This window comes from uncultured Brevundimonas sp. (assembly GCF_963977465.1).
GTDB lineage: Bacteria > Pseudomonadota > Alphaproteobacteria > Caulobacterales > Caulobacteraceae > Brevundimonas.
The window spans coordinates 335960-391536 of sequence record NZ_CAXBOQ010000004.1 but is presented as its reverse complement, the minus strand read 5'-3'; the positions used below and the strand labels follow the sequence as shown (position 1 = coordinate 391536).

General features: G+C 67.3%; 59 protein-coding genes, 1 pseudogene and 1 riboswitch (2 of these 61 running past the window's edge). Of the genes and pseudogenes, 37 read left to right on the top strand and 23 right to left on the bottom strand.

What is annotated here, in order from left to right; all coding sequences use genetic code 11:
• From AAC067_RS11030 to AAC067_RS11015, 4 genes are all read left to right on the top strand, one after another.
• Window positions 1-462, top strand: partial view of a cytochrome b/b6 gene (locus AAC067_RS11030; RefSeq protein WP_339932444.1) — the final stretch only. The gene continues 843 nt to the left of window position 1, outside the view; the window shows 462 of its 1305 coding nt (coding positions 844-1305); its start codon lies off the left edge, out of view; the stop codon is at window positions 460-462.
• A 5-nt stretch (window positions 463-467) separates the two neighbouring features.
• Window positions 468-1340 (top strand): cytochrome c1, encoded by an 873-nt coding sequence (locus AAC067_RS11025; protein ID WP_339932442.1) that lies wholly within the window; start codon window positions 468-470, stop codon window positions 1338-1340.
• 142 nt (window positions 1341-1482) lie between these two features.
• The gene (locus AAC067_RS11020) at window positions 1483-3138 is read left to right on the top strand and encodes a M28 family metallopeptidase (protein ID WP_339932440.1); all 1656 of its coding nucleotides are present in this window, start codon (window positions 1483-1485) and stop codon (window positions 3136-3138) included.
• A gap of 234 nt (window positions 3139-3372) precedes the next feature.
• Window positions 3373-4479 carry a tellurite resistance/C4-dicarboxylate transporter family protein gene (locus tag AAC067_RS11015; RefSeq protein WP_339932438.1) on the top strand — a complete coding sequence of 369 codons (1107 nt, stop codon included), beginning with the start codon at window positions 3373-3375 and terminating at the stop codon, window positions 4477-4479.
• Here AAC067_RS11015 and AAC067_RS11010 read toward each other — a convergent pair.
• Window positions 4474-4857 carry a hypothetical protein gene (locus AAC067_RS11010; protein ID WP_339932436.1) on the bottom strand — a complete coding sequence of 128 codons (384 nt, stop codon included), beginning with the start codon at window positions 4855-4857 and terminating at the stop codon, window positions 4474-4476. The genes AAC067_RS11015 and AAC067_RS11010 overlap by 6 nt on opposite strands.
• A gap of 231 nt (window positions 4858-5088) precedes the next feature.
• Between AAC067_RS11010 and AAC067_RS11005 the strand changes: the two genes are divergently transcribed.
• Complete coding sequence (locus AAC067_RS11005) at window positions 5089-6714, top strand: M28 family peptidase (protein ID WP_339932434.1); 1626 nt, start codon at window positions 5089-5091, stop codon at window positions 6712-6714.
• Between the two features lie 55 nt (window positions 6715-6769).
• On the opposite strand, the gene AAC067_RS11000 is transcribed toward AAC067_RS11005, so the two are convergent.
• A complete protein-coding gene (locus AAC067_RS11000; RefSeq protein ID WP_339932432.1) occupies window positions 6770-8059 on the bottom strand; it encodes an aminotransferase class I/II-fold pyridoxal phosphate-dependent enzyme in 1290 nt (429 codons plus the stop codon).
• Between the two features lie 84 nt (window positions 8060-8143).
• Window positions 8144-8264: riboswitch (SAM riboswitch) on the bottom strand.
• Here AAC067_RS11000 and AAC067_RS10995 point away from each other — a divergent pair.
• Entirely contained in the window at window positions 8262-9116 is an 855-nt protein-coding gene (locus AAC067_RS10995) for a hypothetical protein (protein ID WP_339932430.1), read from the top strand. It overlaps the preceding riboswitch by 3 nt.
• Before the next feature lie 72 nt (window positions 9117-9188).
• Here the strand turns inward: AAC067_RS10995 and ychF are convergent, their stop codons facing one another.
• The 6 genes and pseudogenes from ychF to AAC067_RS10965 all read right to left on the bottom strand — a co-directional run bounded on the left by ychF (window position 9189) and on the right by AAC067_RS10965 (window position 14703).
• Window positions 9189-10286: a redox-regulated ATPase YchF gene (ychF, locus tag AAC067_RS10990; RefSeq protein WP_339932428.1), complete on the bottom strand. Its 1098-nt coding sequence runs from the start codon at window positions 10284-10286 to the stop codon at window positions 9189-9191.
• A 71-nt stretch (window positions 10287-10357) separates the two neighbouring features.
• Window positions 10358-10882, bottom strand: coding sequence for a copper chaperone PCu(A)C (locus tag AAC067_RS10985; RefSeq protein WP_339932426.1), 525 nt, complete (start codon window positions 10880-10882; stop codon window positions 10358-10360).
• Window positions 10883-11046: 164 nt separating this feature from the next.
• A complete protein-coding gene (pth, locus tag AAC067_RS10980; protein WP_339932424.1) occupies window positions 11047-11664 on the bottom strand; it encodes an aminoacyl-tRNA hydrolase in 618 nt (205 codons plus the stop codon).
• 163 nt (window positions 11665-11827) lie between these two features.
• Window positions 11828-12436 (bottom strand): annotated as a pseudogene (locus AAC067_RS10975) (50S ribosomal protein L25/general stress protein Ctc); the annotation flags it as partial.
• Window positions 12437-12595: 159 nt separating this feature from the next.
• Window positions 12596-13678 carry a hypothetical protein gene (locus AAC067_RS10970; RefSeq protein ID WP_339932422.1) on the bottom strand — a complete coding sequence of 361 codons (1083 nt, stop codon included), beginning with the start codon at window positions 13676-13678 and terminating at the stop codon, window positions 12596-12598.
• Between the two features lie 89 nt (window positions 13679-13767).
• On the bottom strand, window positions 13768-14703 hold the full coding sequence (locus AAC067_RS10965) for a ribose-phosphate pyrophosphokinase (RefSeq protein ID WP_339932420.1): 936 nt from the start codon (window positions 14701-14703) through the stop codon (window positions 13768-13770).
• Window positions 14704-14906: 203 nt separating this feature from the next.
• On the opposite strand from AAC067_RS10965, the gene AAC067_RS10960 reads away from it, so the two are divergent.
• The gene (locus AAC067_RS10960) at window positions 14907-15764 is read left to right on the top strand and encodes an outer membrane protein assembly factor BamD (protein ID WP_339932418.1); all 858 of its coding nucleotides are present in this window, start codon (window positions 14907-14909) and stop codon (window positions 15762-15764) included.
• 113 nt (window positions 15765-15877) lie between these two features.
• The gene (recN, locus tag AAC067_RS10955) at window positions 15878-17578 is read left to right on the top strand and encodes a DNA repair protein RecN (protein WP_339932417.1); all 1701 of its coding nucleotides are present in this window, start codon (window positions 15878-15880) and stop codon (window positions 17576-17578) included.
• Window positions 17579-17607: 29 nt separating this feature from the next.
• Here recN and AAC067_RS10950 read toward each other — a convergent pair whose 3' ends face one another.
• The 5 genes from AAC067_RS10950 to AAC067_RS10930 all read right to left on the bottom strand — a co-directional run bounded on the left by AAC067_RS10950 (window position 17608) and on the right by AAC067_RS10930 (window position 21994).
• Window positions 17608-18555 (bottom strand): glutaminase, encoded by a 948-nt coding sequence (locus AAC067_RS10950; RefSeq protein ID WP_339932415.1) that lies wholly within the window; start codon window positions 18553-18555, stop codon window positions 17608-17610.
• 70 nt (window positions 18556-18625) lie between these two features.
• Window positions 18626-19531: a cobalamin biosynthesis protein CbiG gene (locus AAC067_RS10945; protein ID WP_339932413.1), complete on the bottom strand. Its 906-nt coding sequence runs from the start codon at window positions 19529-19531 to the stop codon at window positions 18626-18628.
• Between the two features lie 83 nt (window positions 19532-19614).
• Window positions 19615-20130, bottom strand: coding sequence for a hypothetical protein (locus tag AAC067_RS10940; RefSeq protein WP_339932411.1), 516 nt, complete (start codon window positions 20128-20130; stop codon window positions 19615-19617).
• Window positions 20131-20133: 3 nt separating this feature from the next.
• Complete coding sequence (xth, locus tag AAC067_RS10935; protein ID WP_339932409.1) at window positions 20134-20931, bottom strand: exodeoxyribonuclease III; 798 nt, start codon at window positions 20929-20931, stop codon at window positions 20134-20136.
• Window positions 20932-21007: 76 nt separating this feature from the next.
• Window positions 21008-21994 (bottom strand): hypothetical protein, encoded by a 987-nt coding sequence (locus tag AAC067_RS10930; RefSeq protein ID WP_339932407.1) that lies wholly within the window; start codon window positions 21992-21994, stop codon window positions 21008-21010.
• 233 nt (window positions 21995-22227) lie between these two features.
• On the opposite strand from AAC067_RS10930, the gene AAC067_RS10925 reads away from it, so the two are divergent.
• Genes AAC067_RS10925 through AAC067_RS10900 form a run of 6 tightly spaced genes read left to right on the top strand, consistent with a single transcriptional unit; the run spans window position 22228 to window position 27119 of the window.
• Window positions 22228-23316 (top strand): MBL fold metallo-hydrolase, encoded by a 1089-nt coding sequence (locus AAC067_RS10925; protein ID WP_339932405.1) that lies wholly within the window; start codon window positions 22228-22230, stop codon window positions 23314-23316.
• 1 nt (window position 23317) lies between these two features.
• Window positions 23318-24091, top strand: a complete 774-nt coding sequence (locus tag AAC067_RS10920) for an enoyl-CoA hydratase (protein WP_339932403.1) — start codon at window positions 23318-23320, stop codon at window positions 24089-24091.
• A gap of 34 nt (window positions 24092-24125) precedes the next feature.
• Complete coding sequence (locus tag AAC067_RS10915; protein WP_339932401.1) at window positions 24126-24620, top strand: N-acetyltransferase; 495 nt, start codon at window positions 24126-24128, stop codon at window positions 24618-24620.
• Window positions 24621-24661: 41 nt separating this feature from the next.
• Complete coding sequence (locus AAC067_RS10910; RefSeq protein WP_339932399.1) at window positions 24662-25231, top strand: DUF1285 domain-containing protein; 570 nt, start codon at window positions 24662-24664, stop codon at window positions 25229-25231.
• On the top strand, window positions 25228-25890 hold the full coding sequence (locus AAC067_RS10905; RefSeq protein ID WP_339932397.1) for a CoA pyrophosphatase: 663 nt from the start codon (window positions 25228-25230) through the stop codon (window positions 25888-25890). The genes AAC067_RS10910 and AAC067_RS10905 overlap by 4 nt, the downstream gene beginning before the upstream one ends.
• Window positions 25887-27119, top strand: a complete 1233-nt coding sequence (locus tag AAC067_RS10900; protein ID WP_339932395.1) for a CCA tRNA nucleotidyltransferase — start codon at window positions 25887-25889, stop codon at window positions 27117-27119. Before AAC067_RS10905 ends, AAC067_RS10900 begins: the two co-directional genes overlap by 4 nt.
• Here AAC067_RS10900 and AAC067_RS10895 read toward each other — a convergent pair.
• On the bottom strand, window positions 27100-28074 hold the full coding sequence (locus tag AAC067_RS10895; protein ID WP_339932393.1) for an endonuclease/exonuclease/phosphatase family protein: 975 nt from the start codon (window positions 28072-28074) through the stop codon (window positions 27100-27102). The genes AAC067_RS10900 and AAC067_RS10895 overlap by 20 nt on opposite strands.
• Before the next feature lie 44 nt (window positions 28075-28118).
• Between AAC067_RS10895 and AAC067_RS10890 the strand changes: the two genes are divergently transcribed.
• From AAC067_RS10890 to AAC067_RS10815, 16 genes are all read left to right on the top strand, one after another.
• A complete protein-coding gene (locus AAC067_RS10890; protein ID WP_339932391.1) occupies window positions 28119-28580 on the top strand; it encodes a DUF4112 domain-containing protein in 462 nt (153 codons plus the stop codon).
• A gap of 77 nt (window positions 28581-28657) precedes the next feature.
• Window positions 28658-29206, top strand: coding sequence for a sigma-70 family RNA polymerase sigma factor (locus AAC067_RS10885; RefSeq protein WP_339932389.1), 549 nt, complete (start codon window positions 28658-28660; stop codon window positions 29204-29206).
• Window positions 29203-29922 carry an anti-sigma factor gene (locus tag AAC067_RS10880; protein ID WP_339932387.1) on the top strand — a complete coding sequence of 240 codons (720 nt, stop codon included), beginning with the start codon at window positions 29203-29205 and terminating at the stop codon, window positions 29920-29922. The genes AAC067_RS10885 and AAC067_RS10880 overlap by 4 nt, the downstream gene beginning before the upstream one ends.
• Before the next feature lie 166 nt (window positions 29923-30088).
• The gene (locus AAC067_RS10875; RefSeq protein ID WP_339932385.1) at window positions 30089-31570 is read left to right on the top strand and encodes a DUF2793 domain-containing protein; all 1482 of its coding nucleotides are present in this window, start codon (window positions 30089-30091) and stop codon (window positions 31568-31570) included.
• Window positions 31567-31737, top strand: coding sequence for a hypothetical protein (locus AAC067_RS10870; RefSeq protein ID WP_339932383.1), 171 nt, complete (start codon window positions 31567-31569; stop codon window positions 31735-31737). Before AAC067_RS10875 ends, AAC067_RS10870 begins: the two co-directional genes overlap by 4 nt.
• Window positions 31734-32006: a hypothetical protein gene (locus AAC067_RS10865; protein ID WP_339932381.1), complete on the top strand. Its 273-nt coding sequence runs from the start codon at window positions 31734-31736 to the stop codon at window positions 32004-32006. Before AAC067_RS10870 ends, AAC067_RS10865 begins: the two co-directional genes overlap by 4 nt.
• Window positions 32003-32386, top strand: coding sequence for a M15 family metallopeptidase (locus AAC067_RS10860; protein ID WP_339932379.1), 384 nt, complete (start codon window positions 32003-32005; stop codon window positions 32384-32386). The genes AAC067_RS10865 and AAC067_RS10860 overlap by 4 nt, the downstream gene beginning before the upstream one ends.
• A complete protein-coding gene (locus AAC067_RS10855) occupies window positions 32383-32847 on the top strand; it encodes a hypothetical protein (RefSeq protein ID WP_339932377.1) in 465 nt (154 codons plus the stop codon). Before AAC067_RS10860 ends, AAC067_RS10855 begins: the two co-directional genes overlap by 4 nt.
• Window positions 32848-33259: 412 nt before the next feature.
• Window positions 33260-34090, top strand: a complete 831-nt coding sequence (locus tag AAC067_RS10850; RefSeq protein ID WP_339932479.1) for a flagellin — start codon at window positions 33260-33262, stop codon at window positions 34088-34090.
• A gap of 103 nt (window positions 34091-34193) precedes the next feature.
• Entirely contained in the window at window positions 34194-34478 is a 285-nt protein-coding gene (locus AAC067_RS10845; RefSeq protein ID WP_339932376.1) for a hypothetical protein, read from the top strand.
• A gap of 132 nt (window positions 34479-34610) precedes the next feature.
• The gene (locus AAC067_RS10840) at window positions 34611-35441 is read left to right on the top strand and encodes a flagellin (RefSeq protein WP_339932374.1); all 831 of its coding nucleotides are present in this window, start codon (window positions 34611-34613) and stop codon (window positions 35439-35441) included.
• 245 nt (window positions 35442-35686) lie between these two features.
• Window positions 35687-38407, top strand: coding sequence for a transcriptional regulator (locus tag AAC067_RS10835; RefSeq protein ID WP_339932372.1), 2721 nt, complete (start codon window positions 35687-35689; stop codon window positions 38405-38407).
• Between the two features lie 79 nt (window positions 38408-38486).
• The gene (locus tag AAC067_RS10830) at window positions 38487-39161 is read left to right on the top strand and encodes a hypothetical protein (protein WP_339932370.1); all 675 of its coding nucleotides are present in this window, start codon (window positions 38487-38489) and stop codon (window positions 39159-39161) included.
• Window positions 39158-39595 carry a hypothetical protein gene (locus AAC067_RS10825; RefSeq protein WP_339932368.1) on the top strand — a complete coding sequence of 146 codons (438 nt, stop codon included), beginning with the start codon at window positions 39158-39160 and terminating at the stop codon, window positions 39593-39595. Before AAC067_RS10830 ends, AAC067_RS10825 begins: the two co-directional genes overlap by 4 nt.
• Before the next feature lie 73 nt (window positions 39596-39668).
• A complete protein-coding gene (ssb, locus tag AAC067_RS10820) occupies window positions 39669-40154 on the top strand; it encodes a single-stranded DNA-binding protein (protein ID WP_339932366.1) in 486 nt (161 codons plus the stop codon).
• 141 nt (window positions 40155-40295) lie between these two features.
• Entirely contained in the window at window positions 40296-41201 is a 906-nt protein-coding gene (locus AAC067_RS10815) for a DMT family transporter (protein WP_339932364.1), read from the top strand.
• A gap of 57 nt (window positions 41202-41258) precedes the next feature.
• Here AAC067_RS10815 and AAC067_RS10810 read toward each other — a convergent pair whose 3' ends face one another.
• From AAC067_RS10810 to AAC067_RS10800, 3 genes are all read right to left on the bottom strand, one after another.
• Window positions 41259-41822, bottom strand: a complete 564-nt coding sequence (locus AAC067_RS10810) for a DUF3035 domain-containing protein (protein ID WP_339932362.1) — start codon at window positions 41820-41822, stop codon at window positions 41259-41261.
• 68 nt (window positions 41823-41890) lie between these two features.
• Window positions 41891-42448, bottom strand: a complete 558-nt coding sequence (gene lspA, locus AAC067_RS10805) for a signal peptidase II (protein WP_339932360.1) — start codon at window positions 42446-42448, stop codon at window positions 41891-41893.
• A gap of 129 nt (window positions 42449-42577) precedes the next feature.
• Window positions 42578-43141 carry a superoxide dismutase family protein gene (locus AAC067_RS10800; protein ID WP_339932358.1) on the bottom strand — a complete coding sequence of 188 codons (564 nt, stop codon included), beginning with the start codon at window positions 43139-43141 and terminating at the stop codon, window positions 42578-42580.
• A gap of 124 nt (window positions 43142-43265) precedes the next feature.
• On the opposite strand from AAC067_RS10800, the gene gyrA reads away from it, so the two are divergent.
• Genes gyrA through AAC067_RS10775 form a run of 5 tightly spaced genes read left to right on the top strand, consistent with a single transcriptional unit; the run spans window position 43266 to window position 49197 of the window.
• Entirely contained in the window at window positions 43266-46055 is a 2790-nt protein-coding gene (gene gyrA, locus AAC067_RS10795) for a DNA gyrase subunit A (protein WP_339932356.1), read from the top strand.
• A 3-nt stretch (window positions 46056-46058) separates the two neighbouring features.
• Window positions 46059-46862, top strand: coding sequence for an aminotransferase class IV (locus AAC067_RS10790; RefSeq protein WP_339932354.1), 804 nt, complete (start codon window positions 46059-46061; stop codon window positions 46860-46862).
• A 51-nt stretch (window positions 46863-46913) separates the two neighbouring features.
• Window positions 46914-47402, top strand: a complete 489-nt coding sequence (gene coaD, locus AAC067_RS10785) for a pantetheine-phosphate adenylyltransferase (protein WP_339932352.1) — start codon at window positions 46914-46916, stop codon at window positions 47400-47402.
• A complete protein-coding gene (locus AAC067_RS10780) occupies window positions 47399-48265 on the top strand; it encodes a peptidylprolyl isomerase (protein WP_339932350.1) in 867 nt (288 codons plus the stop codon). The genes coaD and AAC067_RS10780 overlap by 4 nt, the downstream gene beginning before the upstream one ends.
• Window positions 48266-48288: 23 nt before the next feature.
• Window positions 48289-49197, top strand: a complete 909-nt coding sequence (locus AAC067_RS10775; protein WP_339932348.1) for a peptidylprolyl isomerase — start codon at window positions 48289-48291, stop codon at window positions 49195-49197.
• On the opposite strand, the gene AAC067_RS10770 is transcribed toward AAC067_RS10775, so the two are convergent.
• Window positions 49176-50330 (bottom strand): Ppx/GppA phosphatase family protein, encoded by a 1155-nt coding sequence (locus tag AAC067_RS10770; protein WP_339932346.1) that lies wholly within the window; start codon window positions 50328-50330, stop codon window positions 49176-49178. The two genes, AAC067_RS10775 and AAC067_RS10770, sit on opposite strands and share 22 nt — an antisense overlap.
• 97 nt (window positions 50331-50427) lie before the next feature.
• Between AAC067_RS10770 and hspQ the strand changes: the two genes are divergently transcribed.
• Together hspQ and phhA are read left to right on the top strand one after the other, a co-directional pair.
• On the top strand, window positions 50428-50742 hold the full coding sequence (hspQ, locus tag AAC067_RS10765) for a heat shock protein HspQ (RefSeq protein WP_339932344.1): 315 nt from the start codon (window positions 50428-50430) through the stop codon (window positions 50740-50742).
• Between the two features lie 84 nt (window positions 50743-50826).
• Window positions 50827-51702, top strand: a complete 876-nt coding sequence (gene phhA / locus AAC067_RS10760; protein ID WP_339932342.1) for a phenylalanine 4-monooxygenase — start codon at window positions 50827-50829, stop codon at window positions 51700-51702.
• On the opposite strand, the gene AAC067_RS10755 is transcribed toward phhA, so the two are convergent.
• The 5 genes from AAC067_RS10755 to astD form a co-directional block, all read right to left on the bottom strand.
• Window positions 51703-52980, bottom strand: a complete 1278-nt coding sequence (locus AAC067_RS10755; protein WP_339932340.1) for an MFS transporter — start codon at window positions 52978-52980, stop codon at window positions 51703-51705. It lies immediately after the preceding gene.
• An 8-nt stretch (window positions 52981-52988) separates the two neighbouring features.
• Entirely contained in the window at window positions 52989-53432 is a 444-nt protein-coding gene (locus tag AAC067_RS10750) for a hypothetical protein (RefSeq protein WP_339932338.1), read from the bottom strand.
• Window positions 53429-54049 carry a DUF998 domain-containing protein gene (locus AAC067_RS10745; protein WP_339932336.1) on the bottom strand — a complete coding sequence of 207 codons (621 nt, stop codon included), beginning with the start codon at window positions 54047-54049 and terminating at the stop codon, window positions 53429-53431. Before AAC067_RS10745 ends, AAC067_RS10750 begins: the two co-directional genes overlap by 4 nt.
• Before the next feature lie 65 nt (window positions 54050-54114).
• Complete coding sequence (gene astB, locus AAC067_RS10740; RefSeq protein WP_339932334.1) at window positions 54115-55452, bottom strand: N-succinylarginine dihydrolase; 1338 nt, start codon at window positions 55450-55452, stop codon at window positions 54115-54117.
• Window positions 55449-55577, bottom strand: partial view of a succinylglutamate-semialdehyde dehydrogenase gene (astD, locus tag AAC067_RS10735; protein WP_339932333.1) — the 3' end only. 1290 nt of this gene lie beyond the right edge of the window; 129 of the gene's 1419 nt are visible here — the last part of the coding sequence; its start codon lies off the right edge, out of view; the stop codon is at window positions 55449-55451. Before astD ends, astB begins: the two co-directional genes overlap by 4 nt.

The window sequence follows — 55577 nt, the reverse complement described above, 5'->3', positions numbered from 1 at the left end:
CTGCAGACGCCGCCGCACATCGTGCCCGAGTGGTACATGCTGCCGTTCTACGCGATCCTGCGGGCCATCCCCGACAAGTTCGGCGGCGTGGTGGCGATGTTCGGCTCGATCGGCGTGCTGTTCATCCTGCCGTGGCTGGATACGTCCAGGGTGCGGTCGATGCGCTATCGCCCGACGATGAAGGTCTTCTTCCTGATCTTCCTGGTGGTCGGGGTCCTGCTGGGCTGGTGCGGCGGCAAGCTGCCGGACGCCCAGGTGATCCCGGGCATGCCCAGCTTCACCCTGTTCGACGGCGAGCTGAACAGCTTCCTGTGGCTGGCCCGCCTGCTCACCGCCTACTATTTCGCCTTCTTCCTGATCATCATGCCCTGGGTGGGGCGGAAGGAGACGCCGTTGTCGATCCCGCTGTCGATCTCGGAGCCGGTGCTGCCGCCGGTTTCCGGCGCCGGGCAGAAAGGCTGAGCGCGATGACCATCCTCAAGAAGAACGCCCTCACCATGCGCAAGACCCTGGTCACCCTCGTCGCCGCTGTCGGCCTGCTGGCCGCCGCCCCGGCCCTCGCCGCCGGTGGGGCCCAGCATCCGCGTTCGGCCGGGTTCAGCTTCGAGGGGCCGTTCGGCACCTTCGATCAGGGCCAGCTGCAGCGCGGCTACAAGGTCTATCGTGAGGTCTGCGCGGCCTGCCACAGCATGGACCTGATGCATTTCCGCAATCTGGGTGAGGCGGGCGGTCCGTTCTATGATCCGCATGCGGCCAGCCCGGCCGAGAACCGCTACGTGAAGGCGCTGGCCGCCGAGCTCCAGGTACCGGACATCGACACCGAGACCGGCGAGGCGATCATGCGTGACGCCACGGCGGCGGATAAATTCCCGTCGCCCTATCCGAACGCCACGGCCGCGGCCGCGGGCAACGGGGGGGCGGCACCGCCTGACCTGTCGGTGATGGCCAAGGCCCGTCACGACGGGGCCAACTACATGTATTCGCTGCTGTCGGGCTATCGGGCGGCACCGGCCGGCCTGCAGATCCGTCCGGGCCAGTACTACAACCCCTATATGGCGGGCGACATGACCCCGTTCTGGACGGGTGAAGGCCACGCCCCGCCCGGGGGCTTTATCGCCATGCCGCCGCCGCTGGCGGCCGGTCAGGTAACCTATGACGACGGCTCGCCCGAGACCGTGGACCAGTACGCCCGGGACGTCAGTGCCTTCATCACCTGGGCCTCGGACCCGCGGGCGACCGAGCGCAAGCAGGCCGGTTTCGGCGTGATGATCTTCCTGTTCCTGTTCGCCGGCCTGACCTATCTCAGCTACCGCAAGATCTGGAAGGGCGTGGCCCACTAGACGGCCACCGTTCCGATCGCAGACGACATGACCCGCCGGCGTTCGCGCCGGCGGGTTTTTCGTGGGGCTTCGTCGCATCGACAGCCCCTGGGCGGTGCCCTAGAGTCCCGGCCTGTATTTCAAAGGCTGAGAGTTTCTGTTCATGCGCCTGACCACGTCCGTTGCCGTTCTTGCCGCAGGGGGCTTGTTGGCCGCCTGCGCTACCGTGGCCGCTCCCGGAGCGCCCGCCACCTTCGACGCCGCCCGCCTGTCGGAGCATGTCCGGGTCCTGGCCGATGACAGCTTCGAGGGGCGCGGAATCGCCACCCCGGCCGAGGCCAAGGTGGTCCAGTATCTGAGCGAGCAGTATGCGGCGGCGGGCTTCGAGCCGGGCGGAACGGGCGGCGGCTGGACCCAGGACGTGTCGCTGAACCGCTTCACCGCCTCGAATGTCCATGCGGACATCAAGGTCGGCGGCGAGACCATCGCCCTGAACCAGGGTGAGCAGATCACCATCTCGACCCGGCTGCCGGGCGACCATGTCGCCATCGCTGACGCACCGCTGGTGTTCGTCGGCTATGGTATCACGGCCCCTGAGCGGGACTGGGACGACTTCAAGGGCGTGGATGTGCGCGGCAAGGTCATCGTTGCCCTGGTCAATGACGCCGACTTCGAGGAGCCGGCGCTGAACACCTTCAACGGCCGGGCCATGACCTATTATGGGCGCTGGACCTATAAATACGAAGAGGCTGCCCGTCAGGGGGCCGCCGGGATCATCATCGTGCATGAGACGGCCCCGGCCTCCTATGGCTGGACCACGGTGCAGAACAGCTGGTCAGGCCCGCAGTTCGACATCGTCCGCGCCAATGCGGCAGCCGAGCGCACGGGGATGGAGGCCTGGATCCAGCGCGACGTGGCGGTAGACCTGTTCCGCCGGGCCGGTCTGGATTTTGAAACCGTGAAGGCCCAGGCCCGTCGCCGCGACTTCCAGCCGGTTGAGCTGACCGGTGCCCGGTTCAATGGCCATTTCGACGTGGCGACCAGCCGCGTCACCACCCAGAACGTCATCGCCCGCCTGCCGGGCACGACCCACCCGGACGAGACCATCATCTACACCGGCCACTGGGACCACATCGGCGTGGGCACGCCCGACGCCAACGGCGACGCCATCTTCAACGGGGCGGTCGACAACGCCACCGGCACCGCCGGCCTGCTGGAAATGGCGCGGCTGTGGGGCGCGGGACCGCGGCCGGAACGCTCGATCGTGATGATCAGCTTCACCGCCGAGGAGAGCGGTCTGCTGGGCTCGGAATTCTATGCCGCCAACCCGGTCTATCCGCTGGCGACCACCGTGGCCGGTTTCAACATGGATGCGATGAATGTCTACGGTCGCGTCAGCGAGCTGGGCATCATCGGCTATGGCCAGTCGGATCTGGACGAACGGCTGGGCGCGCTGGCCGTGGCCCAGGGGCGGACGGTCGCACCGGACACCAATCCCGCCGCCGGTTCCTATTTCCGTTCGGATCACTTCCCGCTGGCCAAGCGCGGCGTGCCGATGGCCTATTCGCACGGCAGTGGCGCGTTCCGGGATGCGCCGTTCGAGGCCCGCATCGCGGCCCGCGATGAATATGGCGCGCGCCGCTATCACCAGGCTGACGACGAATGGTCGCCGGACTGGGATCTGCGCGGTCAGATCGAGGACCTTGAGGTCATGTACCAGGCCGGTCGCGCCCTCGCCAACAGCCGGGACTGGCCCGCGTGGAAGCCGGGATCCGAGTTCGGTCCGGCCCGGGCACCGTCGGCCAGTCAGCGCCGCTAAACCTTCTGTCCTTTCCCGCCGTCCGCACGGGCGGCGGGGGAGACCTTCCGATCGTGCGTGGCCGATGCCGGCAGCGGGCGCGCAGGCAGATTGACAATCATCATGCGGCCCGGGCGCGGGCGTTGTTATGGTCGTGGGTCATCTCTGGTGGAGGGCCTGACGATGCGGCACGCGCAGCCCTGTTCGATCGTGGATGTCGGGACCGGTCCTGCCCGGACCCGGACCTGAACGCCGATGCCGACCCCGCGGGTCAGTTCGGGGGTCACGGCCATGGCACAGGGCGGCGTGTCCTGGCTGCGATCCCAGGTCAGGGGCCTGTTTCCCGGCTATTTCGCCTTGGTGATGGCCACGGGCATCATTTCCAACACCCTGTATTTCGAAGGCCATCTGGCGCTGTCGAAGGCGCTGTTCGTCATCAATCTGTTCGCCTATGTCTGGCTGGTGCTGCTGACGCTGCTGCGCGTGTTGCGGTTCAGGCAGGCGATCTGGGCTGACCTGACCAATCCGGCGCTGGTGTTCTCGTTCTTCACCATCGTGGCCGCCAGCGATGTGCTGGGGATCGGTATGAGCCTGCGCGGCTTCGATCAGGCGGCGCTGGCGATGTGGGGGTTCGCCCTCGTCGTATGGCTCTGCCTCAGCTATTTCAGCTTTGCCGTGCTGACGTTTCTCAACACGGCCCATGGTGCGAACGTGGTCCATGGCGGCTGGCTGATCGCGATCGTGGGCACGGAATCGCTGGTCATTCTGGGGGCGATCCTGGCCCCGGCCCAAGGGGAGATGGCCCCGCTTCTGTTCGTGCTGCTGCACATGCTGTGGGGGGTAGGGCTGGGCCTCTACGGCATCTTCATCACCCTGTTCGCCTACCGCATCTTCTTCTTCGACGTGGAGTCCGAGGACATCACGCCGTTGTTGTGGGTGGTCATGGGCGCGGCGGCCATCAGCACCAATGCCGGATCGGTCCTGATCATGTCGGACAGCGGGGTACCCTTCCTGCTCTCGATGCGGCCGTTCATCGATGGTGTGACCCTGATCATGTGGGCGTGGGGCACATGGTGGATTCCGTTGCTGATCCTGTTCGGTCTGTGGAAACATGGCGTGCGCCGCGCGCCGCTGGTCTATACGCCGATGCTGTGGAGTCTGGTGTTTCCGCTGGGCATGTATGCGCTGGCCAGCCTGCGCCTGTCACTGGTGGCGGAGATCCCGGCGTTGAGGGTCATCGCCGAGACGATGGTCTGGATCGCGCTGGCGGCCTGGGTCGCCACGGCAGGCGGGCTGGTCGCCAGTATCTGGCGGGGCCTGCGAGTCCAGCGGCAGAGTCGGGACGCGGTCGGGCCCCTATAGGCCCAGCGCGGTCTCGAGAATATTCAGCTGAAGAAAGCCGGTGACGAGGACGATGTTGACGGCCCAGGCGACCGTCAGTGCCCTGGCGATCAGCCACCAGACTGACGTTTCACTGGGCGGGGACCGCCAGATGCCCACCAGCACCCACAGGGTGTAGGCTAGGGTGACGACGAGCAGCGTCTGTTGCAGCCAGAGGGTGTTGTTATAGAGCGCCGCGATGAAGCCCGAGATCAGCAGCAGGCTGACGAACACACCATAGCCCCAGAAGACCACAGGCAACGGTGCCTGACCGTTCCAGACCTGGGACGGTGAGGCGAAGAGACCGGGTGCGGTTTGCGGACCGGGGTCGGTCGGGAAGTGGGAATTCGGCTGGTTCAACGCCATTCCTCCAGTGGTGGATTCTGAAATTATCCTGGGTGAAGCCCTGTTGATCAACGAACCCCATCCTAGCACAGCTTTTTGTCCCGAAGAATTCAACCGTAAGCTACTATGATAGAACGGCATTTTTCAGAACCGGCCGTCATCAGACGATGACGAAAACGTAACGGGTGATCTCGTAGAGCGGTTCTAGAGTGTTCGACGATCTGTACCAGGGATGGAGTTTTCCGCATGTTTCGCAAGATGGTTGGTGGCGGCGTTGCCGCGGCCGCGCTGGTGTTCGCCGCCAGCGTGGCGCTGGCCCAGGATTTTTCAGCCGCTAGTCTGAGCGAGGGTATCCGGACCATCAGTGCCGACGCCTATCAGGGGCGCTATCCCGGCACCGAGGGCGAGCGGATGGTCCTGTCCTGGTTGCAGGCCCAGTATGAGGCCATGGGGCTGGAGCCGGGTGGTCCGGACGGCAACTGGCTGCAGCACATCGAGTTGAAGCGTTACACGCCGGTCGCCTGGGCCACGGCCAGCTGGACCGGCCCGGACGGGTCAGTGCATGCGCTGACGCCGGGTACGGACATCGTTCTGCGCGCGATCACCAATGACGGCCGGGCCACGATCCGGGACGCGGGACTCGTATTCGTCGGCCACGGCATCCATGCGCCCGAACGCCAGTGGGACGACTACGGGGATGTCGATGTGCACGGCAAGGTCGTCATCGTCGTCGCTGGCGAGCCTGCGGGTGAGCGCTTCAACGGGGCCTATACGACCAACTATGAGTCCGACGAGTACAAGGCCGACGAAGCCTTCCGCCGCGGTGCCGTCGGCATCATTACTCTGGTCCTGCAGCCGGCCTCGTTGCCGGTTTGGCAGCGCGCGGTCCGGAGTGGGGGACGCACCCGCACCCTGACGCCGGGCGCGGCCGATCTGGAATTCTCGGGCACGGTGCCGCACGACACGGCCGAGGCCTGGGCCGCAGCGGCCGGCATGGACATCGGCGAGATCGCGAACATCGCCAGCGGGACCTTCAAGGCGGTTCCGGTGCACGGCGTGACCCTGTCGGTCGATGTGGCGGAGACCATCCAGACGCTGGTGACCCACAATCTGCTGGCCCGCATTCCCGGGACCGAGCATCCGGACCAGACCATCATCTATTCGGCCCACTGGGACCATGTCGGTGGTCCCGCGCAGCACCCGGGCGTCGCCGGTGACAACATCTGGAACGGGGCCTGGGACAATGCCTCGGGCACCATCGGCGTGCTGGAGATGGCGCGCCAGCTGAGCGCCGCACCGCGGCCGAAACGCTCGATCGTGTTCGCCCATATGGCGGCCGAGGAGATGGGGCTGCTGGGGGCGTTCGGCTATGCCGCCGACCCGGTCTGGCCGCTGGAGACGACGGTGGCGGACATCAATATCGACATGCTGCCGCTGTCGGGTCCGACGCGGGATGTGCCGATCTTCGGCAAGGGGCAGAATGATCTGGAAGACCGGCTCGAGGTGCTGGCCGCAGCCCAGGGCCGCTATGTCTCCGACGATCACATGCCGGAACAGAATTTCTATTACCGGTCCGACCATTTCCCGTTCGCCCGGATGGGCGTGCCGGCGATCATGCCGTGGCACGGCTGGGACTGGGTCGATGGTGGTCTGACCGCCGGTGAGGCCGCGTGGCGGGCCAAGTTCGCGGCCGACTATCACAAGCCCAGCGACGAATGGTCGGCGAACTGGGACCTGACCTCGGCGGTCGAGAACCTGACGCTGCTGTATCATCTGGGTCTCGACCTCGCGAACAGCCACGACTGGCCCGGCTGGAAGCCGGAGTCCGAGTTCGGGGCCATTCGCGCCGCAAGCGACGCGGCGCGGCAGTAGGGCCGAATCCTGCCGCTCACCCCGGTGGATGCCGGGATGAGCGGCGCGCGCGTGGTCAGACCGCCGCCAGCGCCTGGTCCAGATCGGCGATCAGGTCGTCGATATGTTCGATCCCGACCGACAGACGCACCGTGTCCTCGGTCACGCCCGCCTTCTTCAGTTCGTCCGGCGACAGCTGGCGGTGGGTGGTCGAGGCCGGGTGGCAGACCAGCGACTTGGCGTCGCCGATGTTGACCAGCCGGACGAAGACCTTGACCGCGTCCTGGAAGCGCGCGCCGGCCTCGCGCCCGCCCTTGACGCCGAAGGTCAGCAGGCCCGAGGCCTTGCCGCCGAAATATTTCTGGACCAGGGCGTGGTCCGGGTGTTCGGCCAATCCAGCATAGTTGACCCAGTCGACCTTGGGGTGGGCCTTCAGCCATTTGGCGACGGCGGTGGCATTCTCGACGTGGCGATCCATGCGCAGGGCCAAGGTCTCCAGCCCCTGCAGGATCAGGAAGCTGTTGAACGGCGAGATGGCCGCGCCGGTATTCCGGAGCAGGACCGTCCGCGCCCGGCCGATGAAGGCGGCGGGGCCGAACGCCTCGGTATAGACCACGCCGTGATAGGAGACTTCCGGCTCGTTCAGGCGACGGAAGCGGACCTTGTGCTCAGCCCAGGGGAAGGTGCCGCCGTCGACGATGGCCCCACCGATGCTGGTGCCGTGGCCGCCGATGTATTTGGTCAGGGCGTGGACGACGATGTCGGCCCCGTGCTCGATCGGCCGGGTCAGATAGGGCGTCGGTACGGTGTTGTCGACGATCAGCGGCAGGCCTTGCGCATGCGCGGCCTCGGCCAGGGCGGCGAAGTCCACGACATTGCCCAGCGGATTGCCGATGGATTCGCAGAACACCGCCTTGGTGCGGGCGTCGGTATTGGCCGCCACCGCTGCGAAATCTTCAGCGTCGATGAAACGCACCTCGATGCCGTACTGGGGCAGGGTGTGGGCGAACAGGTTGTAGGTGCCACCGTACAGGGCCCCGGTGGCGATGATGTTGTCGCCCGCCTCGGCGATGGTCAGGATCGCATAGGTGATGGCGGCCATGCCCGAGGCCACGGTCAGGGCGGCGACCCCGCCCTCCAGCGCCGCCAGACGTTGCTCCAGCACGTCCGAGGTCGGGTTCATGATGCGGGTGTAGATGTTTCCCGCCACCTTCAGGTCGAACAGGTCGGCCCCGTGCTGGGTGTCGTCGAAGGCGTAGCTGGTGGTTTGATAGATGGGCACGGCGACCGACCGGGTGGTCGGGTCGGGCGCATAGCCGGCGTGCAGGGCCAGGGTTTCAAAACGGGGAGGGGCGGTCGTGGTCATGGTCGTCAAAGTCCCGCTCATCGAGACCCGAACGGCTGAGAAGACCCGTGAAGACACTCAGCCCTGATGCGGGCCGGGGACCTTCACTCATCTCTCGTGGCTCCGAAAAGCCCCGCAGGAGTTGGCACCTTCGTCCGGATCGGGTGGATCCTGACAGGTTGCCCCGACGTCAAAGGGCCTATCCCTCGGTCGGTCTTGATGAGTGAGCCCAAGCTGGACCAAGGAGGACGAGGTCGTCAAGCCTCATTGTGCGGTGCAACCTTGTCGTCGCCTCGATCCCGTGGGCGCTGAGTCGGACCCGGGCGGGCCCTGTGTTACAGATGACGGCCAGTTTTGTTACGCACCGGGGGGCGCGATGTTGGGGATCTTCAATCTTGTCCGACGCACGATCGAAGGCTCGATAATTTCCGTCGTCATCATCGCCATCGTGGCGGTCCTCGGCGTCTCCGAGACGATCAACACGCTGCTGGCCGAGCGAAGCGTCTCGTCGATCCTGTTCCTGTTGGTGCTGGCGATCGTCCTGGCCGACCTGATCGGAAAATTCCTCTCGATCGTCAGTGCAACGTTTCCCGATCTCATTCCCGCCGTCGGTGATGACGATCGGAAACGGGCCTCACTGCTCCAGCGGTTGCGGCCGGTTCAAACCGTGGCGCTACTCTCCGGGGTCTATGCGGCGCGGCTGGCTATGTTTCTGGCCATCTTCGCGCTCATCGGCACGAGCTACGCCTATGCGCCGCAGCCGGTGCAGGCGACGCTGTTCGGCGACTTTGGCGCAGTGGAGGCGATCGAGACCTTCCTGCGCGAAGGGATCGCCGGCTCGATCGGCTATTTCCTGTTCTTCCTCGGGCCTGATGACCTGCGGTCCATCACCCGCGTCATCATCGCCGAGCCGCTGACCTCGGCCACCATCAACGGCGATATCTTTCTCGTGGGCATAAGACTGTACGGGCTGGCGTTCGCGCTCTCGGTCCTGCGGACGCTGGTGACGCCGATCATCTACCTGCGCGCGCGCCGTCGTGCCGGCAATCTTCCCACGGCGGCGGAAGGACCTGCGTAGCCGGGCGACGACGAAGGGCCGACTGGCGAAGGCCGGCCAGAGTCCCCTTGGTGCCGCAGCGCCCGTCCGTCGTCAGCCGCTGAACAGGAAGTTCAGGACGTCGCCGTCCTTGACCACATAGGTCTTGCCCTCGGCGCGCAGCTTGCCGGCCTCGCGGGCTTTGGCCTCGCCCTTCAGGGTGACGAAGTCGTCGTAGGCGATGGTCTCGGCGCGGATGAAGCCCTTTTCGAAATCCGTGTGGATCACACCGGCGGCCTGGGGGGCGGTGGCACCGACCGGGATGGTCCAGGCGCGGGCTTCCTTGGGACCGACGGTGAAATAGGACTGCAGACCCAGCAGGCTGTAGGCCTCGCGGATCAGGCGGTTCAGGCCCGGCTCGGCCAGGCCGAGGCCTTCGAGGAATTCCTTCTGTTCGTCTTCGTCGAGCACGGCCAGTTCGGAATCGATCTTGGCCGAGATGACGACCGAGTTGGCGTTGTCCTCGGCGGCGCGTTTGGCGACCAGAGCCGACAGGTCATTGCCCTTGTCGGCCGAGGCTTCGTCGACGTTGGAGACATAGAGGGCGGGCAGGGAGGTCAGCAACTGCAGCATGTGCCAGGCCTTCTCGTCCTCCTTGTCGACCTTGGCCGTCCGCGCGGGCTTGCCGGCACGCAGGGGCTCGAGGGCGAGGTTGATCAGGCGCAGGGTGGTCTGAGCCTCCTTGTCGCCGCCCTTGGCCTTCTTCTCGACGTTGCCGACCCGCTTCTCGAGGCTTTCGAGGTCGGCCAGCATCAGCTCGGTCTCGATGATCTCGAGATCGCTGACCGGATCGATGCGATCCTCGACGTGGGTGACGTCGTCATCGATGAAGCAGCGGGCGACGAAGGCCACGGCGTCGCAGTCACGGATGTTGGCCAGGAACTGGTTGCCCAGACCCTCGCCCTTGGATGCGCCACGCACCAGGCCGGCGATGTCGACGAAGGTGATGCGCGAGGGGATGATCTCTTTGGAGCCCGCGATGTCGGCCAGCGCCTGCAGGCGCGGCTCCGGGACCGCCACGTCGCCGGTGTTCGGCTCGATGGTGCAGAACGGATAGTTGGCGGCCTGGGCCGCCGCCGTCTTGGTCAGGGCATTGAACAGGGTGGACTTGCCGACATTCGGCAGTCCAACGATCGCGACTTTAAGAGCCATGGTAATCCTCGTGAGCGCGAGCCTTTAGCCGGTCGCGGTCGGTTTGTCAGGGGCGCGCTTGCAGCGAGGGGTCAGGGCTTGTCGGCAGGCGGGGTCGCGGGGGCCGCAGCGGGGGCGGTTCCGGCGGCGGGAACCGGTTGACGCACCTCGGCCTGGACGGTCATGGCCGGCGATTTCTCGAACCCCAGGGTCAGGGGCACGGCCTGGCCGGCGACCAGCGGCGCGGTCAGTCCGACCAGCATCAGGTGCACGCCGCCCGGGGCCAGGGCCACGGACTGTTCCGCGGGCAGGGGCAGGCCTTCGGCCATCTCGCCCATCCGCATGACGTCGTCTTCCATCGTCATGTTGTGGATCTGGGTCGCGGTCGACACGGGGGTGGCCACGCCGGTCAGGCGATCACCGGCGGAGGATTTGAGCGTCAGATAACAGGCCCCGGCCTGGGCACCGTTCGGCGTCGGCCGGCACCAGGCCCCGGTGGCACTGATGACATTACGGACCCCGTCGGTATCGACCGTGCTCTTGGTGGCGACAGGCTCGCCCGGCTGGCAGGCGGCGACGCCGAACAGGACAACGGCGGCGGTCAGAAAACGCATCATGGCAAAACTCCTTTCGGTGCCCCCCGGGACACCGACCTACGATCCCGGGCCACACGTATGCGCAGGACATCGGACATCAGATTCATTCTCTTCTGAACCTAGACGATGGCAGCGATAAGGACGATGCCCCCGAAAGGTGTTTGTTGTCGCGCTCTGTGGCGGGCTCAGACGTCGCGAGCGGCCTGACGCGGGCTGAATTTCGGGGCCGGGGCCAGGCGCATGACCTCGCCCTGGTAGCGTTCGTCATCACCGGCGGCGGCGAAGGGCAGGGCATCGGCCACGGCATTCAGCAGGGCCTCGAGCCAGGGCTGCTCGGCCTTGTGAAAATCGCCCAGCACATGGGGCATGACCAGATGGCTCTCGCCGGGATGGCCGATGCCCAGACGGGCGCGGCGGAAATCGGCACCCAGGTGGCTGATCAACGAGCGGACACCGTTCTGGCCCGCCGCCCCGCCCCCGGTCTTCATGCGGAAACGCCCGGGCGCCAGGTCGATCTCGTCGTGGAACACGATGATGTCGGACGGCGGGATCTTGTAGAAGCGGGCAGCCTCGCCGACGGCGCGGCCGCTCTCGTTCATATAGGTCTGGGGCTTCATCAGCAGGGCCCGAACCGGGCCGTCGGGCGTGTCGATCTCGCCCTCGCTGATGACCGACTGGAATTTGGCGCGCTCGGGACCGAAGCGCCAGCGTCGGGCGATGGTGTCGACGGCCATAAAGCCGATGTTGTGCCGATTGTTCTGGTATTTGGGGCCCGGATTGCCGAGCCCGGCCAGGATGATCATCGCTCAGCTCCGGAAATGGAAACGGCCCACTCCAGCAAAGGAATGGGCCGCTCCACAACAGTCAATCGCGGGACGATCAGTCTTCCGACTTGTCGTCTTCCTCGGTAGCAACCTCATCGCCCTGGGCGGTGGCCGGAACCTCGACGGATTCGGCTTCGGCCTCGGCAGCTTCGGCATCGGCGGCCTGGTCGGCGGCTTCGGACATGGCAGCCGAAGAGACCTTGATCGCGGCGATCATGAAGTCGCGGTCAGCGATCGCGGGCTCAACGCCCTTGGGCAGTTTGATGTCCGAGATACGGATCGAGTCGCCCAGCTTGTGGTTCGACAGGTCGACCGTCAGGTCTTCCGGAATGTGGTCGGCGCGGACCGAGACCTCGACCGTGTGACGGACGATTTCCAGCGAACCGCCCTGACGGAAGGCTTCGCACTGATCCTGGTTGATGAAGTGAACCGGCACTTCGATCTTGATGATCTGCTTCATGTCGACGCGCATCAGGTCGAAATGCAGAGGACGATCCGAGACCGGATGGAACTGCACCGCCTTGGCGATGACGGTCTGGCTCTCGTCGCCGTACTTCAGCGTGACCAGATGGCCCAGCAGCTTGCCGGTGTAGAGGGACTTGCGGAAGTCCTTCTCGTTCACCGAAATGGATACGGGGGCCTTGTCGCCACCGTACAGGATTCCCGGCACTCCGCCGGTACGACGCACGGCGCGGGCGCCGCCAGTGCCGACGCCTTCACGGACGTCGACGTTCAGGATGATCTCGGCCATCTGGCTCGCCTCAATAACACAAACGCCGCTGGGCAGGCCCGCGCGGCGGGGTCTTGGACCCTCGAATTCAAGAGCGCGGGTCATTACACGCTCAAGGGCAGGTACGCAACTGCCCGTGCGCGACAGGGTCGCATACGGGCAGTGCGCGGTGATGAAATTCTAGCGTGACGCGGTCTGAATCGCGCTGGCCGATGCCGCCGCGGCTCCGGCCGCGACCGGGGTCGAAACGCCACTCGCACCAGCCACCGCCGTGTCCGGAGCCGGGGTGACGCGCGGCACCGGCGTGATGTTACTGGCCGTGCAGGTGGCCAGGTCGCGCATGATGTGCCGGCCGACGCAGAAGATGTCCTCATAGCTGGGACGCGAGGCCGCCAGGCATTGGAACAGCATCAGCTTCGACATGTTCAGGCAGAACTCGCTGTTCGATTCGACGACCAGGGCTTCGGTGTTGGCCCGGGCATCGTCACCACCGGCCCCGAGGGCGGCCAGGGCGGCGATGGCCAGCGAGTTGACCACGGCGGGGGTGTAGGGCGGTCCGGCGTCGGCGGCCGTCAGGGACAGGCCTGCGCCCGAGTTGGCAGCCGCGAACAAGCGGGCGGATTCCTCGGCCGAGGGCAGCATCTGGACGGCGGACAGGCTCTTGGCGCCCTCCAACCGGTCTTCGCGGTTCGATATGTGGGTCGAGGCCCAGCGACGGCGGGGGTCGCCGCGGCCCTGGATGGTATAGGCGTCTTCCTCAACCGCATTGGCGATGGTCATCAGGGCCGCGGAATCCTTGCCGATCACCTGGACGATCAGACCGGCGGCCGCGTCGGCCCCCGGCAGGGTGGCGGCATAGGCGGGGTCAGCGATGATCCGCTCGACCATCATCCGGCGCTGGGTCGGGTCGACGCCGAAGGTGCGGACGCCGGCGACGAACTCGGGCGATTGCAGGGCCAGGATCGAGCCATAGGCGATCATGCCGCGCGACAGCTGGGCCGGCTCATAGGCGGCTCCGCGCCGGATGGCGGCCTGGATCGATTCCGCGTCGGGGAAGCCGGCCTGGATCGAGCCGACCTCGCGGATGAAGGTCACATAAATGGAAGCGGCTTCGGCCACACCCTCGTTCAGGGTCACCGCGGGCGGCGGTGGCGGTGGGGGCGGCGCGACGGGCTCAGGCTCGGGCGTGGCGCAGCTGGCAAGAAGCACGGTTGCGGCGACGGCCGCGATCGACAGACCGGAACGTACAGAGGTCTGGAACATAGGCATGAAACCCCACGTAAAAGCGTAACGCCGGCGGCAACCGGCATCCTAGTGGCCTGTATAACGCGGCCGGAGGGGTTTTCCGACCGTTAATCGAACAGTTTGGACACCGATTCCTCGTTGGCGATGCGGCGGATGGCCTCGCCGATCAATGGTGCCACGGAGACGCTGCGGATTTTGTCGCAGGTCAAAACTTCGTGGGGTTGCTCGATGGAGTCGGTGATCACCAGTTCCTTGAGCGGGCCGTCGGTGACGCGATTGACGGCCGGACCCGACAGCACGCCGTGGCTGATATAGGCGGAAACCGACTCGGCGCCGCGGTCCATCAGGGCCTGGGCCGCATTGACCAGGGTGCCACCGGAATCGACGATGTCGTCGAACAGGATGCAGCGACGGCCCTCGACGTCACCGATGATGTTCATGACCTCGCTCTCGCCGGCCTTGGCGCGGCGCTTGTCGACGATGGCCAGGTCGGCATCGAGCCGCTTGGCCAGGGAGCGGGCCCGCACCACGCCGCCGACGTCGGGCGAGACGATCATCAGTTCGCCGCTGCGTGGATAGTGTTCGCGAATGTCGCGAGCCAGCACCGGGGTGGCCAGCAGGTTGTCGGTCGGGATGTCGAAGAAGCCCTGGATCTGCCCGGCGTGGAGATCCATCGTCAACACCCGGTGCGCGCCGGCCCGGGTGATCATATTGGCGACCAGCTTGGCCGAAATCGGGGTGCGACCGCCGGTCTTCCGGTCCTGCCGGGCATAACCGAAATAGGGCATGACTGCCGTGATCCGACGCGCCGAGGCCCGGACCAGGGCGTCGGTCATGATCAGCAGCTCCATCAGATTGTCGTTGGCGGGGTAGCTGGTCGACTGGACGATGAAGACGTCCTCGCCGCGGACGTTTTCCTCGATGACCGCAAAGACCTCGTTGTCCGCGAAGCGTTTCACCTGGGCCTTGGTCAGCGGCATGTCGAGGTGGGTGGCTATCGCCTGGGACAGGGTCCGGTTCGAATTGCCAGAAAGCAGCTTCATCGCCGGTCATCCTTTTGCCGTCATCAAACCGCCAGATCAGGTGGCGTTTTCAAGCGCGCTTCTTATCAGGGGACAGCCTCGCTTCAAGGCGCGGCGACTTAATATCTTCAATTTGCGTCTGCATTGGCGCGGTCCTGTCGCTGGTGTAGAGGTCTCGCTGTGTTTCCGGAGCGCCGTGTGGGGCGCACCGGCGTCGGCATGTCATGAGGTCGCCCTTGCCTGCTTCGAAGTTTCGTACCGGTCTGATCGTCACGACAGTCGCGCTTTCGGTTCTGGCCGTGAGTGCCTGCTCGGGCACCAGCAAACGTCCCCGCCTGGCCTATGAAGAACGGCCGGTCGAGCTGCTCTACAATACGGGCTACGAGCGCCTGCAGCGTGAGCGCTGGAGCGATGCGGTCGATTATTTCCAGGAGGTCGAGCGCCAGCATCCGTATTCGGAATGGTCGCGGCGCGCGATCCTGATGCAGATCTACGCCTATTATCAGAACAACAATTATCCCGAGGCGATCGCCGCTTCGGACCGGTTCATCCAGCTGTTCCCGGGCAATCCGTCGGCCGCCTATGCCTTCTATATGAAGGCGATCAGCAATTTCGAACAGATCACCGACGTCGGCCGTGACCAGGGCTATGCCGAACAGGCGCTGCTGGGCCTGCGCGACGTGGCCCGCCGCTATCCCGGCACCGCCTATGCCATCGACGCCACGGTCAAGATCGACATGGTCAACGACCAGCTGGCCGGCAAGGAAATGGCGATCGGTCGCTATTACCAGCGCGGCCACCAGCCACTGGCGGCGATCAACCGCTACAAGACGGTGATCGACAACGAAGCGTTCCAGCGCACCTCGCACACGCCCGAGGCCCTGTACCGTCTGGTCGAGGTCTATCTGAGCATCGGCCTGAAGGACGAGGCCGTGCGCAACGGTGCCGTTCTGGGCTTCAACTATCCGGGCAGCCCCTGGTATTCCGAGGCCTATGCCCTGCTGACCGAACAGGGCCAGCGGCCCGAGGTCGCCCCCGAGGGCAAGCGTGAAAGCTGGCTGCGCCGGATCATTCCGGGCTGAGCCTGACCGTCGGTGGTCCAGCTTTAAACTGGAGCGAAATCTGAACCGGGTTGGACTTCGTCCAACTCAACCGATTTCGCTCTAGTATGGGGAAAGCCACGAATCATCCCGCCATGCTGACCGCCCTGACCATTCGCGACATCGTCCTGATCGACGCGCTCCATCTCGAGGTGGAGGCGGGCCTGACTGTGCTGACCGGCGAGACCGGGGCGGGCAAGTCGATCATTCTCGACGCCCTGGGTCTGGCCCTGGGCGGGCGCGGCGACGCCGGACTGGTGCGCGAGGGCGCAAAGCAGGCGGTAGCCACGGCGGTGTTCTCGGCCCCGGACGATCCCGAGCTGATCGCCCTGATCGCCGAGCGCGGCTTCGAGGTGGCGGTCGGGGAGGACCTGATCCTGCGCCGCATCCTGTCGACGGACGGGCGCAGCCGCGCCTTCATCAATGACCAGCCCGCCGGGGTCACGGCCCTGCGCGAGATCGGCCAGGCCCTGGTCGAGGTGCACGGGCAGCACGAGACCGTCGGCCTGCTGGACTGGAAGACCCACCGCGCCCTGCTGGACACCTATGGCGGTCTGGCACCGCAGCTGGGCGATGTGGCGCGCGCGGCCGAGACGCTGAAGGCGACGACCACCCGGCTGGCCGAGCTGCGCGCCGCCGCTGCCGAGGCCGCGGCCCATGCCGAGGATCTGGCGCTGAACCTGGCCGATCTGGACGCGCTGGATCCGCGCGCCGAGGAAGAGACTGAACTGGCGGGCGAGCGGGCCATACTGGGGGCCGCTGAAAAGGCGCTGGCCGATCTGTCGGATGCGCGAACAGCGCTGGGCGGCGACAAGCTGAGCCAGAAGCTGTCGTCGGCCCTGCGCGCGGTCGAACATGCGCGCCAGCGGGCCCTGCAGGCCGGGGCGGAGGAAGACCACCCCGTGATCGCCCGGCTGCTGGCCGCGGCCGAGGCCATCGACCGGACGCTGGTGGAGGCGGTCGAGGCGATCGCCGAGGTCGACGCCGCCGCCGCCGCCTTTGATTTCGAGCCCGGCCGGCTGGACAAGGCCGAGGAGCGGCTGTTTGCCCTGCGCGCTGCCGCCCGCAAGCTGAAGACCAGTGTCGAGATGCTGCCGGTGCTGCGCGGCCGGTTCCGCGACCAGCTGCGGCTGATCGAGGACGGGGCCGAGGCCCTGACCGAGGCGGAGCGGGCGACGTCGGTGGCGCGCGAGGCCTATGACGTGGCCGCCGCCTTCCTGAGCTCGGCGCGCGAGGCGGCGGGCGAGCGGCTGGCCGCGGCGGTGATGGGCGAGCTGGGGCCGTTGAAGCTGGACCGGGCCCGGTTCCGCGTCGATTTCGAGCCGGTGGCCGAGGGCCGTCGCGGGCCGCATGGTCTCGAGACCGTGCGCTTCCAGATCGCCACCAATGCCGGGACCCCGTTCGGGCCGCTGGACGCCATTGCCTCGGGCGGTGAGCTGGCGCGTTTCGCCCTGGCCATGAAGGCGGCTCTGGCCAGCCGCGCCGACCAGCGCCAGCCGGTGATGATCTTTGACGAGGTCGACCAGGGCGTCGGCGGGGCCGTGGCCGAGGCCGTGGGTCAGCGCCTGAAGCGGCTGTCGACCGGAGCCCAGGTGCTGGTGGTCACCCACAGTCCGCAGGTCGCCGCGCGCGGCCACGCCCACTGGAAGGTGCGCAAGGCCGACGCCGACGGGGTGACCACGGCCACGGTCGACACCCTCGACCCCGCCACCCGTCAGGAAGAGATCGCCCGCATGCTGGCGGGAGCGACGATCACGGACGAGGCGCGGGCGGCGGCGGGGGTGCTGATCGGTTAGGTAGCAAGAAGGCGGTCGTGGCCGCAGACTCAGCTATCCGCAACGGCCCCCCTGGCGAACACCGACCAGCCGGTGCGGGTCGCCAGCCGCTCGAGGGCCAGGGTGCCGAGCTGGGAGTTGCCCTGGGCGTTGAGGCCGGGGGACCAGACAGAGATCGACGCGCGTCCGGGGGCCACCGCGAGGATGCCGCCGCCCACGCCCGACTTGCCGGGCAGGCCGACGCGGAAGGCGAAGTCGCCGCTGGCGTCATAGTGGCCGCAGGTCAGCATCAGGGCGTTGATCCGCCGGGCCCGGGCTTCCGAGACCACCCGGTGGCCATTGGTGGGGTTGAGGCCGGCGGCCATTAGATAGCGACCGGCCATCGCCAGCTGGCGGCAACTCATGGCGATGGCGCACTGACCGAAATAGAGGTCGAGGACCTCCTCAGGCGAGCGGCGCAAATTGCCGAAAGATTTCATGTAGTTTGCAAGGGCGACGTTGCGGAAGCCGGTCTCCAGCTCGCTGGCGGCGACCTCGGTATCGACGGCAATGGTGTCGTCGTCGGCGAGATAGCGGACAAAATTGACCAGCTCGGCGAGGGCGGCACGCGGCGCGCCCCGGGCAAGATTGACATCCGAGACCACGATGGCACCGGCGTTGATGAAGGGATTGCGGGGAATGCCCTGTTCGGATTCCAGCTGGACGATGGAGTTGAAGGCACTGCCGGAGGGCTCGCGGCCGACCCGGTCCCACAGTTGGTCGCCCACCCGGCCCAGCGCCTGGGTCAGCGCGAAGACCTTGGTCACGCTCTGCAGCGAGAAAGGCTCATCGGCACTGCCGCCGGTATGGACGCTGCCGTCGGCGGTCACGATCGCCATGCCAAATTGGCTGACATCGGCCCGCGCCAGGGCGGGGATGTAGTCGGCGGGCCGGCCACGATCCGGGGCAGCCTGCATCTCTTCGGTTATGTCGGCCACGATGGCGGTCAGGTCGTGCATGAAACTCGGTCGCTCACCGCTATCGGCATGTCCACCCTAGCCTGTCTTCACACCGGACGTCCCGCGGCGATCAGGCCCCCAGGGTCCAGCCTTCTTCGCTCTCGACCTGCGTGATCGTGGCCTCGTCGGTGCCCTTGGCCGGGGCGAAGGCGTGGGCGAGGGTGCCCTTGTCGTCCATTTTGGCGAAGGCCTCGGCGGCGGTGCGGACCTGGACCTGTTCCCTGAACTCGCCGGGGGCGGGCGTGGCCTCGAACAGGGCCGGCCAGACCTCGACCACCAGGGTCGACAGCGGCTCGACGTCCTCCGCGGTCAGTTCACGCCAGCCGGTGCCGAACGGCCAGACGGCGGCAGCGGTGCCGAGGGCCTCGACCAGACGGCGCACCATCGGGATGCCGACCAGGGTCAGGCCGCCGACGGCCCCGGCCCCATGCATCTGCCAGACGGCCTTGGGGTGCAGCTTGCCACGGCGGGCAGCGATCTCGGTGGCGCGGAACTCCGGAATGTCCGCGCCCGAGCCCGCGGGTGGTTTGGTCGTGGTCAGCCAGCGCTGGGCCTGACTGGCGGGCGCGCCCCACATCGGCCAGGCGTTGTCGGTCATCAGCCGGTTGATCTTGGCCGCGACCTGATAGCGGTTGTTGCTGTTGTCGGCCTTGTCGACGACGTTGGCGGCGAGGAATTTCCACATCGCCGCCCATGGTGTGCCGGTCAGTTTCAGCCGTTCGGCCGTGCCGGTGGGGAAGCCGAGGTTGAAGTCGAACCCGACCAGCACCCGGTCACCGCGCTTGCGGTGGTCGGCCAGCAGGGAGGCGAGCAGCTTCTCGCCCTCGGCCCGGGTCGCGGCATTGTGGGTCTCGCTGTACAGGCGGAAACGCACGTCGCGCTTGGCCACGCCGATCCAGATCGACTGATCGCCCAGCTTCTTGCCTTCGGCGGCGGTCCAGTCAGCGATGATGTAGGCGTCGAAAAGGCGGGCCACGGCGGGCTCCTCAGGAACTCGGGTCAGACGGGATGCGGGGTTCTAGCGCCCCGGCGTCCGGACCGGAAGGGCCGCGTGTCCGATCAGGCTTTCAGCAGGGCGTCGAGATGCGACAGCCAGCGCCGTCCGAGCCGCATGGCCTCGGCCGGGGAGCCGGTCTGGACCGCCAGGGTGGCGTTCCACAGCGACAGCTCAAACTCGGGGTTGCGGGCGTCGGAAAACAGCAACCGCAGCACCACGGTCTCGGCGTCGGGGGCCATCACGTCGAGCGTCTTGCGCACCTCGCCGCGCCGGATGCGGGCCACGACATGGCCGTCGACGATGACCTCGCCGCCCTCGATCTCCTCGAAGCCATAGACCAGACCGTCGGCCCCGCGGTTCCACAAGACGGCAATCTGGGCTCCGTCGAAATCCAGGCCGGCGGCGCGACCCTCACCGGGCGACAGGGCCTCGGCCTCGGGAACGACGCCGAGCGACTTGAGCAGGGCCCGGCCGAGACGACGTCCGGGCTCCATCCACCAGGCCAGGGCCAGCGCGCCGGTAGTCAGGGCCGCGGCGGCCAGGGCGAGCAGCAGAATGACCCTGAGCGTATCAGCCAAGCCTCAGTCCTCCAGCTCGACGACCACCGGGACGTGGTCGCTGGGCTTTTCCATGTCGCGGGCGTCGCGATGGGTCTCGATGCTACGGAAGCGATCGGCGGCCTGGGGCGACAGAAGATGGAAGTCGATGCGGATGCCGTGATCGCGCTGCCAGGCCCCGGCCTGATAGTCCCAGAAGGTGAAGGTCCCCGGCGGCTGATTGCCCAACGCCCCGGCTTCGGACAGGCCCAGATGGTTCAGGGCGCGGAAGGCGGCGCGGGACTCGGGCTGGAACAGGGCGTCATCGGTCCAGGCCTCGGGGTTGCGGGCGTCCGCGGGCGTGGGGATGACGTTATAGTCGCCGCACAGGGTGAAGGCCTCTTCCTGCGTCAGCAGATCGCGGGCGTGGGCGTTGAGCCGGTCGAACCAGGCCAGTTTGTAGTCGAATTTGGGCGTGCCGATCGGGTTGCCGTTGGGCAGGTAGATACAGCCGACCCGGACGGGGCGCGGGCATTCGACCAAGGCTTCGATATAGCGGGCCTGTTCGAACTCGGCCTCGAAGCCCGAGGCGTCGGTGCCGGGCAGGCCACGGCGGATTTCGGACAGCGGGAATTTCGAGAGCAGGGCGACGCCGTTGTAGGATTTCTGCCCGTGGGTCTCGACGTTGTAGCCGAGGCTTTCAAAGGCCTCGCGCGGAAATTTCTCATCCACGCATTTGATTTCCTGCAGGCAGGCGACGTCGGGCTGTGCCGTCTCGAGCCATTCGAGCACGGTGGGCAGGCGGGCGTTGACGGAATTGACGTTCCAGGTGGCGATGCGCATGGCCTGGACGCTAGGCGGAGCCGGCCGGTCCGGCAAGGCGCGTGCGCCTGCCGGACCGGCCCTGGTCGCTCTTTAGTTACTGGGCTGGAGCTTCAGCTGCCGGGGCGTCTTCGGTCGTTGCGGCCGGAGCCACGCCGATCTGGCAGCCGCCGCCGATGTTGACGGCCTCGGCGCAGGTGTGGATGCGCTGGGCACGATGGTCGGCACCGACACGGGCGAGATAGCCGTCGCCGGTGGCGCATTTGATCTCATAGATGGCCAGGTCGGCGGCATCCTTGCCCATCAGGCGGGTCTGCTGGACGTCGCAGGCGGCGGCCGTGGTGCCGGCCAGGATACCCTTCCAGGCCCCGTAGGACTCGGCGGCGGGGGTGAAGCGGCAGGTGGTGCGGCGGCCGATCAATTCCCAGCAGGCGGTGGTGGTCCAGCCGGTGGTCGTTTTCTCGAGCCAGTAGCCGTCCTTGTTCTGGCAGCCGACCTCATACATCAGGTTGCCGTCGTCGGTCTTGCCGATGGCCGAGGCCTCGTCGACGATGCAGTCGACGCCCGCTTCCGTGGCATAGGCCTGGAGGACAGCGACGACGTTCTGGTTGGCCGGTAGCGCGCATTGCTGACCGACATCGGCCTCCGGGTCGGTGGCGCGGACGAGGTTGGCCTGACCGTTCAACAGCACGCAATCGACGGCCTGGGCCGGGGTCGAGGCGATCAGGATATAGCCCGGGCCGGTGGTGCAGGCGGCTTCATAGACGGCTTCCTGTTCGACGGTCAGACCCAGTTCGGCGGCCTCGCTGACCTGACAGGCGACGCCGGCCGAGGTGGCAATGACCTGGGCGCTGGCGATCAATTCTTCCGGGGTCGGCGCGGCCGGAGCGGCCGGGGCCTGCGGCGCGCGCGGACGCTGGTGACGGCTGCGACTGCGGCGCGCGTTGTCCTCTTGGGAGGCCTCCGGCTGGAAGGTCGGATCGGTCGCCTGTTGTCCGGCAGACTGGGCGGCTGCGGGCTGGAACGTCGCCAGGGACAGGGCGAACGCGCCGCCGATGACGGCAATTAAAGGGCTGTTGGACACCGAAAACTCCTCGAAGAAACTTTTAGGCGTGCAGCCTTGGCGGCCGGGGGCGGCGCGGTCAAGGCAGTGAAATGACCAGTCTGTGGTCGTGCAATGAACGCAGGATGACTGCGTTGGGTCCGGTCCAGTCCGCGGGTTACCGCTCAGGTCCGTGGTGGCGGGTCGAGAGCGGACGCTATGGACCCGGCGGGCAGGGCGAGGCATGGTGGCAAGGTTTTCAAAGGAGACCGACTTTGGCGGACGGCGTGATCCTCCCGGACGAGCGACAGACTCCGGGTGGCAACCGGGGCCTGACCTATCCCTTTCCGACTCCGCCCGGAGCCGGCGAGGCCGCCACCGTGGCCGAGGGCGTGTTGTGGCTGCGCCTGCCGCTGCCGATGTCGCTGAACCACATCAATGTCTATGCGCTGGAGGATGGCGACGGCTGGACCCTGGTCGATACCGGGCTGAACACGGCCGCCTCGATCGCTGCCTGGGAAGCGGCGCTCGCCGGACCGCTGGGCGGCCGGCCGGTCAAGCGGGTGATCTGCACCCATATGCATCCTGACCATATCGGTCTGGCCGGCTGGCTATGCGAGCGGTTCCAGGTGCCGCTGCTGATGACGCGGCTGGAGTATGTGACGGCGCGGATGTTGATTGCCGACACGGGCCAGCCCGCCCCTGAGGACGGGGCCGTCTTCTATCACGCCGCGGGCTGGAGTGAGGATCAGGTCGCCGGCTACCGCAAGCATTTCGGCGGGTTCGGCAAGGCGGTTCGACCGCTGCCGACGGCGTTTACCCGCATGGTCGAGGGCGAGGTCCTGACGATCGGCGACGGAGCCTGGCGCGTGGTCATCGGCGAGGGCCACAGTCCGGAACACGCCTGCCTGTGGCGGGAGTCCGACGATGTGCTGCTGGGCGGGGACCAGATCCTGCCGCGCATTTCGTCGATCGTGGCCGTGTGGCCGACCGAGCCCGCCGCCGATCCGCTGGGCGACTGGCTGGTGTCGCTGAAGCGGATGAAGACGGTGTTTCCGGAAACGACGCTGGTGCTGCCGTCGCACGGCGAGCCGTTCACCGGCGTTCAGGCCCGGCTCGATGCCCTGATCCGGGGGCATGAGACCGGCCTGAAGCGGCTGGAGCGGACGCTGGCCAAGCCCTGTCGTGCCGTGGATGTATTCGGGGCCCTGTTCGCTCGCGCCATTGATGACGGGTTGCTGGGCATGGCGACCGGCGAAAGTCTGGCACATCTCAACTATCTGGTTCGACACGGGCGGGCACAGGTTGCCCGCGACGCCGATGGCGTGGACTGGTGGACCTTGACCTCAAGCAGCGAGACCTGACGTGACCGATCATATCCTGACCACCCTCGACGGCGGCATCCTGACTGTCACCCTGGCGCGGCCCGAGAAGAAGAACGCCATCACCCAGGCGATGTACGCCGTGCTGGCCGAGGCGACCGAACGGGCGCGCACGGACGACGCGGTGCGGGTGCTGCTGTTCCGCGGCGAGGGCGACAGCTTTTCGGCCGGCAATGACATCGCCGACTTCATCGCCCTGGGGTCGCAGGGCGCGGAAGCCGCAGACATGCCGGTGTTCCGCTTCCTGAAATCGCTGGCGGATCTGGACAAGCCGGCGGTGGCGGCGGTGCAGGGGCGCGCGGTCGGCATCGGCCTGACGCTGCTGTTGCATTGCGACATGGTGGTGGTGGCCGAGGACGCCCTGCTGTCGGCGCCGTTCATCAACCTGGCTCTGGCCCCGGAAGCGGCGTCGTCGATGCTGCTGCCGGCGGCGATCGGTCATCATCGCGCCTTTGAAATGTTTGCCTTGGGCGAGGCTATCGACGGACGCACGGCCCTGGCTTGGGGGCTGGCCAATCGGGCCGTTCCGGCGGATCAGGTCGACACGACGGCCCAGGAGCTGGCGGTCAAGCTGGCGACTCGCGCGCCCAATTCGATCCGCAAGACCAAGCAGTTGATGCGCGACGCCGAACACCTGTGGACCCTGATGCAGCGCGAGGGCGAGGCCTTCGGCAGCCAGATGCGCAGCCCCGAGGCGATGGAGGCCTTTATGGCGTTCAGCCAGAAGCGGGCACCGGATTTCTCCAAAGCCGGTTGATCTGGTCGGGCCGTGGCCCTATCAGCGCCCGCCCATGACCCATTCCGCCGCCCCTGACCCGACCGTGCGCATCGACGCCGAAACCGCCGCGGACGCCGCGGCGGTCGAGGCTGTGGTGCTGGCTGCGTTCGGTCCCGGCCGGTTTGCCAAGACGGCGGAACGCCTGCGCGAACAGGCGGTGCCGGTGGCGGGTTTCGTCGCCCGCGAGGACAGCCGGGTCATCGGCTCGGTGCGGCTGTGGCCGATCCGTGTCGGGGACACCGACGCCCTGTTCCTGGGGCCGATCGCGGTCGAGGCGAGCAGCCGACGGGCCGGACTGGGGGCGGATCTGGTGGCCGCCTGTGTAGACCATGCGCGCAAGGCGGGCGCGTTAGGCGTGCTGCTGGTCGGGGACATGCCGTATTTTTCGCGCTTCGGCTTTGCGCCCTCACCGGACGTCGATCTGCCGGGGCCGGTCGACCGGCGTCGGCTGCTGTGGCTGCCGCTGGCAAGCGCTTCGGTGCGTGGTCCGGTGCGACCGATCCGCTGACACGCCTTTTCCACGAGGCCGGGCGCGCCTAAGTCTGGATCATGAGCGAACGCCCAAAAACAGAGACCGGAGGACTGGCCGCCGTGGCCGGGGCTGCGAAACAGGTGCCGGGACGCGGCCTGCCGCCGGTGCACCTGTGGCATCCGGAGCATTGCGGCGACATCGACATCGTCATTCGCGCTGACGGCGTGTGGATGCACGAGGGTTCGCCGATCGGGCGGGCTGAGCTGGTGCGGCTGTTCTCGACCGTGCTGCGCAAGGATCCGGACGGCTATCATCTGGTCACGCCGGTCGAGAAGCTGAAGATCACGGTCGAGGACCTGCCGTTCCGGGCGGTGACCATGGAGCGCGACGACGACCGGCTGCGCTTCACCACCGATGTCGGTGACACGGTCGAGGCCGGAGCGGAGCATCCGATCGTGGTCGAGACCGATCCGGTGACCGGCGAACCCGCGCCGCGCGTGCATGTGCGTGGCGACCTGTGGGCCCGGATCGTGCGTTCGATCTTTTATGATCTGGTCGAGACGGCGACGGTCGAGGACGGTCGGCTGGTGGTTCGCAGCGACGGCAAATCCTTTGCGCTGGGACCGGTAGGGGCGGGCGTGGAATGAGTCAGTCGTCGTTGAAACAGCGGCTGGTCGAGCGGCTGGAGCCGGTCGCAGACTGGACACCGGACCGAACGGCGGGGCGGTCGGACTTCGACCTGAATCCCGATGCGGACCGCCCGGCGCGCACATTGAAGCCGGCGGCGGTGCTGATCCCCGTGATCGCGCGACCGGACGGGGCCAGCGTTTTGCTGACGCGCCGTTCCGACCAGCTGGCCAGCCATCCGGGGCAGATCGCCTTTCCCGGCGGGCGGCTGGATGCCGGAGAGACCGCCACAGTCGCCGCGCTGCGCGAAGCCTGGGAGGAGGTCGCCCTGGCGCCGGACACCGTTGAAGTGCTCGGCCTGGGCGACGCCTATGAGACCGGCACGGGCTTTCTGGTGACGCCGGTAGTCGGCTGGCTGAAGACACCGCCGGAATTGACACCCGCGCCGGATGAGGTGGCGGAACTGTTCGAGGTGCCGTGGGACTTCCTGATGGATGGGCTGAACCACCGGCAGGACTTCTATGATCGTGAGGGTCAGCCGCGGCGCTGGTACTGGGCCATGCCGTGGGAGGAACGCTATATCTGGGGCGTGACGGCCGGGATCGTCCGGGCCCTGCGGACCCGCCTGTACGGGGATGAGCCGCAGTCCGCAGTGGCGACGGCGGAGGATGCCGCATGACCGCACACCTGCAGGACCAGCCCTGGCTGACCAGTGCGGCGACGCGGGCCGTGTTCGCGGCGCTGGAGGCGGCGGGCGGGCCCGACTGCGCCCGGTTTGTCGGCGGCAGTGTGCGCAATGCCCTGCTGGGTCAGGCCGTCGCCGACATCGACATCGCCACGACGCTGGAGCCGGAGGTGGCCTTTGCTGCGATCCGTAAGGCGGGCCTGAAGGCGGTGCCGACGGGGCTGGCCCACGGCACGGTGACGGCGGTGTCTGGGCATAAGCCCTATGAGATCACCACCCTGCGCAGGGACGTCACCACCGACGGGCGCAAGGCCACGGTCGCCTTTACCGATGACTGGAGCGAGGATGCGGCGCGGCGTGATTTTCGTCTGAACGCCCTGTATGCGGACCTGAGCGGGCGGATCTACGATCCCACGGGCGAGGGGGTCGCGGACGCGCTGGCCGGGCGGGTCATCTTCGTCGGCGATCCGGTCACGCGCATCCGCGAGGATTATCTGCGCATCCTGCGCTTTTTCCGCTTCTACGCCTGGTATGGACGCGACGTGCCGGATGCGGCGGCGATGGCGGCCTGCACAGCCGAGGTCGAGGGTCTGGCGTGTCTGTCGGCGGAACGGGTGTCGACGGAACTGATGACACTACTGGCCGCGCCCGATCCGCGCCGCGCCGTTCAGGCCATGGCCGCCACGGGCGTGCTGGCGCAGCTGCTGCCCGAGGCCGTGGCCGGGGCGGTGTTCCAGCGCCTGTGCGAAATAACCACCGACCCGGTCGTGCGGCTGGCCGGTCTGGTGCCGGTCGGTGCGGACGGCCTGCGGACGCTGGCGGCGGAGCTGCGTCTGTCGAACGCGGTACGTGACCGGCTGGTGGCCGGGGCGGAGGCGGCGACGGCCGTGCGGCCGGACATGAGCGATCAGGCGGCCCGGGCGGCTGTGTACCGGCTGGGGCCCCGGGCGGTGCAGGATGCGCTGGTGCAACAGCGGGCTTCCGTGGCCAGCGATCCGGCCGATGACGTCCGGCTGGCGGCTCTCATTGCCGGCTGGACGGTGCCGGTCCTGCCGGTCGGCGGGCGCGATCTAGCGCGGCTGGGCGTGGTTCCCGGGCCGGAGACGGGACGGCTGCTGAAGGCGTTCGAAGCGGGGTGGATCGCCGACGACTTTCCCGCTGATGGCCACGAAGCCCGGCTGCGCGCCCTGCTGGACCCGGCGTTCAGTCCGCCGCCAGGGTGAATTCGCTGATGACCGGTCGATGGTCGGAGCCTGTGGGCCGACCCAGCCGGCGGCTGACGAAGGCGAGATCCGGCGAGCGATAGACCTGGTCGATCGTCATCCCCACGATTGAAGGGGCCGCTGCCGGCCATGTGCCCGGCCAGCCCGGGGCAGGGCTCAGACCGACCTCGGTCCGGATCTGCCGCCCGATGCGGCCGGTCGTGACACTGTTGAAATCCCCGGCGACGATGACCGGTCCGGTCAGGCCCGAGCGGACCGCAGCCAGGGCCTGGACCTGACTGATCTGGCCCCACTGGTACTGGAACGGCCAGGGCCGGGTCAGGTGCACGCCGATGACGTTGACGGGACCCAGCGGGGTTTCGGCCACGGCGGTGACGTCGTGCAGGCCGTCTGCGACGTCGGCGACGGCGGTCAGGGGATAGCGGGATGCGATCACCGAGCGGGCGGCCCCGCCGTACCGGTCGACGCGCGGGGTGGCGACCCGATGCGGATAGCCGGCCAGAACCTGATCGAGGCGGGCGGCAGGCGCATCGCCAAGTTCGATCAGGATGACGATGTCTGCGTCGGCACTCGCGATCGAGCGGGTGATGGCGTCAACGTCGGTGTTACGGGCCCACAGATTGGCTGAATACAGCCGCACGACCGGTGTATCGGGGCGGGCAACGCCGCGCGCCGGCATCCATTGCGGCCAGACGGCGACGACCAACGCCAGGGCGGCAACGGCATAGGCGACGGCGGCGTGAAACTGGCGCAGCAGCAGAGTCAGGGCGGTGAGGGCGAGCGCGACGCCGAGGGCCGGAACCCCAAACTGGGCCAGGATGTCGACCCAGCGATGCCCGATCCCGCTCAGGGCCGCTAACGCGACCAGCAACAAAATGCCCGCCGGCGCGCTCATCATCAGCGGCAAGAGACGTTTCAGCTGTGGGAACACGGACTTGCCAATCTCGGTGAACACTGATCGGGATGTCCTGTCACGGTCGCGAATGGAAAGAGAATTGAATGGCCAGACGTACCATCGGGGATATCGAAAAGATCTGGACGAATGTCGAGGGCGTGAAGAAGCTTTCGGACCGGGTCATCGGCATCGGCCCGTTCGGTCTGGGCCTCGACGCCCTGCTGACCTGGGTTCCTGTGGTCGGGACCGTCTACACCGTGGCGACGGGTGGCTGGTTGCTGCTGCAGGGCCTGCGGGTCCAGGCCACGCCGTCCACCCTGGCGCGGATGGCGGCCTATATGGCGGTGGATACGGCAGTCGGGACGGTGCCGGTCGCAGGGGATGTGGTCGACACCTTTTTTCCCGGGCAGCTGATGGCCGCCAATGCCTTGCAGAAACATATCGCGAGCACCCACTGGGTTGAGGCCAATGAGCGCGAGGCCCGTGCCTCGGGAGAACATGAGCAACATGTGGCGGCGATGCGCGCGGATGCCAAGGCACGGCGCATGGTATATCTGCACGACTGAGCGAGGCTGTGCTTGACGGGCCGGTTCCGGACCCGCCTAGCTGACATGCAATCGAATCCGGGCTCCTGATGACACCCATGCTGACTCGCGACCAACTGGCCGACGCGCTCGGAATGACCGGGCAGGGTGACCGCGCGGCGTTCCGGCAGGTCTATCTGGCCACCTCCGCGAAACTGTTGGGCATATGCCTGCGTATCTTGGCTGACCGACAGATCGCCGAGGACGTCTTGCAGGAAACCTATCTGACCGTTTGGAAGAAGGCGGGGAGCTTCGACGCCTCGCGGGCCAGTCCGATCACCTGGCTGGTGACGATCGCCCGCAACCGCTCCATCGACCGGCTGCGCGCCGGTGCCAATTTCCGCAGATCGACCCCGGTCGATGAAGCCAACGCGGTCGTCGATAGTGCCCTGCTGCCGTCCGAGACGGTGGAGCGGGACGACGAGGCGCGTCGGCTGCATGGCTGTCTCGATCAACTCGACGACAAGGTCGGCGGCGTGATCCGCACTGCCTTTATGGAGGGGGCCACCTATGACAGTCTGGCGGTGCGAGAAAATGTGCCGCTGGGCACGATGAAAAGCTGGATCCGGCGGGGACTTCTGCGGCTGAGGGCCTGTCTCGAACAATGACCGAACCGACCGACATCAATGACGATGACGCCCTGGCCGGGGAACTGGCCTTGCGGGTGCTGTCGCCCGAGGCGGAGGCCGAGGCCCGCCGACGCGAGGCCAATGACCCGGCCTTTGCCGTCGAGGTCGAGGCCTGGAACGCTCATCTGGCGACCTTCGCAGCGGAGATTGATCCGGTCGAACCGTCCAGTGGCGTGTGGCCGCGCATCGCCGCAGGCATCGCCATCCCGGCCAATGACAACGCACGTGTGACGTTCTGGCGGCGCTGGGCGGTCGGTTCGACCGGGTTGCTGGCGGCCAGCGTCGCGGCCATGGCCATCCTGCTGATGCAGCCGGCACCGAGTCCGGTGATGGTTCCGGTCCCGGCCGCAGGCGGGGTAATGCGGGTCGCGACCCTGTCGCTCGACAACGGTGTGTCCGCCATGACCATCGCCTATGACAGCGTCAGCGGTGCGCTCTATCTGGCCCCGACCCACGAGATGGCGGGCGATACGCGGGTGCCGCACCTGTGGCTGGTCATGCCCGAGGGCGGGGTCCAGCTGGTCGGGGCGATCGACGGCACCGCGACCTCGCGGCACAATCTGACCGGGGCGCTGTCGGGCATGGCCGGACAGGCCGCCGCCGTGGCCGTGTCGATGGAGGCGCCGGGCCATACACCGGGAGCCGCCAAACCGGACGGTCCGGTGGTCGCCTCGGGCGAGTTGCAGCAGCTCTGAGCCGCAGAATCCGCGCGATCTCTGCGAGGTTTTGCGCCTGAATCCGCATTTCGCGCCTACTTAAAAGGCTGTTTGATCAAGGGTTTGAGCTCCCGGCAGGGGTCAATTTCCCGCCCTGGTCCGTGGCTGCGCCAGACTGTTCTCCGAACTGAATACGGAGACCGTCATGAGCGACGACGCCAGCGCCCGGCTGGGCCTGCCCTATCTGGCGGCGGGCCAGATGCAGAAACATGTGACCCTGAACGAGTCCCTGACCAGGCTGGACGCCCTGGTCCAGCTGGCGGTGGTCAGTCGAGTTCGCACAGATCAACCGGAAACGCCGCAGGACGGCGCGCTTTACATCCTGCCCGAGGGGGCGACCGGCAGTGCCTGGGCCCTGGCGGCCGCGGGCGATCTGATGCGGGCCGAGGCCGGGGGCTGGACGGTGCTGGTCGTACCGGACGGGGCGCTGGCGATCGTGCTGGACGAGGCCGCAGTCCTTGTCCGGGTCGGCGGCGACTGGCTGCCGCTGGGGTCGCGTCTGGGTCAGGTGCAGGGGCTGGAGCGGCTGGGGCTCAACGCCAGTGCCGATGCTGGAAATCCGTTCGTCGCCCGGGTCAACAAGGGGCTGTGGACGGCGTTGGAGACAGCTGCGGGCGGCGATGGTGACCTGCGGCTGACCCTGAATAAGGAGAGCGCGGGCGATGTGCTGTCACTGCTGTTCCAGAGCGGCTGGGGCGGGCGGGCCGAGCTGGGCCTGATCGGCGACGACGATCTGCGGCTGAAGGTCAGCCCGGATGGCAGTGGCTGGGTTGAGGCGTTTGTCGTGGATGCCACGACAGGACGGGTGAGTTTTCCGCGCGGGGCCGGTCGGGTCGAGGTGACGGTGTTTTCGGCCTCGAACACCTATCTGGTCCCTGACTGGGCCCGGACGGTCAAGGCGATCGCCGTGGCCGGCGGCGGGGGCGGTGGCGCGGGGGCGTCGGGGCCCGGCGGGACGGTGCGTTTCGGCGGGGGCGGCGGGGGCGCGGGCGGCACCAACCGGGGCGAATGGCCGGTCGCGGCGCTGGGCGGTGTTCTGGATATCGAGGTCGGCCCCGGCGGGGCCGGCGGCGACGCGGCCGCGGGCGGCGACGGTGGCGCGAGCCGGGTGCTGGACGACGGACAGGTGCTGCTGACCGCGATCCCGGCGACCGGTGGCGCGCCGGGGAATGGTGTGTCCGGCACGGGCGGAACTGGCGGGACCGGACGGACAGGGGCGAACTCCGGCGGCGGTGCGGCAGTGTCCGGGCCGGGCGAGGTCGGACAGGCCGCCGCTGCGCCTGACGGTCCCGGCGGCGGCGGTGGGGGTGGCGGACTGGATGCTGCAAACACCGCGCGCGACGGCGGCGCGGGCGGGGCCGGGGCCTGGCTGGAGATCACGGCCGGTGGAGGGGTAGGCGGCGCGGCGGCGGCGGGTACCGCAGGCGCGGATACGCCCCGGCCGTCCCTGCATCGGGCTGGTGGCGGTGGGGCCGGGGGCGGGGCTTCTGCCGGTGGTGACGGTTATTCCGGCGGCTCGGGCGGTCTGTACGGCGCGGGCGGCGGTGGCGGCGGGGCTGGATTGACGACGGGCGGCGTCGGCGGAGCCGGGGCACCGGGCGTCGTCTGGCTGGTGGCATTCGGATGAGCGCGCGCCTGTTTTCCGCCGTAGTCGTGCCGCGGGAGGTTGTCCTGCTGGATGAATCGACGTGGGATGTTCCGGCCTGGCTGTCGCCGGAGGCGTGGCTGATTGAGGCCGGACTGGACGGACATCGCGCTGTGGGCGGCCCTGACGATCCGGAGGATGAGCGATGACCGGCGGGGTGGACGGGTCACCGTCGCTGGCCGAAGGGCGCTGGCTGTGGCGACGGCTGTATGTGTTCAGCGCCAGCGCGGCCCTGTGGCTCTTGCTGGAGCGGACGCTGGCGCGGGTGCCCGCGGCGAGCCTGCCACGTCTGGCCGAGGCGTTGATGGGGCTGCTGGCCCTGACTCTGGTGCTCTATCTGGTGGCTCCGACGGCGCAGCAGCTGGTGACCCTGCTCGTCAATCTGCGGCTGCGGCTCGGTGCGGGAGGTCGGCCATGAGCTTCCGGCTTTCGGCGCGCTCGCGCGCCCGACTGGTCGGGGTTCATCCCGCCCTGGTCGCGGTGGTCGAGGTGGCCATCGTCGTCAGTCCGGTCGACTTCATGATCACCGAGGGCCTGCGCTCGCGGGAGCGCCAGGTCGCGCTGGTCAGGGCCGGGGCCAGCCGGACGCTGAACTCGCGTCATTTGACCGGCCATGCGATCGATGTCGCGGCGATCGTCGATGGCCGGGTCCGCTGGGACTGGCCGCTGTACGGGCGGATCGCGACGGCTTTCAAACAGGCCGCGGTCAAGCTGGACACGCCGCTGGTCTGGGGTGGGGACTGGCCGAGGCTGCGCGACGGGCCACATTTCGAACTGAACCGGAAGACCTTCCCGTGACCGGTCCGTCCCTGTGGCGCGCCCTGACGACGACCGGGCGGATCGTGCTGATGATCGGCCTGCTGCTGGCCATGGTTCTGGTCGGACAAGGGCTGGGTCTGCGTTGGGACCCTCTGAACCTCGGCGCGCGCCGACTGGAAGCCGCCCGTAACCGGACCGCCGTCGCCGAGGCCGATGCGGCCGCCCGACGGCTCGAACGCGAGGGCGACGCCGGCCAGAGCCGGGCCATGGACCAGCTCCACCGCCAGACGCTGGCGGTGACTCGACTCACCGCCCCCGCCATTCTTGAAGCGAGACTTGACGATGATGCCGACCTTCCCCTGGCACCAAGCCGTGCCCGCCGTCTGCGCGCTCATGATCGCGAGCTGTGCCGGCTTGCCCCCGCTGTCTGCGCCGGTCCCGCCACAGCTGACCCTGCCGGAGCCGGCGACGACGCCCTGCGCGCTGACGCAGCTGGGTGAAGCCCCGACCCAGGCCGATCTGGAGGTCGCCTATATGACGCGGGGCGGCGATCTGATCGCCTGCGACGCGGCCCGACAGATGGCGGTCGACACGCTTCTGGCAGAGCGGACGCTGCAGGCGCGCTGGCGCAAGGCGGTGGATCGGCGTCGTTGATGCCGAAGACCCTCCGAATCCGCCGCTGAACCGGCAATTTCTGCCTGGTGCCCGGCGGTTTTTGCCGGTTTGCGCGCCGGAGCGGCAAAACCTGCCGGGTCAATAGCGTGGTAAACTAAAAGTACCATTGCGAAAACAGCGTGTTGTGGGCTGGCCCGAAATGACCTCCGTGGCCCCGTCCTTGCGTCGAAGGGCCTGAGCAGAAAGCTCCCGGCAGCCAAAATGGCGTCGGACACCATGAAGAAGGAAGACCGTGTCATGGCTTTGAACAGCGTGAACACCAACGTGGGCGCAATGATCGCCCTACAGAACCTGCAAGTCACCAACAACGAACTTTCGCAGGTTCAAAACCGCATCAATACCGGCAAGAAGGTTTCTTCCGCCAAGGACAACGGTGCCATTTGGGCTATCGCCCAGGGGCAACGTGCCGAAATTGGTGCCCTGAATGCCGTCAAGGACAGCCTGCAGCGCGGCCAGTCGGCCGTGGATGTCAGCCTGGCCGCGGGTGAGTCCGTTTCCGATCTGCTGATCCAGCTGAAGGAAAAAGCACTTTCGGCGACCGATACGTCGCTGACGAGTTCGGCCCGCAGCGCCCTGAATGAAGACTTCAAGTCGATCCGCGACCAGATCGCGACCGTCGTCGACAATGCTGCGTTCAACGGCGTCAACCTGCTGGACGGTTCGAGCACGGGCGGCTTCGCGGCCCTGGCCAATGTGTCCGGTTCGACCATCACGGTCGCCTCGCAAGACATGAGCCTGAGCGGTTCGGTCGTCACCTTGGGTGCTTCGAGTGAGATCAACACGGCCAGTGCCGCCACCGCTTCGCTGGCCCTGGTCACCGCCTCGATCGACAACGTCGGGGCCTCGCTGGCCAAGCTGGGTACCGGTTCCAACTCGCTCGGAACCAACCTGACCTTCGTGGGCAAGCTCCAGGATGCCCTGGAAGCCGGTGTCGGCAACCTGGTGGATGCCGACCTGGCCAAGGAAAGCGCCCGATTGCAAGCGCTGCAGACCAAGCAACAGCTCGGTGTGCAGGCTCTGTCGATCGCCAACTCGTCCACTTCCATCCTGCTCGGCCTGTTCCGCTAGGAACACCGAATGGAAGGGTGGGGCCGCAATACGCGGTCCCACCCGACCATCCGCCGGGCTCTGACGACCGGAGGCCGCCAGCGAAACGCTGCCGGCAGAAGTCATGAACAACTATGCAAAGATAGGTGCCGTCCCCCCCATCGTCGTTGCCACCAGCGGGTCCACCGCGAACGGCGACTTCCACCAATCCAAAGCCCAACAGGACGCCGAACGCGCATCCCGATACCGGCTGGTCATCGAGGAAGGATCCCGCGAGGGGTCGTTCATCTACAAGACCCTCGATCGATTAACTGGCGAAGTGATCCGCCAGCTGCCGCGAGAGCAGATCGTCGAGTTGAAGGGCGAGGATGACTATGCGGCGGGGGCCGTGATCGACACTTCTGCCTGAGGGTGGGGGACAATCAGACCGGTTGCCACGCAGGAGCGATCCGCGTGGTTAAATGACGTGGTTATCACGCGTTAACCATACACACACGAATCGGGCTCTAGCCTGTCTCGAAATCCTAAGGGAACGAGACGGATGACGAATAGCGTCCATACTAATGTCGCCGCGGCGATTGCTCTGCAGAATCTGACCCAGACCAATACACGGTTGGGTGAGGTGCAGAACCGAATCAGCACGGGCCTTAAGGTTCAGGGTGCCAAGGACAATGCTGCGATCTGGGCCATTGCCCAGGGTCAGCGCGCCGATGTCGGTGCCCTGGGGGCCGTCAAGCAGAGCCTGGACCGGGCCACGGCCATAGCCGACGTTGCGTTGTCCGCCGGCGAATCGATTTCCGACCTGCTGAACCAGCTGAAGGAAAAGGTGGTCGCGGCCAAGGATACCTCGCTGGGGAGCCAGTCCCGCCAGTTGCTGGACTCCGATTTCAAGGCCCTGCTTCGCGCCATCCAGTCGGCGTACGAAAACGCCGAGTTCGACGGCGGCAATATTCTGAATGGCAGCCTGAGCTCGGGTATCCAGTTCCTCGCCAATGCCGACGCCTCATCCTTCGTCACCCTGGGGGCCAAGGATCTGTCGCTGGGCGGGTCCATCATTTCGCTGTCGCTGACGGACAGTCTGCTGACGGCCAGTGGGGCAACGGCCGCGCTGACCCGGCTGGACAGTTCGATCACTGCGCTGAACTCCTCGCTGGGTGAGCTGGGCTCGCAGGCCAAGCAGATCCAGGCGCACAAGACGTTTGTGTCCAAGCTGGTCGATACACTGGAGGCCGGGATCGGCAATCTGGTTGATGCCGACCTGGCCAAGGAAAGCGCGCGCCTTCAGGCCCTTCAGGTGCAGCAGCAACTGGGCGCGCAGTCCCTGTCGATCGCCAACCAGGCCCCGCAGATCATCCTGTCGCTGTTCCAGTAATCAGGAGCGGTTCAGGCCGCGCATCCGCCTGAGGTCCGGGCGGCCGATGCTGGTCGGGGGCGGGCGTCGATGGCGTGGACTCACAGAGAGTCCATACAGGGCGAGAATCGATTGCAGGATGCTGCGCAGGTCAGGCATGGCACGACTCCGATCCTCACTGATAACGTGACGGTCGATCCGCCGTTCCCGGCTCGCGTTAAGGTGTTGTTGCGGGGATCAGCCCACACTGGGGGCGGGAGTCTCTGGTGATCAATAACAGCTATCTTCTCGGCCTGTACGGCATGACGGACTGGGCGGCCTCGTCGGGGTCGGCATTCAGCGTGAAGACTCCTGTTCGCAAGGTTCAGCCGACCGCGCCCTGGAGTGCCAGCTACAACGTTCCCAAGCCCGAAGAATTGGTCCGTACCGCCATGGCGGGGCGTCGGATCGTGGACGAGAATGCCGCCCAGCTGGACGTCAAGGGCGCGTCGTCCGACTATCGCAAGCTTTTCGCCCTCTATCAGGGCCTCGAGACTCTCAACGCCCTGGCCAATCGGGCCAGCGTCAAGGGCGTGGGGTCGACGGAGCTGGCTCTGCTGACCAAGCGGTTCAGCTCTGGCCTCGCCGAGGTCGGGACCTATGTCGGCGCGACGGAGCTGAATGCCGTTCGTCTGGTCCAGGGCACGACCAGTGCCCTGAGCAAGTCGACCGGCGGGGTGCCGCGTGACAACAGCAATTCCATAACCGGCCCGATCCATGAGGGTTCGCCCGACAGTGTTGTGGCAGCGTTCTCGGGTGACGTGGCCTTTGGCATCACCATCCGCCAGCTGGGTGTGACGACAACGGTCCCGATCGACCTGGCCAATATGGGGGCCACCCCGCGAACCCTGACCAGCGTGCTGGAACATATCAACGGTCAGCTGGAGGCGAGTGGCTTCAACACCCGCATCGGCCGCGAGCAGATCAAGGCGGAGCCGCGGACGATCAGCGCCAACGGCAAGACCATCACCTTGCCGACCGGCCCGGATCGCTGGGCCCTGGCTGTGCGCGGCGATTCCACCGAGACCGTGGGCTTTACCGCCGCCCAGACCTCGGACGCCGTCTATGTGGTGCAGGCGTCCGGCACCGCGGGCGGCCATCAGCTTCTCAAATTCCAGTCTGACGGTGGCACGGCCCCGCCGGTCACTGAGCCAGGCATCGGTGACACTCATTGGGTAGAGGGCCGCTCGATCCAGACCGGCCTGCCTGCAGGCCTCGAGACCGTACGGGCCAGCGCGACCGGACCGGACGGGTCCCTGTGGATCGTCGCCGACGTCGAAGCCGGTATCGGCAACCAGCCGATCAAGGGCGAGCGCGACGTGGCCCTGATGAAATATGACCCGGCCGGACGTCTGGTCTCCACCCGGGCGTTGGGGGCAGCCTCGACCGCCAGTGGTTACGCCATCGCCATCGATGCCGACGGCCGCGTCGCCGTGGCCGGATCGGTCACGGGCGCCCTGGAGTCGGGCAAGTCGGGCGACGTCGCCACGGTGGCGGACAGTTTTGTCACCGTGTTCGACGCGAGTGGCTCGGAACTCTGGACCCAGCGCCGCGGCGCGCGGGCCGCTGACGAGGCGACCTCGGTCAGTTTCGGCCCGAACGGGACCGTCTATGTCGCCGGTCGGGCCCAGTCGGCCATTCCCGGCGGAAGCGCCGCCGGCGGTTGGGATGGCTATGTCCAGGCCTTCAGCGAGAGCCAAGCCTATCCGTCGGCCCCGACGGTGGCCACGGCCGCGGGCACGGTGCAGTTCGGCACCAGTGCAGACGACGGGGTCCAGGCGATCACCATCGACGGATCGAACCTCTATTCGGCGGGCGTCGAGAACGGCCGCATGGTCGTGCGCCAGTTCACCCTGGGTGCGGGCGGTGCGCCGACCCTGGCGGCAACGCGGGACCTGGGCGTCGCCAGTGGCGAGATCGCGGGGATCTCGGTTTCGGGCGGCCGGGTTATCCTGACCGGAACGACCCGCAACCAGGCGCTGGACATAGGCACGGTGAACACCGCCCACTCCGGCGGGACGGACGCTTTCGTCGCGGTGCTCGAAACCGACCTGACGGTCTCGGTGGCCGATCGTCTGACCTATTTCGGCACGGCGGGCCAGGACACCGCCGCCGATGTGAAGGTCCAGGACGGCAAGGTTTGGATCACCGGCGTCAGCAATCGCGCCGAGGCTGCCGAGGACACGGATCCGACCGAGGGCTTTCTGACCCGTCTCGACCCGCTGACCGGTGCGGTGGAATGGACCCGTACTTGGGCCGGTGACAGCCAGCAGGCTGCGCCAATGACCCTGGCGGTCGCCTCGGGCGGGGCCAGTGTGCTGGACCGTCTGGGTCTGCCCAACGGCGAAATCCAGCAGAGCGATTCCAAGAAATTGCAGGACGCGACCTCGGTTCGACCCGGGGACCGCTTCTATGTCTCGCCGCCGAACGGCGGGCGGGCGGTGGCGGTGACCATCGAGGCGCGCGATACGCTGCAGTCACTGGCACGCAAGATCGAACAGGCCTCGCGCAACACCCTGAAGGTCACGGTCGCCTCCGAGGCCGCGCCGACGGGGACCGAAGGCGACCTGCAGACCGCGCTGCGTACCGGCGTCCAGCGCCTGTCGATCATGGCCCGTGACGGCAAGGCAGGGGCGGTTCTGACGGCCGGTGAGCCCGGTCGCGACGCCCTTGCCGGCCTGGGCCTGTCGCAGGGCTTCATCGGGACCAGCAGCGGCGAAGGGGCCGTGCGAACCTTCGGCCTCGACCTGCCGCGCAACCTCTCGCTGGATCCGGATTCGTTGAAGGTCACCGGGGAGCGCCTGCAGGCGGCGATGAAGGCTGTCCGGGACGCCTATCGTGCCCTGGCACCGGCCGCGACCACGCCGAAGATCACTGGAACCGCTCCGGCCTATCTGACCGCACAGATCGCTAACTACCAAGCGGCGCTCTCGCGGCTTGTTGGATAGAGTCGATCGGGGCGGCTTGCCGGTTGACGCCTTGGCCCCGGACGGGGTTATTGGGCTCATCCATTCGCGTGAGCCCTGAATGCCCCTGAACAACCGCACCATCCTGGCGATCGGCGTCGGCGTCGCCGCCGTCCTGGCCATCGTCCTGGCCCTGGTCTTCAGCCGTGGTGCCGATCGCACGTCAGATGCCCCGCCGAGCGAGCGCGGCGGCCTGACCGTCGATGTGGCCGATGTGCCGAGCCTGGAACCGACGCGCGAGCTACGCTGCTTTGTCGATGGCCAGTTCGTCGGCATGGCGACCCTGACCGACTGTGCCCGCCGCAACGGGCTGGCGACCGACGCCCTCGACGTCGGGCTCGATGAAACCGGGGCCCTGGCTGCGGCTCCGACCGCTGCCTTCGCGCCGCCGCCACGCCTGCCGCCGGTCGATTTCGCCGCGGTTGAGGTCGAGCCCCTGCCGACGCCCGTCACGCCCAGTCAGCCCGCCACGGCTCCGGTGGCCGCGGGCAACGCCTGTTTGCGCCACACCGGATCCGACTGGCGCTCGCTGTCGCCGAACATGGGGCTGAATGCCTGCGTGATGGCGTTGTATTCCGGGACCTGCGTGCGGCCGGGTGAGGCCCTTTACGGTCGCTGGGGTGACACGACCCTGCGGCTGGTGCCGCGCCGGGTCGAACAGTCCAGCGACAACAGCCGCTTCCGCACCCTGGCCGAGCAGGATCGCAACTGCCAGTTCCCGGCTCTGGGCCGATGAGAGTCCTGACCCTCGCCGCCGTCACCGCCGCCGCCCTGGCCATGGTCGCCTGCGATTCCGCGATCAAGGCCCCCTATACGCAGGGGGTCTGCTATGTCGTCATGCCCGCCGAAGACGGCAAGGGTGAGCCCGAGCTGAGCGTTGTCGCCCGCGACCAGCCCCAGATCGAGTTCTGTGCCGCGCGGCTGGAGGAGATGCGGCTGCGCTTCCTGCGCATGGGTGGTTCGCGACGCGAGATCACCGGAGCCTATCAGGGGCAATTCATCTTCATCGACCGGATCGGGGTGTCCTTTTCCCGAACCCTCGACGGCAACCGCTTCATCGCCCTGGCCCGGACCGGCGACGGTCGTCTGGCGATTCCGGCGGCCATACAGCGCGAGATGGACGGAACGCCGATCGCGGTCGCCGCCCCGCCGCCGGAACCGGCGAACTAGACGAACAAAACTGGAACATTTGTGCGCGATCGACTAGGTTGCGTGCTTCAAACTCAAGCATGGGAGCTCGGCTATGGCGGGCAGCGTCAACAAGGTCATTCTGATCGGCAATCTGGGCAAGGATCCGGAAATTCGTTCGCTCACCTCGGGCGAGCGCGTCTGCAATCTGTCGCTGGCGACGTCGGAGCAATGGCGCGACAAGTCCTCGGGCGAGCGCAAGGAAAAGACCGAGTGGCACCGGGTGGTCATCTTCAATGACAACATCATCAAGGTGGCCGAGAACTATCTGAAGAAGGGTTCGACGGTCTACATCGAGGGCGCGATCCAGACCCGCAAATGGACCGACCAGTCGGGCGTCGAGAAGTACTCGACCGAGATCGTGGTCGGCAAGTTCAAGGGCGAGCTGACCATGCTGGGCGGGCGCAACGACTCGGCCGGCGGCGGCGCGAGCCGGAGTGGCGGCGACGACGACTATTCCTCGGGCTTCTCGACCGGCGGGGCCAACAAGCCCAGCGGTCCCAAGGAAAGCTACGACCTGAACGACGACATCCCGTTCTAGTCTGACCCGGTATGGCGGGTGACGGTGTCGGTGTTCCGTGCTGTCGCCCGGCCGGGGTCTCTCGCAGACTGCGCTGTCAGCGAAACCTCGGGTCATCGAATGTGAGCCGACGGTTCGTCGCGGACGTGCCATAGGCCGGTCGTGACCCAGCCCGCATCCCCGCCCCATGCCCTGACCCTGCCGGAGATCCTGGCCATCATCGCGGTGGTGGTGATCTGGGGGGTCAACAATGCCGCGGCCAAGGTCGGGACCGAGGTTTTGCCGCCGCTGCTGATGGGGGCGTTGCGTTTCGCCCTGGCGGCCGCCTGTCTGGTGTGGTTCGTGCGCCCGCCGTTTCCCAACTGGAAGAGCCTGCTGATCATCGTCTTTGTCGGCGGTCCGCTGCACTATGGTTTGATCTTTCTGGCCTTTTCCCTGGCGCAGGATGTCAGCCCGGTCTCGGTGGCGGCGCAGTTGTGGATTCCTTTTACGGCCCTGTTCGCCTTTCTGCTGCTGGGCGAGCGGCTGTCGAAATACGCCCTGATCGGAATGATCATCGCCTTCATCGGCGTCGCCTGGATGATGGGGGACCCGCATGTGCTTCAGGACTGGAAGGCCATTGCCGTCGGTATAGCGGCCGCGAGTTGTTGGGCGCTGACCACGGTCATCGCCCGGCGCACCACCTCGATCCCGCCGCTGAAGATGCAGGGCCTGCTGTCACTGGTGGCCCTGCCGACGCTGGCCTTCGGGTCCGCGGTGTTTGAACAGGGCCAGATGGAGGCGGTGAAGGCGGCCACGCCGCTGATCTGGGCCTGTGTTCTGTGGGCGGGTCTGGTCTCGTCGGTGCTGGCCACGACGCTGGTGTTCTGGCTGGTGCAGCGGCGCGAGGCGGGGCGGGTGACGCCCTATCTGCTGGCCACCCCGGTGGTGTCGATCGCCATCGGCTGGCTGTTCCTAGGCGATATACTGACGGTGCAGATCTTGACCGGAGCCGCCCTGACCATGGGCGGCGTCGCGGTGGTGGCCCTGGCCGAGCGCGGCCTGCGGGCCGGCGCGGCGCGGGCGTAGGCCGACCGGATCACGAAGCGGGGTGAGGTGGCGGCGGCAAGCGCCACCGCCATGATCCTACAGGCCGGGCAGTTTGAAGCCGGCGCGGCGCGGAGCGATGACGATGCGTGCCTCGCTGCCGGTCAGGGCCCGGAGACGTTCGGCCTCGGAGGCGGCGTCGATATTCAGGGCACCGGACGCAGTCTGGCTGACGGTCTCGGTCTGGGTCGCGGGCGAGTCGCTGCGCCAGAACAGCAGGCGGTTGGCGAAGCTCTCTTCCTTGTGGGCCAGATCGCCGAATTCATCGTCGATCACATAGCGGGCCAGCGGGTCGGCACGGTCGGCACCGGCCTGGGCGACGAACATCTGTTCACCGGCGGTGCGGGTCACGGCTTGGCGCTGTCCCAGCAGAATCTGGCGCGCAGCGCTCTCGGGGGCTAGTTCCTGCGGGCGCGGCTGGCCGGGTGCCGGCGGGCGCAGGCCGTATTCCGGCGGCACGGTCAGCGGGGCGGTCGAGACTGTCAGGAAGGCGTCCGGCGTAATCTTGGCCAGGCCGATGCTCTGGCGCATGCCGGTGCAGGCCCCCAGGGACAGGGCCGATACGGCGACGATGGAGATGACGGCGGCACTGCGAATTCGCATGATCAGGGGCTCGGCTCGTTGATCGCGCGTCGGAGACGCGGCTGTGGAACGGCTAGATGGGCGGTTGATTACGACTTTTCAGCGGCTTCGCCAACCGTCGGCTGACGCTCGGACAGCAGGCTGTCGATTATCAGGACCACGACGCCAATGGTGATGGCGCTGTCGGCGACATTGAAAATCCACGGAAACACCCGGTAGCTACCGATCATGACGCCGGAGAAGTCGATGAAATCGACGACGCCGCCGAAGCGGATGCGGTCGATCACATTGCCGACAGCCCCGCCCATGACCAGGCCGATAGCGCTGATCAGCAGGCGACGGTCGGCCTTCAGGGCCCACCAGGCCAGGGCCCCGGCCACCAGGACCGAGAAGACGCTGAGACCCCAGCGGGCGGCTCCACCGCCGAGCAGGCCGAAGCTGACACCGTCATTGAGCACGAAGGTCAGGCGCAGCACCGGCGGGATCAGCGGGATCGAATGGTACGACCACATCTCCCGGTCGATCAGCTGACCGCTCGCGGTCAGCATCTGCATCGCGTCGAGGATCGAGGCCTTGGTCAGCTGGTCGATGACAATGACCACCAGGGCAATGCCGTAGGCGGCGTAGGCGATACGAGGAATTTTCATGCAGGTCGCTTTTGGGATGAGCCCCGGGGTTAGCAGGCGAACGCCCGGTCGCGAAGATCAAATCGTGGCCGGCCGGTCCGCGAACCGCCGCAGACCCCGGGGGCGGGTGTCCCGGGGGGGCGAAGGCTGTCAGCCCGCAGCCATCACGCCACAGGCGACACGGGCACCGGCACCACCGATCGGCTGGCTTTGATGGTCATCTGGTCCGGCGTGGATGACCAGGGCCGAACCGTCGCTGTCCCACAGCCACTGGCCGGGACCGGTGGAGGCGAGGCGGGCGCGGGTCGTAAAGATCTCGGCGTTCACCCGACCGTCGGCGTCGGCGAAGATGCCCGGCAGGTCGCCGTCATCGGGACCGTCCGGGTTCAGCAGGCCGTGCGGCACCGGCGTGGCGTGATTGATATGGCCGCCGGCCGAGGTAAAGGGCGCGTCGCAGCGGCCTGTGGCGTGGATATGGACCCCGTGCCAGCCGGGCGTCAGGCCGGTCGCCTCAATGCGGATCAGCAGGCCGGTCGTCCCCTGGGTCAGGACGGCGCGCCCGATGGTTTCGCCCGCGGAGTTTCGGAGGGTCGCCTCACCGAAATCGCCCATCGCCGAGTGCTCGGCGGGCTGCGGCGCATAGTGGTTTTCGGTCAGGCTGACACAGGCTCCGACGGGGAGCAGGAGGGCAGCGGACAGGAGAATGGCGCGCATCGCAATAATTCCTTTCACAGACGGCTTTCGCAGGCCCGGAAACTTTGCCTCGCGGGGACCTGGATGCTAGAAAACCCTTATAGCGGATCACGTTTCGATTCCGGCCATTTAAAGCCTGATTTCCTTGACCGACGATACCTTTGAGACTGCCGTGCCTCCGTCCGGCGCGGGTGGCGATATCTCGACCATCACGATCGAGGAGGAGCTGAAACGCTCCTACCTCGACTACGCCATGAGCGTGATCGTGTCGCGGGCCCTGCCGGATGCACGTGACGGACTGAAGCCCGTGCACCGCCGTATCCTGTATTCGATGCACGACCTGAACATGACGCCCGAGCGCTCGTATTCGAAATGTGCACGCGTGGTCGGTGACGTGCTGGGCCGCTTCCACCCGCACGGCGACGCCTCGGTCTATATGGCGCTGGTGCGTATGGCGCAGTCCTTCTCGATGGGGCTGATGCTGGTCGACGGCCAGGGCAATTTCGGCTCGGTCGACGGCGATATGCCGGCCTCGATGCGTTACACCGAGGCCAAGATGGCCCCGGCTGCCATGGCGCTGCTGGCCGATATCGACAAGGACACCGTCGATTTCCAGCTGAACTACGACGAGAAGGAGCTGGAGCCGGTCGTCCTGCCGGCGCGGATCCCCAACCTGCTGGTCAATGGCGCGGGCGGCATCGCCGTCGGCATGGCCACCAACATCCCACCGCATAATCTGGGCGAGATCATCGACGCCTGTGTGGCGCTGCTGGACGATCCCGAGGTCACCGACGACGCCCTGCTGGACCTGGTTCCGGGGCCTGACTTCCCGACCGGCGGCGAAATCATGGGTCGCACCGCGCCGCGCAACGCCCTGCGCGAGGGGCGCGGCTCGGTCATCGTGCGCGGCAAGGCCACGGTCGAGACGATCAGGAAAGATCGAGAAGCGATCGTCGTCACCGAGCTGCCGTTCCAGGTCAACAAACAGACCCTGATCGAACGCATCGCCGAAATGGTACGCGAGAAGCGGATCGAGGGCATTTCCGACGTGCGTGACGAGAGCGATCGTCAGGGCATGCGGATGGTGATCGAGCTGAAGCGCGACGCCTCGGGCGACGTGATCCTGAACCAGCTGTGGCGCTATACGGCGATGCAGAGCTCGTTCGGCGTCAACATGCTGGCCCTGAACCACGGTCGTCCCGAGCAGATGGGCCTGCGCAAGATGCTCGAGGTCTTCCTGGATTTCCGGGAAGAGGTCGTGGTCCGCCGCATCAAGTTCGAACTGGCCAAGGCCCGCGACCGCGGTCACGTGCTGGTCGGTCTGGCTGTGGCCGTGGCCAATATCGACGAGGTCATTCACATCATCCGCAGTTCGGCCGATCCGGCCGAGGCGCGCGAACGGCTGCAGTCCAAGCCCTGGCCCGTCGGGGACATGATGGCCCTGATCGAGCTGATCGCCGACCCGCGCTCGATGCTGGTCGAGGGTGACAAGCTGAACCTGACGGACGAACAGGCCCGGGCCATCCTGGCCCTGACCCTGTCACGCCTGACCGGTCTGGGTCGCGACGACATCTTCAGCGAGGCCCGTGGCCTGGCCGAAACCATCAAGGGCCATCTGGAGCTGCTGTCAGATCGCGCCAACATCCTGGCGGTGATCCGCGCCGACCTGCTGGCGGTTCGTGCCGAGTTCGCGGTGCCGCGCCGCACCGAGATCGGCGACGGGGACTTCGAGCTGGAAGATGAGGACCTGATCCCGCGCGAGGACATGGTCGTGACCGTGACCCACGGCGGCTACGTCAAGCGGGTGGCGCTGAACGCCTACCGGACCCAGCATCGCGGCGGCAAGGGCAAGTCGGGCATGACGATGAAGGACGAGGACGCCATCGTCGGCGTGTTCTCGGCCTCGACCCATACGCCGGTGCTGTTCTTCGCCACCAACGGCAAGGCCTACAAGCTGAAGACGTGGCGTCTGCCGTTGGGCGGGCCGACCTCGCGCGGCAAGGCCTTCGTCAATCTGCTGCCGATCGAGCCGGGCGACAGCATCATGAATGTGCTGCCCCTGCCTGAGGACGAGGCCGACTGGGGCAATTACGACATCATGTTTGCCACCCGCTCGGGTGACGTGCGGCGCAACAAGCTCAGCGATTTTGCCACGGTCAATCGCGCCGGCAAGATCGCGATGAAGCTGGAAGAGGGTGACCACATGGTTGGCGTCGCCCTGTGCACGGCCGATGACGATGTCATGCTGACCACCGCCCTGGGCCGGGCCATCCGCTTCAAGGCCGACGATGTGCGCGTGTTCAAGGGTCGGGATTCCACCGGCGTGCGCGGCGTGCGTCTCAAGGCCGGCGACCAGGTCATCTCGATGGCCGTGCTGGGCCGGGTCGACGCCACGCCGGACGAGCGGGCCGCCTATGTCAAACACGCCACGGCGATGCGTCGCGCGGCGGGTGACGGCGACGACGAGACCACGGTGGTCGAGGTGGACGACGAGGACGAGGGCAGCGGCGACACCGCCCTGTCGATCGAGCGGATCGCCGAACTGGGCGCGGCCGAGGAGTTCATTCTGACCGTGACCGAGACCGGCTTCGGCAAGCGGTCGTCGGCCTATGAATACCGGCGCACCGGTCGAGGCGGTCAGGGGCTGATCGCCCACGGTCTGGGCGGACGCGCAGGCGACCGTCTGGCGGCTTCCTTCCCGGTCGAGGACGGCGACGACCTGTTGCTGGTCACCTCGGGCGGTCAGATGATCCGCACGCCGGTCAGCCAGGTCCGTACCGTCGGCCGCACCAGCCAGGGGGTGACCATCTTCCGCACCGCCGAGGGTGAGCGGGTCGTGTCGGTCGAGCGACTGGCCGAGGTCGAGGGCGACGGCGATGAGGACATCGACATTGATGTGGACGGCGAGGACGACGTTGAGGGCGGCGACGCCTGATCCATGGTCCCGGACAGCGTGATCCTGGTCGACGGAGCGCCGGTCACCGAGGCCGAGCTGACCTATCTCGCCCTGGTCAACTATGGGGCCTACACCTCCTTTCGAGTGGAGGGCGGTGCTGTGCGGGGGCTGGACCTGCATCTGGCGCGGCTTGAGGCCTCGGCCATCGACCTGTTTGGCGAGTCGCCGGGCGAGGCGCGGCTGCGGGAACTGATGCGTCACGCCGTCGCCGACCGCGACGACTGCTGGCTGCGGGTCAGTCTGTTTTCACCGGAAATTCGGCCGCGTGACGCGGGCTGGCACGGCTGTCCCCGGGTAATGACCGCCGTCTTTCCACCGCCGCCGCCGCTGGGCGAGGCGTTGCGGGTTCTGCCCGTGACCTACGGGCGCGAGGCCGCCCATCTGAAACACACGGCCGGCTTCGGCCTGATGAGAGCGCGCCGGACTGCGGCGGCGGCCGGGTTCGACGACGCCCTGTTCGTCGGCGAGCAGGGGCAAATCGCCGAAGGCACCTTGTGGAACATCGGCTTCATTCGCGGGGAGACGGTGGTCTGGCCGCAGGCTCCGATGCTGGCGGGCGTGGCGCAGGCACTGATCGGGCGCGGCCTTGAGTCTGTCGGACTGAACGTCGTCAGCGAGCCTATGCGGCTGCTGGACCTCGGCGGGTTCGAGGCGGCCTTCCTGTGCAACAGCGCCACGCCCGCCTGCGCCATCACGGCGATCGGAACGGAGACCTTTGCCGGGGCGGACGCGATGATCGCGCGGCTGCAGCAGGCTTGGCGGTCAAACCCGCGTCAGCCGATCTAGGCCCGGCCGCGGGTGGCTGCTAGACCTGTCGACAGCAGCGGAGAAAACGCCATGCGTATCGGGCTTTACCCCGGAACATTCGATCCGGTGACCAACGGCCACATGGACATCATCGGCCGGGCCGTGAAGCTGGTGGACCGGCTGGTCATCGGCGTGGCCCAGAATGATGACAAGGGGCCGCTGTTCACCACCGCCGAACGGGTCGAGATGGTGCGCGCCGAGGTGGTCGGGATCGACGCCGACATCGTGGTCGAGCCGTTTTCGACCCTGCTGATGCATTTTGCCGAGAGCCTCGGGGCCCAGATGATCGTGCGCGGCCTGCGCGCCGTCGCCGACTTCGAGTACGAGTTCCAGATGACCGCGATGAACCAGCGTCTCAATGCCGACATCGAGACCGTGTTTCTGATGGCGGACCCGCGCCACCAGGCCGTGGCCTCGCGTCTGGTCAAGGAGATCGCCCGTCTGGACGGTGCGATCGACAGTTTTGTAAGCCCGTCGGTCGCCGAACAGGTCCGGGCCAAGGTCAAGGGACACGCATGAGCAAACCTATCGGAATTCTGGCGGCGACCGCTGCTGCCGTCGCGTTATTGACGGGGGCGGGCCTGGCCGCGGCACAGACCCCGGCGGCGAGCGACTGGCGCATGATCGCGCCGGAGAACCTGCTGGTCATCGACACGACCAAAGGGCGGGTACTGGTCGAGCTGGAGCCGCGCATGGCCCCGAATCATGTCGGGCGGATCCGGACGCTGGCCGATCAGGGTTTCTATGACGGCATCGTCTTCCACCGGGTGATCGCGGGCTTCATGGCCCAGACCGGGGACCCTACCGGGACCGGGATGAACGGCAGCGAGCTGCCGGACCTCGCCGGAGAGTTCAATTTCCGTCGCGGCGCTGACAGCGGTTTCGTCGCCATTCCGAACAGTGGCGAGGGCCTGCGCGGCATCTTCGGTTCCATGCCGGTGGTGACCCAGCCCGACGCCCAGATGTTCGTCACCGCGGACTTCAAGACCGCCGCCAACGGCCTGTTCTGTCCGGCGGTGGCCGGGATGGCGCGCTCGTCCGGCGCGAACAGCGCCAACAGCCAGTTCTTCCTGATGATGGATGAAAACGACAGCCTCAACAGCCTGTACACGACCTTCGGTCGGGTGGTTGTCGGTCTGGATGTGGTCAAGGCGTTGAAGACCGGCCCTGAGGCGACAGATGGCCAGGTCACCGACTCGCCGGATTCGATGACGCGGGTCCGCACGGCGGCGGCCCTGCCGGAGGGAGAACGCCCGGCGGTCCGGGTGTTGTTGCCCACGTCGGCGGCGTTTCAGGCCGAAGTCGAGCGGGTGCGCGCGGCGCGCGGGGTCCGTTTCAGCATCTGTGATTTGCAACCAGCCGCCGAACTGATCGACGGCTGAACATGTCCGCGGGAGGGGCGACCATGAGACGAGCGACTGCGATTCTGGCCGGACTGGCTGTCTGCGCCGGGGCCGGAATGGTCCAGGCCCAGGACGTCGGCGGGACACCGCCGGCGGTGGCTTCCCCAACTACAGCCGATGTTGTCACGGAATGGCGTACCGTTCCGGCGGCGAACCTGCTGATCATTGACACCAACCGGGGCCGGATCCTGCTCGAGATGGCACCGGAGCTTGCGCCCCTGCATGTCGAGCGAATCCGGCTGCTGGCGCGCGCGGGCTTTTTTGACGGCCTGACCTGGCATCGGGTGATCGACTGGTTCATGGCCCAGACCGGAGACCCGCTGGGCAATGGCGAGGGCCAGAGCCCCTATCCGGACCTGGCGGCCGAGTTCACCTTCCGTCGTGATGCGTCCGTACCCTTTACCGCGGTCGCCGCGCCCGCCGGGGCCCTGATCGGCTTCGTCCATTCCCTGCCGGTCCAGACCCAGCCGGATGCGGCCATGGCCCTGACCGGCGACGGCAAGGTGCACGGCTGGGGTCTGTACTGCCCGGGCGTGGCCGGCATGGCCCGCGACGAGGGCAATGACACGGCCAACAGCCAGTTCTTCCTGATGCGCCAGGCCTATCCGGCGCTCGACAAGCGTTACACGGTCTGGGGCACGGTGGTGTCCGGGCTGGACGTGGTCCGGGCGCTGAAGTCGGGTGAGGGCGACAACGGCATGGTCACGGAACCGGACCGAATGACCCGGGTCCGGATCGCTTCCGATCTGCCCGAGGTCGGGCGTCCGGTGGTGCGGGTGCTGAATACGGAGTCCGCTGGATTCCGGACCCTGGCCGACCAGGTGCGACAGGCGCGGGGTGCCGATTTCTCGGTCTGCGACATCACCCTGCCGGTTGATGTCTCCCAGGCTCAGGTCGTCGCCGGCGGCTGAGGCCGGCTACGGCCCCGGTTGCGGCGACGCCGGGACGGGCGACGATCCTCACGCATGCGCTGCAGCAGCAGGCCCTCACGCAGGCCGCGATCAGCCACCCGTACCCGTTCGCACGGCCAGGCCCGCTGGACCGCAGCCATGATGGCGGCTCCGGCCAGCACCAGGTCGGCCCTGTCCGGCCCGATACAGGCCTCGGCCGCGCGGCCGGCCCGGCCCAGACGCTGCAGGGTTTCGGTCGCCTGCTCGCAGTCGTCGCGCGACATCCAAAGGCCGTCGACCAGGCTGCGCTGGTAGCGGTCGAGACCGAGATGAATGCCCGCCAGGCTGGTGATGGCCCCCGAGGTGCCGACCATATGGGCCCGGCCGCCGGTAAACAGTGCGTGCAGACCGGGGTCGACGTCCGCCTGAGACAGAGCGACGCCCATGTCGACGACCATGGTCTCAAACCAGTGGTCGAGGCCGGACGCGGGTTCGGGATGGCGCTCGGCCAGGGTGACGACACCGATCGGGGCCGACATCCAGCCTACTGTGCGGAAGCGGCCGTCCTCGCGCCGTAGCCATGACAGTTCGGTGGACCCGCCCCCGACATCGACGACCAGAATGGCCTCGGCCTTGGAATCAAACAGATTGAGACAGCCCTCGACCGCCAGCCGGGCTTCCTCGACCGGATCAATGATGCGCAGGTGCAGGCCGGTGCCGACCCGGACACGTTCGATGAAGGCCAGACCATTGTCGGCCTCCCGGCAGGCGTGGGTGGCGACGGCGGACAGCCGGGTGGACTCCAGACCTTTGCGGGCGACCCGCTCGGCGCACAGGTTCAGCGCCTGATAGGCCCGTTCCATCGCGTCGTCGTCCAGCCGGCCGGTCCGCGACAGACCATCGCCGAGGCGGACGATGCGGCTGAAGGAATCGACCACATGGAAACCGTCACGCGACGGCCTCGCGATCAATAGCCGGCAATTGTTGGTCCCCAGGTCGAGCGCGCCATAGAGCGGCGCATCCCGGCCTGTTGCCCCGTGACCTTCAGGCCTTCGGGGCCGGGACCGGTCGTCGCGCCGTGCGGGCGCGCCGTCGATCTCCGGCATGGCCGAACTTTCAAATGGGCGGTCCAGAACGGCGCCCGTCCCGGTCATCGTAGTCCGGGGGAGTCGTCAGTGCCAAGCCAAACTGTCGCGAATATGAACAGGGACACGGGCATCCCGCTCAGGGGCGGGGGCGCAGGATGGGGCCATGATGAGTATCCAGACTGCCAAATTTGGCCTCGGCCAGATCGTCCGTCACCGCGACAATGCCTTTCGTGGCGTGGTCGTTGACGTCGACGCGACCTATGCTGGCCCGGCCGATGAGCCGAGCGCGGCCCAGGCAAACGAGCCCTTCTACCAAGTCTACGCCATCGGGGATGACAGTGGTTTCGTCGTCTACGCCGCCGAGGCCATGCTGGAAGCGGACGATGAGCTTGCTCGCCTGCCACCGGCTGACCAGGCGCGGATATTTCGCGTCGACGCCCGTGGCCACATGGCCCCGCGGACGCATCAGATTCATTGACCGCGCCGGTGACTGATGACGCCAACGGAGTGAAGGACTAGACTGGCTTCAGCCGTCGTCAGAGTTCAGTGCAGGAGCGCGTCCATGTCCGATTTCGAGCACGTCTTTGAGGCCCCGCCCGAAGGGGCAGCGGCCGACTGGACCATTCCCCAGGACTGGGACGCCTATACGGCTGTCGAGCACGGCACCTGGGACACCCTGTATGCGCGGCAGATGAAGGTCCTGCCGGGCCGGGCCTGCGATGTGTTCATGCAGGGGCTCAAGGCGCTGGACCTGAACACCGGTGGCATTCCCGATTTCGCGGTGATGAATCCCAAGCTGCAGGCTCTGACCGGCTGGACCGTGGTGTGCGTGCCGGGCCTTGTGCCGGACGAGGTCTTCTTTGACCACCTGGCCAACCGGCGCTTCCCGTCAGGCCAGTTCATCCGCAAGCCGGATCAGCTGGACTATCTGCAGGAACCCGACATCTTCCACGACGTGTTCGGCCATGTGCCGATGCTGAGTGACCCGGACTTCGCCGCCTATATGGAAGCCTACGGCAAGGGCGGACAGCGCGCCGCCGGAATGGGCATGCTGCCGAACCTGGCGCGCCTGTACTGGTACACGGTCGAGTTCGGCTTGATGCAGGACACCGACGGTTTGCGCATTTATGGCGCGGGGATCGTCTCTTCGGCGACCGAGAGTGTCTTTGCCCTTGAAGACCCATCGCCCAACCGGCTCGGTTTCGACCTCGAGCGGGTCATGAAGACCCTCTACCGGATCGACGATTTCCAGCAGGTCTATTTCGTCATCGACTCGATCGAGGCGCTGAAGGCCGAAACCCTGAAGGATTTCGGCCCCATCTATCAGCGGCTGAAGGGAGCGGAGGACATCGCCATCGACGCCATCCTGCCAGAGGATCAGCTCTTCACCCGTGGCACCCAGGCCTATGCGGCGCGGGGCGGGCGTTTCGCCGCCTGATCAATCCGCGTGGACGATCAGACTGGCCTTGCGGGTGTCGCGCATGAAGATGAAGACCAGCAGGGACACGCCGATCATGCCGGTGACGTACCAGTAAAAGGCGCTCTCCAGACCGATGTCCTTGAACCACAGGGCGGCGTATTCGGCAGTGCCGCCGAATACGGCATTGGCGATCGCATAGGGCAGGGCCACGCCGAGGGCCCGGATGTGGGCCGGGAACAGTTCGGCCTTCACCACGGCATTGATGGCGGTGTAGCCGCTGACAATGACCAGGGCGCTCATCGACAGGGCGAAGGCGACCAGCGGACTCTGGGCCGTCGACAGGGCGGTCATGATCGGCACGGTGAACAGCACCCCGCCGACGCCGAAGGCGATCATCACCGGGCGCCGGCCGATGCGGTCCGACAGGGCCCCGACCGCCGGCTGCAGCAGCATGAAGACGAACAGGGCGGCGGCGCTGATCTCGGTTGCCGTGGCCTTGCTGAAGCCGCTCGTGTTGACGAGGAATTTCTGCAGGTAGGTGGTGTAGGTATAGAAGGCCAGCGTGCCACCGGCGGTCAGGCCCAGCACCAGCAGGGCTTCCTTCGGGTGTCTCAGCACCAGCAGCAGGGCGCTGGATTTCGGTGTTTCGGCGGTGTCGGTGGCGATGAAGGCTTGGGTCTCGTCCAGCCGGCGGCGCAGCCAGAACACGATGACCGCCAGGGCTGCCCCGACGAAGAAGGGCACGCGCCAGCCCCAGGCGGCCAGCTGGTCGGGGGTCAGGGTCTTCTGCAGGCCGATCAGCAGCATCAGGGCCAGCAGCTGGCCCGAGATCAGGGTGACGTACTGGAAGCTGGACCAGAAACCGCGGTGTTTAGCCGTGGCCATCTCCGACAGATAGGTGGCCGAGGAGCCGTATTCGCCGCCGACGCTGAGGCCCTGGATCATTCGCGCCAGCAGCAGCAGGGCCGGAGCCCCCAGGCCGATGGTGGCATAGCCGGGGGTGCAGGCGATGATCAGGCTGCCGGTGCACATCAGGCTGACCGACAGGGTCAGCCCGGCCTTGCGTCCGCGCCGGTCGGCATAGATGCCCATTATCCAGGCCCCGATCGGCCGCATCAGGAAGCCGACGGCAAACACGGCCGCCGCCTTCAGCAGGGTCGCCGTGTCGTCACCCTCGGGGAAGAAGACCGGGGCGAAATAGAGGGCAAAGGCCGAATAGGCGAACCAGTCAAACCATTCGACCAGATTGCCGGCCGAACCGCCGATGATGTTGCGCAGGCGGCGGGCAGGAGTCATGGCGACGCTCATCGGCGGGGGGCCAGGGTGGGCCAGCCGGTCCAGGTCCCGAACGCATAGGCGACGCCATAGACGAGCACAATCAACGAGCTCCACAGCACGAAGGGCTCGACTGCGCCCCTGTTGATCACCAGCGCCGGGATCAACACCAGTCCGCGCAGCAGGTAGATGGCGGAGATCACGATCAGTCCGGTACGCAGTAACGGCAGTCGGGGGAGAAGGCCCGCGCCGGAAAAGGCGTAGGCCGCCCAGATGGCGAGGACCGCGGCGATCCCCAGCGTGATCAGGGTTGGTGTTATTGAGCCCTGTTCGGCCAGGGTGGCCATGCCTTCACCCGCGCCGAAGAACCGGTACCAGGCGGGACCGCCGATGATGCAGGCGATATGCAGCAGCGCGGCGGCGACGCTCAACAGGCCGCCGGCGACGAGCGCGGGATTGCGGGCCCGGGTCATGCGACCTCTCCACCGTGCGGGCGGGCCAGTAGCCGCATCGCCACGGCCAGGGCGAAGACGGCCAGGGCGATCTCGACGACCCGCTGGGCTGCGCCATACCATTCGAAACCGGGGTGCAGCAGCCAGATGGCGGCGGCGGCGGGGATGCCGCAGGCTAGACCCAGCGGATACAGAATGCGGTCCCGGGGCCAGCGGCGCGCGGCCAGGGCGATCAGGCTTACCCCGGCGATCCCGGCCAGATAGCCGATCCCGCCGAACACATCGTGCAGCACGGCGGACGGGGTCGGGTCGGTCAGGCTGCACTCGAAGGCACAGGGAAAGACCCCGCCGAACATCAGGCCCACGCCGTTGAGGGCGCTGAGGCCGAATCCGGCCGTGGACAGCAGGGAGCGCGGAAACAGGCCGATGCACAGCAGCCAGAACAGCGTCAGCAACACGCCCGAGACGATGAAGCCTGCGCTGACCGCCGGACCGGTCACGACGCCGGTCGCGCCCATCTCACTGATGAATTGGGTCAGGTGGTCATAGTCGGGATAGACCAGCCCCCCGGCCACGGTCAGCACCACAAGGATCAGGACGCTGAGGAGGGCGCAGCCGAAGGCCAGATTTCTGATCACGCTGGAATTCCCCCGTCCCGGTGCGGTGACGCTAGCCGGGTTTCAGCGGCCCGCCAAATCGCGCATCAGCCGCGCTGGAACGGATAGAAGCCGGCCCCCAGGTCGAGGATGCCGGTCAGCTCATCCAGCGCGGCGCGGCTTTCGATCAGCAGTTGCGGATCGGCAAGGTCGGCGGGGCGCAGGGCCTCGCGGTACCAGCGTCCGGCCCAGGTCGACAGGCGGGCGTGCAGGGCGTCGGTCAGCCGCATGGCCGGATTGGCCGCGGCCTGTTCGGCCTCGGTCAGCACCACACGCAGGCGCAGGCAGGCTGGGCCGCCGCCGTTGCGCATAGACTGACGCACATCGACATAGCGAACCGACCCGATCGGGCCGTTGGAGGCGGCCAGAGCCTCGGCCACCGCGTGACTGCGCGGGTTGTCGCGGGTCTCGGTCGGGCAGATCAGGGTCAGTCGATCCTCGCCGGGAATCTGCACCAGCATGGAGTTGAACAGATAGCTGGAGATGGCGTCGGCCAGCGGCAGGTCGGCGTTGGAGACTTCAACGAACTGCGGCTCGAACAGGCCGTCGGCGGCGGCGCGGATCGCGGCCTTGGTGCCCGCCGTGTCCTCAAAGGCCAGTTCGTGGAAGAACAGGGTGTCCAGCGCCCCGACGCAGACCACGTCATTGTGGAAGGTGCCGCCGGCGATGGCAGCGCGCGACTGGCGCGGGAAGACCGGCCGGGCGGCCTGATGGCGGCGGGCAATGGCCTGACTGGCCTCATGCGTCTGGCGCGCCGGAAAGGCGTCGGCCCACGGCTCGAAGGCCTCGCGACCCCAGACCAGCAGATTGACCCCGGGCGCGCCATGCTCGGCGCACAGGCGGACGTGGTTGGCGGCCCCCTCGTCCGCCAGATGGGCCACGGCGGGCAGGGCGTCATGGACCGCGAACCGGGCTGGGTCGGGGAACAGGGCGTCCAGCGCCCGTTTGGTCTGCTGGTGCTCCAGCGAGCGGTGCAGGTTGGTGTGCAGATTGGCCGGGGTGAAATGGACCCGGCCGTCGGCGGCGTCGGCGCTGGGCGTCACGGTCGCGGCATTGGCGGCCCACATCGGTGAGGCTGAACAGGCGGCGGCGGCGAACGACGGCGCCGTCTCCCATGCAGCCTCCAGCACGGAGGCGTCGCTGCCGGTGAAGCCGAGGCTGCGCAGGAAGGCGATGTCGGGCCGTTCGTGCGGCGGCAGGACGTATTGCGGCAGGCCGAGGTCGGCCAGGGTCTTCATCTTGTCGAGCCCCTGCAGCACCGCCGCGCGCGGGTTCGAGGCCTCGCCCTTGTTCAGGCTGGAGGCCAGATTGCCGGGGCTCAGGCCCGCATAGGAATGAGTCGGACCGATCAAGCCGTCGGCATTGGCTTCGACGGCGTGTGTCACCCGCGCAGGCCCTTGATCTCACCCTCGATGTTCCTGACCGCCCCGGCCTCGAAACTGGCAACCGGATAGGCGCAGTAGTCGGCGGCGTAGTAGGCGCTGGGGCGGTGGTTGCCGCTGGCCCCCAG

What these genes read in the sequence shown, in the direction of transcription:
- recN (WP_339932417.1), top strand. Translation starts at nt 15,878, where the DNA reads ATGCTGACCGCCCTGACCATTCGCGACATCGTCCTGATCGACGCGCTC.
- AAC067_RS10890 (WP_339932391.1), top strand. Translation starts at nt 28,119, where the DNA reads ATGGCCAGACGTACCATCGGGGATATCGAAAAGATCTGGACGAATGTC.
- ychF (WP_339932428.1), bottom strand. Translation starts at nt 10,286, where the DNA reads ATGGCTCTTAAAGTCGCGATCGTTGGACTGCCGAATGTCGGCAAGTCC.
- AAC067_RS10830 (WP_339932370.1), top strand. Translation starts at nt 38,487, where the DNA reads ATGCCCCTGAACAACCGCACCATCCTGGCGATCGGCGTCGGCGTCGCC.
- lspA (WP_339932360.1), bottom strand. Translation starts at nt 42,448, where the DNA reads ATGAAAATTCCTCGTATCGCCTACGCCGCCTACGGCATTGCCCTGGTG.
- AAC067_RS10825 (WP_339932368.1), top strand. Translation starts at nt 39,158, where the DNA reads ATGAGAGTCCTGACCCTCGCCGCCGTCACCGCCGCCGCCCTGGCCATG.
- AAC067_RS10870 (WP_339932383.1), top strand. Translation starts at nt 31,567, where the DNA reads ATGAGCGCGCGCCTGTTTTCCGCCGTAGTCGTGCCGCGGGAGGTTGTC.
- AAC067_RS10790 (WP_339932354.1), top strand. Translation starts at nt 46,059, where the DNA reads ATGGTCCCGGACAGCGTGATCCTGGTCGACGGAGCGCCGGTCACCGAG.
- AAC067_RS10865 (WP_339932381.1), top strand. Translation starts at nt 31,734, where the DNA reads ATGACCGGCGGGGTGGACGGGTCACCGTCGCTGGCCGAAGGGCGCTGG.
- AAC067_RS10960 (WP_339932418.1), top strand. Translation starts at nt 14,907, where the DNA reads ATGAGGTCGCCCTTGCCTGCTTCGAAGTTTCGTACCGGTCTGATCGTC.
- AAC067_RS10840 (WP_339932374.1), top strand. Translation starts at nt 34,611, where the DNA reads ATGACGAATAGCGTCCATACTAATGTCGCCGCGGCGATTGCTCTGCAG.
- AAC067_RS10900 (WP_339932395.1), top strand. Translation starts at nt 25,887, where the DNA reads ATGACCGCACACCTGCAGGACCAGCCCTGGCTGACCAGTGCGGCGACG.
- AAC067_RS10755 (WP_339932340.1), bottom strand. Translation starts at nt 52,980, where the DNA reads ATGACTCCTGCCCGCCGCCTGCGCAACATCATCGGCGGTTCGGCCGGC.
- AAC067_RS10910 (WP_339932399.1), top strand. Translation starts at nt 24,662, where the DNA reads ATGAGCGAACGCCCAAAAACAGAGACCGGAGGACTGGCCGCCGTGGCC.
- pth (WP_339932424.1), bottom strand. Translation starts at nt 11,664, where the DNA reads ATGATCATCCTGGCCGGGCTCGGCAATCCGGGCCCCAAATACCAGAAC.
- AAC067_RS10985 (WP_339932426.1), bottom strand. Translation starts at nt 10,882, where the DNA reads ATGATGCGTTTTCTGACCGCCGCCGTTGTCCTGTTCGGCGTCGCCGCC.
- AAC067_RS10850 (WP_339932479.1), top strand. Translation starts at nt 33,260, where the DNA reads ATGGCTTTGAACAGCGTGAACACCAACGTGGGCGCAATGATCGCCCTA.
- AAC067_RS10810 (WP_339932362.1), bottom strand. Translation starts at nt 41,822, where the DNA reads ATGCGAATTCGCAGTGCCGCCGTCATCTCCATCGTCGCCGTATCGGCC.
- phhA (WP_339932342.1), top strand. Translation starts at nt 50,827, where the DNA reads ATGTCCGATTTCGAGCACGTCTTTGAGGCCCCGCCCGAAGGGGCAGCG.
- ssb (WP_339932366.1), top strand. Translation starts at nt 39,669, where the DNA reads ATGGCGGGCAGCGTCAACAAGGTCATTCTGATCGGCAATCTGGGCAAG.
- AAC067_RS10845 (WP_339932376.1), top strand. Translation starts at nt 34,194, where the DNA reads ATGAACAACTATGCAAAGATAGGTGCCGTCCCCCCCATCGTCGTTGCC.
- coaD (WP_339932352.1), top strand. Translation starts at nt 46,914, where the DNA reads ATGCGTATCGGGCTTTACCCCGGAACATTCGATCCGGTGACCAACGGC.
- AAC067_RS10950 (WP_339932415.1), bottom strand. Translation starts at nt 18,555, where the DNA reads ATGCACGACCTGACCGCCATCGTGGCCGACATAACCGAAGAGATGCAG.
- AAC067_RS10860 (WP_339932379.1), top strand. Translation starts at nt 32,003, where the DNA reads ATGAGCTTCCGGCTTTCGGCGCGCTCGCGCGCCCGACTGGTCGGGGTT.
- AAC067_RS10875 (WP_339932385.1), top strand. Translation starts at nt 30,089, where the DNA reads ATGAGCGACGACGCCAGCGCCCGGCTGGGCCTGCCCTATCTGGCGGCG.
- hspQ (WP_339932344.1), top strand. Translation starts at nt 50,428, where the DNA reads ATGATGAGTATCCAGACTGCCAAATTTGGCCTCGGCCAGATCGTCCGT.
- AAC067_RS11025 (WP_339932442.1), top strand. Translation starts at nt 468, where the DNA reads ATGACCATCCTCAAGAAGAACGCCCTCACCATGCGCAAGACCCTGGTC.
- AAC067_RS10970 (WP_339932422.1), bottom strand. Translation starts at nt 13,678, where the DNA reads ATGTTCCAGACCTCTGTACGTTCCGGTCTGTCGATCGCGGCCGTCGCC.
- AAC067_RS10750 (WP_339932338.1), bottom strand. Translation starts at nt 53,432, where the DNA reads ATGACCCGGGCCCGCAATCCCGCGCTCGTCGCCGGCGGCCTGTTGAGC.
- AAC067_RS10800 (WP_339932358.1), bottom strand. Translation starts at nt 43,141, where the DNA reads ATGCGCGCCATTCTCCTGTCCGCTGCCCTCCTGCTCCCCGTCGGAGCC.
- AAC067_RS10775 (WP_339932348.1), top strand. Translation starts at nt 48,289, where the DNA reads ATGAGACGAGCGACTGCGATTCTGGCCGGACTGGCTGTCTGCGCCGGG.
- AAC067_RS10770 (WP_339932346.1), bottom strand. Translation starts at nt 50,330, where the DNA reads ATGACCGGGACGGGCGCCGTTCTGGACCGCCCATTTGAAAGTTCGGCC.
- AAC067_RS10905 (WP_339932397.1), top strand. Translation starts at nt 25,228, where the DNA reads ATGAGTCAGTCGTCGTTGAAACAGCGGCTGGTCGAGCGGCTGGAGCCG.
- xth (WP_339932409.1), bottom strand. Translation starts at nt 20,931, where the DNA reads ATGCGCATCGCCACCTGGAACGTCAATTCCGTCAACGCCCGCCTGCCC.
- AAC067_RS10780 (WP_339932350.1), top strand. Translation starts at nt 47,399, where the DNA reads ATGAGCAAACCTATCGGAATTCTGGCGGCGACCGCTGCTGCCGTCGCG.
- AAC067_RS11000 (WP_339932432.1), bottom strand. Translation starts at nt 8,059, where the DNA reads ATGACCACGACCGCCCCTCCCCGTTTTGAAACCCTGGCCCTGCACGCC.
- AAC067_RS10915 (WP_339932401.1), top strand. Translation starts at nt 24,126, where the DNA reads ATGACCCATTCCGCCGCCCCTGACCCGACCGTGCGCATCGACGCCGAA.
- AAC067_RS10965 (WP_339932420.1), bottom strand. Translation starts at nt 14,703, where the DNA reads ATGAAGCTGCTTTCTGGCAATTCGAACCGGACCCTGTCCCAGGCGATA.
- AAC067_RS11005 (WP_339932434.1), top strand. Translation starts at nt 5,089, where the DNA reads ATGTTTCGCAAGATGGTTGGTGGCGGCGTTGCCGCGGCCGCGCTGGTG.
- AAC067_RS10885 (WP_339932389.1), top strand. Translation starts at nt 28,658, where the DNA reads ATGCTGACTCGCGACCAACTGGCCGACGCGCTCGGAATGACCGGGCAG.
- AAC067_RS10880 (WP_339932387.1), top strand. Translation starts at nt 29,203, where the DNA reads ATGACCGAACCGACCGACATCAATGACGATGACGCCCTGGCCGGGGAA.
- AAC067_RS11020 (WP_339932440.1), top strand. Translation starts at nt 1,483, where the DNA reads ATGCGCCTGACCACGTCCGTTGCCGTTCTTGCCGCAGGGGGCTTGTTG.
- AAC067_RS11015 (WP_339932438.1), top strand. Translation starts at nt 3,373, where the DNA reads ATGCCGACCCCGCGGGTCAGTTCGGGGGTCACGGCCATGGCACAGGGC.